Consider the following 55,793-nt stretch of genomic DNA (forward strand, 5'->3'; position numbering starts at 1 on the left):
GCCCGCGGCCACGGCGCCCGCTCGCGCGCGGTCCGCGGGGCCGGGGCGTCGGCCGCGTGCTCGGCTGGGGCGTCGCGGCCGCGGTGCCGCTGCTGTTCCTCGGCGTCTTCTTCGCCTGGCCGACGGCGTCCCTCGTCGCCCGCGGGTTCGTCACCGACGGCGCGCTCGACCTCAGCGGCTTCGGCGAGGTGCTCGGCCGCCCCCGCACCTGGCGGATCGTCGGGCTGACGCTGCTGCAGGCGACGCTCGGCACCGTGCTCTCGGTGCTGCTGGGGCTCCCGGCGGCCTACGTGCTCTACCGCTGCACGTTCCGCGGCCGCACGGTGCTGCGTGCGCTGGTCACGGTCCCGTTCGTGCTGCCGACGGTCGTGGTCGGCGTGGCGTTCCGGGCGCTGCTCGCACCGTCCGGCCCGCTGGGGTTCCTCGGTCTCGACGGCAGCCTCGCGGCGATCGTCGCCGCGCTGGTGTTCTTCAACTACGCGGTCGTCGTGCGCACGGTCGGCGGGCTGTGGGAACGGCTCGACCCGCGCGCCGAGGAGGCCGCGCGCGCCCTCGGCGCGAGCCCCTGGCAGGCGTTCACCCGCGTCACGCTGCCCATGCTCGCGCCGGCGATCACCTCCGCCGCGTCGGTGGTGTTCCTGTTCTGCGCGACGGCGTTCGGCGTCGTCCTCATCCTCGGCGGCACCCGCTACGGCACGATCGAGACCGAGATCTGGACGCAGACGACCCAGTTCCTCGACCTGCGCGCTGCGGCGGTGCTCTCGGTGGCGCAGCTCGCCGTCGTCACCGTCGCGCTGGGCACCGCGGCACGGGCGCGCTCGCGGCGCGAGCGCGCGCTGCGGCTGGCCGGCCACCAGGGGCGGCCGCACCCGCTGCGGCTGCGCCCCACGCCCGCGACCGGCCTCGGCGACCTCGTCCCGGCCGCGGTGACCGCCGTCGTCGGGCTGGTGCTGCTGGCGCTGCCGATCGGGCACCTGCTCCTGGCCAGCCTGCGCACGCCGTCGGGCTGGGGGCTCGGCAACTACGTCGCACTGGGCACCACCGGCGGCCGCAACGCGCTCAGCGTCACCGTCTGGGAGGCGCTGGCCACGTCGCTGCGCACGGCGGTCGACGCCACGGTGATCGCCGTCGTGGTCGGGTCGCTGGTGGCGCTGGTGGTCTCGCGCCGACCGCGCTCGGGTGCCGCGCGCCGCGCCGTCGGGGTGCTCGACGCGCTGTTCATGCTGCCGCTCGGCGTCTCCGCGGTGACGGTCGGGTTCGGGTTCCTCGTCACTCTCAACCGGCCGCCGCTGGACCTGCGGTCCTCGCTCGTGCTGATCCCGATCGCCCAGGCGGTCGTCGCGATACCGCTCGTCGTGCGCACCGTGCTGCCGGTGCTGCGGGCGATCGACCCGCGGCTGCGCGAGGCGGCCTCGGTGCTCGGCGCGTCGGGCGCGCGCGTGCTCGCCCACGTCGACGGCCCCTACCTGCTGCGCTCCCTCGGGCTGGCGGTCGGCTTCGCGTTCGCGGTCTCGCTCGGCGAGTTCGGGGCGACGGCGTTCCTCGCCCGCCCGGACCGGCCGACGCTGCCGGTGGTCGTCGTCCGCCTGCTGGGGCGGCCGGGTGCCGAGAACTACGGGATGGCGCTCGCGGCCGCCGTCGTGCTGGCGCTGCTCACCGCCACGATCATGGGGGTCACCGAGCGGCTGCGCAGCGGCGTCGGGGCGGGAGAGCTGTGAGGACCACGAGCGCGAGGAGTCACCGGTGCTGAGCATCGAGGGAGTGAGCGTCGGCTACGGCGGTCCGCGGCCCGCCGTCGACGACGTCTCGCTCGAGGTCGCCACCGGCGAGGTCGTGGCGCTGCTCGGGCCGTCGGGGTGCGGCAAGTCGTCGCTGCTGCGCGCGGTCGCCGGGCTGGAGCCGCTGCTGGCCGGCGCGGTGCGGTGGGCCGGCGAGGACCTGGCCGACGTGCCGGTGCACCGCCGCGGCTTCGGGCTGATGTTCCAGGAGGGGCAGCTGTTCGAGCACCGCGACGTCGCCGGCAACGTCGCGTTCGGGCTGGAGATGATGGGCCGGCGCGACTGGTCGAGGGTCGCCGAGCTGCTGGACCTCGTGGGTCTCGCGGGCTACGAGCGTCGCCCGGTGCGCACCCTGTCCGGCGGGGAGCAGCAGCGGGTCGCGCTCGCGCGGGCGCTCGCGCCGCAGCCGCGGCTGCTGCTGCTCGACGAGCCGCTCTCGGCCCTGGACCGCCGGCTGCGCGAGCACCTCGCGGTCGAGGTCGCCGACATCCTCCGCGCGACCGGCACCACCGCGCTCTACGTCACCCACGACCACGACGAGGCGTTCACGGTCGCCGACCGGGTGGCGCTCATGCGCGCGGGCTCGCTGGTGCAGGTGGGCACGCCCGCGCAGCTGTGGGCCGCCCCGGTCGACGCCGAGGCGGCGGCGTTCCTCGGCTACCGGCTCGTCGAGGACGACGACGGCGTCCTCGCGCTCGGCCCGCGGGCGCTCCGGGTCGCGACCGCCGACGAGGAGCCGGTGGCCCACGGCGTCGTCACCGGCCTGGCGTTCTCCCGGGGCGAGGCCGTCGCGCTGGTCGACGTGCCGGGCTGGGGCGAGGCCCGCGCGCTCGTGGGCGACAGCGGCAGCACGGGCGGCTCGGCCGCGGGCCACACGGCCGGAACGGGAGGTCCGGGCCCGGGCGACACGGTCGGGCTCGTGCTCGCCCGCTCCGAGACGACCCGCGTCCCGCCCACCCACTGATGGTTCCAACCCACTTCTGCCCCCTCTGACGGCTTCAACCCACTTCTGACCTCTCTCAGGGTTGCGACCCACTGCTGCTCCTCCCGGGGGAGGAGTGGGTTGAAACCTGTCTGGGGCAGGAGTGAGTGGAGACCGTGGGTGGCGGGGCACATCTGCCCGGGCGCCGGCACGGCACGGCTGCCAGACTCGCCGCATGGGCGACTACTTCGACTGGTGGTGGAAGGGCGGCAGCTGGTACGACCTGCAGCAGCGCGAGCAGATCGAGGCGCTGTCGCTGAGCCAGTCGCGCGCGGCGGCCCGGCTGCGGTCGGAGCTGCGCCAGGAGGCGAAGCGGTCCGAGGACCTCGCGACGCGGCTGTCCCGGCTGGAGGACGCGGTCGTCGCGATCGTCGAGCTCGAGGACCTGCGCGGCGTGCTCGACACCTTCTCCGACGCCGTCGCGACGCGGCGCTACGCGCGTGACGTGCTCGCGCAGATCCCCGCTCTCGGCCGGGTCCCCAGCAGCACCTCGCCGACACCGCCGCCGGACGTGCCCGGCTACTGGTTGCACCCGGCCGTCCGGTCGGTCGACGCCGCCCTGCACGGCGACGCGGCGACCCAGGCGGCCGCGAGCGCCGAGGCCCGGCGTCGCGACCCGGTGCGCACCGCGCAGTTCCTCGCCGCGGTCGCGATCCTCACCCGCTCCGACGTGGCCGACGACGACCTCGCCACGCTGTTCCCGACCAGCCGGAGGGTGAGCACCTACCAGCGTGCGCTGTGGCTCGCGGTCGCCGAGGGTGGGCTGGGCGAGGAGGCCCGGCGCGGGCTCGCGCAGGCGATCGCGTGGGTGCTCGCGCAGGAGACCACGCAGCCGGCGCAGCCGGAGGGCGACCTCGTGCAGGTCCGGATGCCCGGCCCGCGCGTCACCCCGGACGACCTCGACGAGGTCGTCACGAGTCACCTGCTCGGACGTCGGACGCCCCCGGCCGACACCGCCTCGGCCACCGAGGCGCTGGCCGACCTGCGCGCCCTGGTCGCAGCGGCCGCCGCGGCCGGCCGCACGCTGCCGGCGGCCGGCGAGGTGCCCGACGGCGTCGCGGACCTGCTGGCGCAGGTCGTCAGTGCGGGCGCGCCGGGGGAGGAGCCGGTGGTCGAGCGGATCATCGAGATCCGGCAGGCGCTCGCGGCCATCGGGGCGTCGACGACGATCGCGGCGCCGGCGCTGCTCGACGAGGACGAGCTCGACGTCGTCGACCTGCTGCGCGCGGACCTGTCGGCGGACGGGTCCCCGGGCGCCCGCGCGGTCGCCGTCGCGGCGCTGCAAGGGCCGATCGAGGCCGTCGCCGACCGGCTGGCCGCGCTCGCGCAGCAGCCGCTGCCCGACGGCGAGCGGGTCCGCGTCGCGGGCGGCATCTCGGTCGACATCACCTCGGCAGGGCCGGTCGACGGCGGCTGGCGCGCCCGGCTCACCGACCGGGTCGCGGCCATGCACCCGACAGAGCCGTACCTCGGCTCCAGGATGATCGGCGGTGGCGTCGTCGCGGTGCTCGCGCTCGTGCTCGGCGTCACGAGCGGGCCGGGCTGGCTGCTGCTTCTCGTCCCCGCGCTCGGGATGGCCGGTCACGCCGCCTGGCAGTGGCAGTCCTCACGGGAGCGCCGCGAGTCCGCGGTGCGTCACGCGCTCACGCAGGCCGAGGCAACCATCGCCGATCGCACGGCGCGGCTGGCCGGCGACCTGGTGTCGCTGCGGCAGCGGGTCGACCGAGTGCCGGCCGACCTGCACGAGGTCCGCACGACGCTGCCTGTCGTGGTCTGACGGTGCAGCGGGTGACCGACCTCACCCGAGCACCGACAGCGGCTCTGCTACGATAGTTGAAATCTTGACTACATGAGGAGCAGCGATGGACCGGCTGGCACAGAACACCGCGATGGGCGACGTCGAGCTCCTCGTGCGCGACCTCGACGCCGTCCTGGCCTTCTACGCCGAGGGCGTCGGCCTGGACGTGCTGCGGCACGACGGCCCCGAGGCCGTCCTGGGTCGCGGCGGCGCGCAGATCATGCGGCTCGTGCAGCGCAGCGACCTGCCGGAGTTCCGCCGCGGCGACGCAGGGCTGTTCCACACCGCGATCCTGTTCGGCGACGAGGCCGGGCTCGCACGCGCCGTCGCGAGCGTCGCGCGGTTCGCGCCTCGCAGCTTCACCGGCAGCGCCGACCACCTGGTCTCGCAGGCGTTCTACTTCGACGACCCGGAGGGCAACGGCCTCGAGCTCTACGTCGACCGGCCGCGCGACCAGTGGCGCCGCCACGCCGACGGCACCGTCGACATGGCGACGATCCACCTCGACCCCAACGCGTTCCTGCAGACCCACCTGCCGCAGGCGCCCGCGCCTGCCGAGGACGGTGCCGGCATCGGCCACGTCCACCTGCAGGTCGGCGACATCGCGCTCGCCGAGCAGTTCTACGCCGGCGTGCTCGGGTTCGACGTGATGAACCGGTACGGCTCGCAGGCGCTCTTCGTCGCGGCGGGCGGGTACCACCACCACATCGGCATGAACACCTGGAACAGCCAGGGCGCCGGCCCGCGGGCCGCGTCGCTCGGGCTCGGCCAGGTGAGCATCGAGCTGCCGACGACCGACGACGTCGACGCGCTGGTCTCCCGGCTGCGCACCGCGGGCGTCGAGATGCGGCACGACGGCGAGACGCTGCGCTTCGACGACCCGTGGAAGACGCTCATCGAGGTCCGCGCGGCCGCGTGACCACGCGCACGCCGGCGCGACCGGTGGCAGGCTCGTGACATGACCAACCTGGACCCGCGACCGGCCGAGCTGGACCTGCCGCCGACCGCGGCGTGCGGGCCGACCGTGCAGCTGCTGGAGTCGCGCGAGGTGCCGCTGGGCGGTCTGCGCGCGATGACCGTGCGTCGCACCCTGCCGCAGCGCGCGCGGTCCACGGTGGGCGCCTGGTGCTTCCTCGACGCCTTCGGGCCGTCGTCGGAGGTCCCGATGACCGTGCTGCCGCACCCGCACACGGGGCTGCAGACGGTCACGTGGCCGATGGTCGGCGAGATCCGGCACCGCGACTCGCTCGGCAACGACCTGCTCGTGCGTCCGGGCGAGCTCAACCTCATGACCGCCGGTGCGGGCGTCTCCCACTCCGAGGTCTCGGCCGAGGGCGTCGAGCTCGCGGGGCTGCAGCTGTGGACCGCGCTGCCCGACGGCGTCCGGGCGCCGTCGTTCCAGCACGTCGCCGACCTGCCCCGGCTGAGCGGGCCGGGCTGGACCGGCATCGTGCTGGTCGGCTCGATCGGCGACGCCGTGTCGCCGGCGGTCGTGCACACGCCACTGGTCGGGGTCGACCTGCAGGCCGAGCCGGGCGCGACCGTGCGGCTGCCCGCGGAGCCCGGCTTCGAGCACGCGCTGATCGTCGTCGAGGGTCAGGTCGCGGTCGACGGCGTGGCGATCCCAGCCGGTCCGCTCGCCTTCCTCGGTATGCAGCGCGAGCGGCTCGAGGTCGCCGCCGGCCCGACGGGCGCACGGCTGGTGCTGCTGGGTGGCGAGCCCTTCGAGGAGCCCCTCGTCATGTTCTGGAACTTCATCGGGCGCGACCACGACCAGGTCGCGGCCGCGCGCGCCGACTGGGAGTCAGACGCCGCACTGCCGCTGGGGGACCCGCGGCGCCGGTTCGGGACCGTGCCGGGGCACGGCGTGGACCGGATCCCGGCGCCGCCGGTGCCGCCGGTGCGGCTGCGGCCGCGCACCCGGCCGGTGCCGCCCGGCGGCTGAGCCCCTCAGTCCTCCAGCCGCAGCTCCCACCCGGCGCCGCCGCCCGCGGGCCGGAACCCGAGCGCGACGTTGATCGAGAGCATGTGGTCGTTCTCCTCGGCGTTCCAGGTGTGCACACGACGCACCTGCGGGCGCTCCGTGGCGAGGCGGCGCAGGTTGGCGACCTTGAGCAGCATGCCCAGCCGGTGGCCGCGGTGCTCGGACCGGACGATCGTGTTCTCCTGGAAGCACGCCTGCGGCTTGTGGTCCACGAACGACAGCTCGGTGTAGCCCGCCAGCTGCCCGGAGGGCCGGTGCAGCGCCGCGACCGTCATCGTGCTCATGCCGTTGTCGGCGATCGCGCTCTCGACGCTGCGGACCCGCTCGGGCGTCCACACCTCCTCCTCGGTGGTGAGCCCTGCCGTGGGGGCGTCGGTGCTCATCGCGGTCTGCAGCACGCAGAACTCCTCGACCCACTCGTCGGGCACACGGTCCGACCACGCGACGAGCTCGTAGTCGGTGCCGGCGCGCTCGGCGGCCTCGTCGCCGAGCCGGGCGAGCAGGTCCGGGTCGACCGGGACCTCGAGCACCGAGTGCCGCTCGGCCTGCTCGAGCCGGCAGCCACGGGCGAGCGCGAACCGCGTGCCGGGGGCGGAGGCGGGCACCCGCCCGTAGCCCGTCGGCGGGGCGAGCGCGTCCGGGTCGTCCGCGGCGGGCTCGGTCGCGTAACCGGTCCAGCCGTGCACGATGGTCCGGCCGTGCGCGCGCGCCACGTCGAGGGCGTGCGCCCACAGCGCGGCGCCGACGCCTCGACCGCGCACGTCCGCGCGGGTGCCGAGGTCGACGTCCGCCGTCGCGACGTTGTCGTGCCGCGGCATCCAGACGACGCCGATCCCGAGCACGTCGGACGCCGTCGGGTCGTCGACGGCGGCGTCGACGGCGACGAACCGCCGCTTGACGGCGTTCTCCTGGTGCGCGAGGCCCGCGACGACCTGCTGCGCCGAGATCGCGAGGTCGTCGTTGCCCCAGGTCTCGATGTCGATCGCCTCCGACACCTCCGCGACGGCGGTCGCCTGCCAGCTGGGGGTGTCCGTGGCCGAGGTGGGCTCGGGCACCTCGATGATCCGGTAGCTCATCGTCACAGCGTGAGGGGCAGACCTGCCCGGCGTCACCCCCATTTCGGCGTGGCGCGCGTTGTTACGCTCGCACGGGACCGATCGCGGGAGGGGGTGGTACCGGATGGGCAACGGCCCGGACGTCTTCATGATCGTCGTGCTGGTGTTCCTCGCGCTCGCCGGCGGGCTGATCTGGCTGAGCTACCAGCAGCGCAAGAAGGCCCGCGAGGCGGCGCGAGCGTTCGCGCAGGCGCGCGGCTGGACCTTCACCCCCGACGCGCCGCAGCTCTCCCAGCGGTGGCGCTCCGAGCCGTTCGGCCGCGGTCACAGCCGCCGGTCGTCCAACGCGGTCGCCGGCACGTTCCACGGCCGGCACGTCGTGTCGTTCGAGTACCAGTACACGGTCGGCAGCGGCAAGAACCGGAGCACGTACTTCTACCACGTGGTCGCGCTGAGCCTGCCGGCCGCGCTGCCGTGGCTGCAGCTGACGCGCGACGGCGCGGGCGCGGCGGTCGCGAAGTTCTTCGGAGGCCAGGACATCCGGTTCGAGTCCAAGAGCTTCAACGACGCCTGGCGGGTGCGGGGTCCGGAGGGCCAGTACCCCTACGACTTCATCCACCCCCGGATGATGGACCGCCTGATGGCGCCGGACGCCCTCGGGAAGAGCATCACGGTCGAGGGCAGCGACATCTTCGTCTGGGTCAGCGGCCGCCAGGTGCTCGAGGCGATCGACGTCTACGCCAACCTGCTCTACGGCATCTACGACCTCGTCCCGCGCCACCTGTGGTTGCGCGTGGGGCACGACCCGGCGACCGAGCGCCGATGAGCCGACGCACGCCCGCGGCGCTGGTCGCTGCCGCCGCGCTCGGCGCCGTCGCCGGGTGCGCACCGGCCGACCCTGCGGCGGTCGCCGCGTTCGGGCTCGACGACACCGGCTACCTCGGCGTCGTCATGCTCTGCGACGAGGGCCGCAGCCTCACGCACGTCGAGGTCCTCGACGTCGAGCGCGACCAGCCGGCGATCGCGTGGATCGGGCGCACGGTCGAGCCGATCACGATCTTCCGGCTCTCCGAGGCACCGCCGGACAACTGGGTGGTCGACGTCGAGGGCGGGCTGCTCAGCGGCACCACCTACCGGTTCCGCGCCAGCGCCGACGACCTCGAGGTCCTCGGTCCCGAGCTCGACCTGGACGACCTGGCCACGGTCGGCGTCGGGGGAGTCGTCGACCCCGACGGCGTCGTGCTCCCGCTCGAGGAGTTCCTCGACACGGGCTGCGACTGACGGCGCCCGGCGGCGGCCCGCCGGGCGCGCGAGATCGCGGCCCTGCGCCGCCGCTCGCCGGCGCGGCGGTGTGCCACGATGACGCCATGGCTCTGCCGCGGAAGTTCCTGGGCGCCGACGAGGACGTCATCCTCCACATGCGCACGCACGGCAAGGACCTCGTGCTGCCGGCGCTCGGGCTGGTGGTGCTCGCGGCCGCCACCTGGGCGGCGATGGTCTTCATGCCCGCCTCCTGGACCCCGGTCGGCACCTGGGTCGTCGGTGTCGTCGTCGCCGTGCTGTTCGTCGTCGTGGTGCTGGTGCCGTTCCTGCGCTGGCGCACCACCACCTACACGCTGACCGACCGCCGGGTGATCACGCGCCGCGGCATCATCAACAAGTCCGGTCACGACATCCCGCTGTCCCGGATCAACAACGTCACCTACGACCGCAGCCTGCTCGACCGCATCCTCGGCTGCGGCACGCTCGAGCTGACCACCGCGGCCGAGGCGCCGGTGACCCTGCACGACGTGCCCGACGTCGAGCGCGTCCACGTCGTCATGACCGAGCTGCTGTTCGGCGACGAGCAGGGCGCGGTGCTCAAGGCGAACGAGGACGACTAGCCCCGCGAGGGCCGCTTCCGCGCCCGGTCCGGGTCCGCCCTACGATCGGGGCATGAGCGACGCGGGACTGGCGCAGGCGCAGGAGAAGATGCAGCGGGCCGGGGTGGACCCGGTGGCGATCGAGGTCTTCAGCCACTACTACCGGCAGCTGGAGGAGGGGGCCACCGGCCTCATCCCGGAGAGCTCGATCGAGCCGCTGCTCGACGTGCCGCAGCTCGCCGACGTCGAGATCTCCGACGCCGACGCCGCGGCGGCGCTCGACAAGACCGTCGTGATCAAGCTCAACGGCGGCCTGGGCACCTCGATGGGCATGGACCGCGCCAAGTCGCTGCTGCCGGTGCGCGACGGCAAGACCTTCCTCGACCTCATCGTGCAGCAGGTGCGCAGCGCCCGCGAGGCCACCGGTGCTCGGCTGCCGCTGCTGTTCATGAACTCCTTCCGCACCCAGGCCGACACGCTGGCCGCGCTCGAGCCCTACCCGGACCTGCCGGTCGAGGGGTTGCCGCTGGACTTCCTGCAGAGCAAGGAGCCCAAGCTGCTCGCCAGCGACCTCACGCCGGCCGAGTGGCCGGCCGACCCGGAGCTCGAGTGGTGCCCGCCCGGGCACGGCGACCTGTACCCGTCGCTGCTGGCCTCCGGCGTGCTGGACGCGCTGCTCGAGCACGGCTTCCGCTACGCCTCGGTGTCGAACTCCGACAACCTCGGCGCGGGCCCGAACGGGACGATCGCGGGCTGGTTCGCCGCAAGCGGCGCGCCCTACGCGGCGGAGGTGTGCACCCGCACGGCCAACGACCGCAAGGGCGGCCACCTCGCGATCCGCCGCTCCGACGGCCAGCTGATCCTGCGCGACACCGCACAGACGCCGGCCGAGGACATGCATCACTTCACCGACGAGCACACCCACCCGTACTTCCACACCAACAACCTGTGGTTCGACCTGCAGGTGCTCGCCGACGTGCTGCGCGAGCGAAACGGCGTGCTCGGGCTGCCGCTCATCAAGAACGTCAAGACCGTCGACCCCTCCGACTCCTCCTCGCCCGAGGTGATCCAGATCGAGACCGCCATGGGCACCGCCGTCGAGGTGTTCCCGGGGGCGACCGCGATCGCCGTGGGGCGGGAGCGGTTCCTGCCGGTCAAGACGACCAACGAGCTGCTGCTGCTGCGCTCCGACGTCTACGACCTCGGCGAGGACGGCCGGCTCGTGCAGGCCGCCGACATCCCCGCCGTCGACCTGGACAGCCGGTTCTTCAAGAGGATCGGCGACTTCGAGGCCCGGTTCGCCGACGGCGTCCCGAGCCTGCGCGAGGCGACCTCCTTCAGCGTCGCGGGCGACTGGACCTTCGGCACCGGCGTGCGCGCGGTCGGCGAGGTCACCCTCGACGAGACCGGCACGCCCGACCGCGTCGCCGACGGCACCGTGCTCGGCGGCTGACCCCGCCCGGCGGCCACCCACCCCACACCCGGCCCCCCGGCCGGGCCGTCCCGCACGCAAGCCCGGGGGAGTGCGAACTCGTACGGTCCTGCCGATCTCGTACGGTGCACCGTACGAGCTGGGTCCGGCGCTACGAGTTCGTCGGGGGGGGGGGATCCGGCACCAGCCATCCGAGGCGCGGCCGCCGTCCCCTGCCGGCAGCCACCTCGCCCGGACTCCCACCTCGCCCGGGCCCCACCGCGCCGCCCCGCCAGCGCGCCGGCCGCCACCCGCCCCCGACCGGACCGTCCCCACGCAAGCCCGGGGGTGTGCGAACTCGTACGGTGCTGCCGATCTCGTACGGTGCACCGTACGAGCTGGGTCCGGCGCTACGAGTTCGCCGAGGGTGTGGGGCGGGGGGCGTCGGGGCCGACGCCGGCCGTGTGGCCGGGGAGATGGGCGCGTCTCAGGGGCGCACGTCGAGGACCCAGGGCTTGCCCGGCCGGGCGGGCTCGTGGAGCGTCACGTCGAAGGCGGCGCCGATCTCCTCGGCGACGCCGGGCACGTCGCGCGCGGTCGAACCGGTCACGCACAGGTGCCGCGCCACGAGGCCGCGGGTGTGCTTGGCGTGGTGGCTGGCGCCGGGCACCCGCACGAGCACCCAGCGGTCGGCGAGCTCGCCGGTCGGGCGCCACACGGGCTGGTAGCTGCTCGACCGGCCGTCGACGACGACGCCGCGCCCGGCGGCCTCGGACAGCACCGGCTGCAGCACACCTCGCCAGTGCGCCTCGAGGCCCTCGACGCCGTCGAGGCGGCCGCAGATCGGGAGCCGGTAGGGCGGCAGCGGGTCGGTGAGCCGGACGGCGCCCATCAGCGCGGAGGTGATGACGACCCAGCGTCGTGCCCGGCGCAGCGCCGGACCCGACATCGACGCGAGGTCGAGCGCGTCGTAGAGCACGCCGGTGTACAGCCGCTCCGCCGGGACGGTCGGCAGGTCCCGCAGCTCGATGTTGCGCCGCACCTCCTCGACCACGCCCGCGGGCACCCCGAGCCTGCTGACGGCGTCCGGCCGGGCGCTCGTGGCGACGAGGCCCTCGACCACGCGCTCGCGGGCCTCGGTGAGCGAGGGGAACGAGAGCCGGTCGAGGTCGAGCGGACGGCCGCGGCCCCGGCCCGCCTTCCCCTCCGACGGCGGCAGCAGGATGAGCACGCAGGCAGCCTAGGGTGTGTCGCAGCCTGCGCTCACCGGCCCAGCGAGGAGGAGCAGAGACGATGGTCACGCCGCTCGGGCTGGAGGACATCCAGATCCGCGACCCCTTCCTGCTCACGGTGCCGGAGGAGGGCGTGCACTACCTGTTCGGCAGCACCGACGCCGACCCCTGGCGCCCGCCGGCGACCGGCTTCGACTGCTACCGCAGCGCCGACCTGCGGGTCTGGGAGGGGCCGCTGCCGGCCTTCCGCCCGCCCGTGGGGTTCTGGAGCGACCGCAACTTCTGGGCGCCCGAGGTGCACCGCCACCGCGACAGGTTCTACATGTTCGCCTCGTTCAAGGCCGACGGCGTCCCGCGCGGCACCCAGGTCCTCGTCGCCGACCGGGCCGAGGGCCCGTACCAGCCGTGGAGCGACGGGCCCGTGACGCCGTCGGGGTGGGAGTGCCTCGACGGCACCCTGCACGTCGACGACGACGGCCACCCCTGGATCGTCTACTGCCACGAGTGGGTGCAGGTGGTCGACGGCGAGGTGGTCGCCCAGCGGCTGGCCGACGACCTCCGCGAGGCGCAGGGCGAGCCGGTCGTGCTCTTCCGGGCGTCCGAGGCGCCCTGGGTGCGGCCGGTGCAGCACCGCCAGCTGCCGCCGGGCGCGCAGGGGTACGTGACCGACGGGCCGTTCCTGCACCGGCTCGCCACGGGCACGTTGGTGATGCTGTGGTCGAGCATGGGCGAGAGCGGCTACGCGATGGGGCTGGCGCGCTCGGACGGCGGCGTGCTGGGGCCGTGGGAGCAGCTGCCGGACCCGGTGTGGGCTCGCGACGGCGGCCACGGCATGATCGCCCGCACGCTGCAGGGCGACCTGGTCATCACGCTGCACCAGCCCAACCGCACGCCCGAGGAGCGCGCGGTGATCCGGCGCCTGGCGGAGACGCCCGACGGGTTGCGGCTGCTGACGGACTGAGCCCGCGCGACGCGTCGTCGGACGGCGCCCGTCGAGGCCGGCACACGACCGTGTTCCGCTCCAGGATGGTGCGGCACGAGACCAGCACACCCTGCGGCCCGATCGGCCGCCGCCCTTGTGCAGGGACGATCCCGAGCGTACGGTAGCAAGTAACTACTTACTGATGTGAACGAGGAGGGCGGTGATGGGCAAGCTAACGACCGCGGGCACCGGCCCGGGAACGGCGACCGACCTGCGCTCCCTGGTGGCGAGCGGGACCGTGCTGCTGCGCACCCGCAAGCGCGACGGGACCTGGGTGGCCACCCCGGTCAGCCTGGTGGGCGACGGCCGCGGCACCGGCGCCTACTTCCGCACCTACGACGCCGCCGGGAAGGTCAAGCGGCTGCGGAACTTCCCGGAGGTGCGCGTCGCACCGAGCACGCTGCGCGGGAGGCCGACCGGTCCGGAGGTCACCGGGCGCACGCGGCGGCTGCACGGCGCGGAGGACCTCGCCGCCCGGCGGGCGCTCGCCGCGAGGTTCCCCGTGCTGCACGGGCTACTCGTGCCGTGGTATCACCGCATTCGTGGATGGACGACCCTGCACTACGAGCTGACCCTTGACCACTGACCAGGGCGAGCGGCGCCCCAGCGCGCAGGAGAACCCGAGCGAGCCGGCGGCGGCTCCCGGGGCCGACCCCGCGGGCGCGGGCACGGGCACCCGGGACCGCATCCTGCAGGTCGCGATGGACCTGTTCGGGCGCCAGGGGTTCCGGGCGACCACCGTCAACCAGATCGAGGCAGGAGCGGGCCTGTCCGTCGGGGCGGGCGGCCTGTACCGGCACTTCCGCTCGAAGAAGGACGTGCTGGTCGAGGGTCTGCGTCGGCAGGCCGAGTCGGGGCAGGGGCTGCGCGACACCCTGGGCGACCCCGCGCGGCTGGCCGACCTCCCGCCCCGGGAACGGCTGATGGCCGTGGCTCGGGCCGGCCTGGCCCGGCTGGAGCAGGAGCGCGACCTCAACCGCCTGCTCGTCCGCGACCTCGCCCAGTTCCCGGACCTGCTGGAGCAGGTCCGCACCCAGGAGCTGCAGGCGATGGTCCGTGGCCTGACGGCGTGGCTCGCCGCCCAGCCCGACGGCATCCCGGGCACGGACTGGGAGGCGGTGGCCGCGGTGCTGGCCGCTGCGGTCAGCCACTACTGGATCATGCGCGACGTGTTCTCCGGGGAGCACCCGCACGCCATCGACGAGGAGCGGTTCCTCGACGCCGCCTGCGACCTCGCGGCGTCCCGGTTCCGCTGACCGCGTCGGGCCTCGCCGTCACGAGCCGACGACGGCGCGGCCGACGGCGCGCTGCCGCCGACGCCCGGTCAGCGGGCGAGCGCGGGCAGGACGTGGTCGGCGAGCAGCGGCGCGACGTCGTCGGGGTAGCGGTCACCGAGCTCCTGCCAGCGGATCTCCTCGATCTCCGCCGCGGGGCTGCCGACCGGGACGCCCGGGTGCTCGAACACCTCGGCGAGCACGTGCGTGCCGGGCTCGTTGGCGGCGTCGGCGCGGAAGGAGCCGACGTGCGCGAGCCGGTCCTCGTCCAGCTCGACGCCGAGCTCCTCACGCGTCTCGCGCACGGCGGTCTGGGCGGGGGTCTCGCCGGGCTCGGGCTTGCCGCCGGGGAACATGAACCGCGCGGTGCCGCGCTTGCGGACCGTGAGCACCCGGCCGGCGCCGTCGCGCAGCACGACGGCGCTCACGCGGATGACGGCGGTGCTCACCGTGCCAGGGTAGAGCGGCGGTGCGTCAGTCGGCGCTCGGGTCGAGCGCGTGCCGCCCGCGACGGCGCGAGGGCTCGCCTGCCGGGCGGACCGGGTCGCGGTGCACGCGGGTGATGCCGCGCGGCGGGGTCGGGGTGGTGGTGAGCAGCCGGCTCGGCGCGGCGGCGCGGCGGCGCGCACGCGTCTCGCGCGCCCGGTCGGACAGCACACCCCGCGCGGCACCGGTCAGGTGCGGTACCACCGCGCGTGCGAACAGAGCGAGCGAGGCGTGCGCGTCCTCGGGGTCGGCCCAGCCCGCGTGCTCGATCAGGAAGGTGCCGACGCCACCGCTGCGGTCGAGCACGCGCGCGACGTGGTCGACCGCCATCGCCGGGGTGCCGACCATGCCGTGGCCGCCCGCGTGCAGGGCGTCGACCAGGGTGTCGGCGTCGGCGTCCGGCGTGAGACCCGCCGGCAGGGCGCTGCCCGCGTGCGCGGCCCACCGCCGGATGCCGTGGCGCACCTGGCGGCGTGCCTCGGCCTCGCTCGCCGCGACGTGCACGAGCCCGACGGCGGCCCACCGGTCGTGCGCCGCGGCGGTGCCGTGACGCGCCGCGGCCGCGACGGCGCGCTGCCAGGTGTCCGCGGCGTGCTCGTCGGCAGCGGTCGCCGCGGCCGACCCGGTGGCCAGCAGGCCGTGCCCGAACCGGCCGGCGAGCTCGGGCCCCGGGCCGGCGCCGAGCGCGACGACCCGCACGTCGAGGTCCTGACCGTAGGGACGCAGCTGCGGTCGTGCGGCGTGCAACCGCCAGGGTGCGTGCCGTGCCGCGATCGAGACCGGTGCGCGCTCGTGCAGCAGGGCGCTGACGGCCTCGATGCCCTCGCGCACCTGCAGCTGCACCTCGGGAACGGTCTGCCCCGCCGCAGCGGCGTCGGCCGGGACGGGGTCGGCGGAGAGGCCGAGCAGCAGCCGGCCGCGTGTCAGGTGGTCGAGCTGCAGCGCGGTGTCGGCGAGCACGGCCGGGTGGCGCCCGGCGATCGTCAGCACGGCGCCGAGCCGCACCCGGTGGGTGACGGCGGCGGCCCGCGCCACCATGAGCGCCGGGTCGGCGACGAGCCGCCAGCTGGTGCGCCGGTGCTCGCCCCACCACACCTCGTGCAGCCCCAGCCGGTCGGCGTGCTCGGCCAGCGCGAGGCCGTCCTCGAGCTGCGCGGTCGGGTCGTGGTCGGGCCGGTGGACGGCGTGCTGGTAGAGGCCGAACCGCGGCCGCGCGGGCGTGCCCGTCATGCCGTGACCGGTGCGGCGGCACGCACGACCTGCATCGTGCGAGGGGCGGGAGAGGGGAGGGTGCGCGCAGGCATTCGCTCAGCTTCTGATCGAGGTGTCAACGGCCCAGCACTCCCCATGATGCCCGAGCCGTCCCGAGCCTCCCAGGGGCGGTCGAGGTCGTCAAGAGCGGCCGCACCGGGTGCGGCCGATCGGCGCCGCGAGGTGCCCCGGCGTGGTCCGGTCTCGGGCGCACCCGACCGTGCCGACGGGGAGCACTGCCCACCCCCGTGCGGCGGCCCTGCCGCTACCGTCGATCCGTGAGCTTCTACCCGGACGGGCAGCCCGACATCCCGAACCAGACCCCGGTCCCGGGCACGACACCGCCCGAGCAGCCGGGCCGCCGTCTCGCGCGCGCGCTGACGCGGACCGCCGTCATCAACGGCGTCGTGCTCCTGGTCGCGATCCTGCTCGCCTACGTCGTGCCGATCACCGACGACCCCGACACGGCGCTGACGATCGTCGTCGTGGCCGCGGTCGCGACCGCGCTGCACACCACCAGCGTCGTCATGAAGGAGAACAAGCGGCGGCAGGCCGGGCTCGGCGCGATCCCGGCGCCCCCGCCGCCCGGCGCGAGCGGCCGCGTGACCGCCGGCCCGACCACGGCGCCCACACCCCCGGGCGCCGTCCCGCCCGGCACGCCCGACGGCGCCACCGCGCCCGGCATCCCCTACGGAGCCGCTGCACCCGGTGCGACGGGCGCGAGCCCGTACCTCACCTCCGCGGGCGCGGGCCCGCAGGGCTTCGCGATGACGATCGAGGACGTCTTCACGATCACCGGCCGCGGCACGGTCGTCACGGGACGGGTCGGCAGCGGCCAGGTGCGCACCGGCCAGGCGGTCGCGGTCGTGCGCAACGGCCAGGTGGTGGCGGAGTCCACGATCGGCGGCGTCGAGATGTTCCGGAAGCTCACCGATGTCGCGAGCGCCGGCGAGAACGTCGGGCTGCTGCTCAGCGGGCTCAGCCGTTCCGACCTCCAGCGCGGCGACGTCGTCTCCGCCTGAGCGCTCGGCGTGACCGCTCAGGTCGCGTCGGGCTCGGCGTCGGCCGCGTGCCGCGCGTGGCGACGGCGCGGCCCGCGCCCGTCGGCACCCCGGTCCTCGGTCGGCCCCGTCGCCCCGGTCGAGCCGGCCGAGGTGGCCTCGGCCGTGCCGTCGGAGTCCTCCGTCGTCGCGCCCCGGCGCGCCTCCCGGCGCTCGCGGCGCCGCTGCGCGCGGCGCTGACCGATCGTGTAGATCACCGGCACCAGCACGAGCGTCAGCAGCGTCGAGGAGAGCAGACCGCCGATGACGACGATCGCGAGCGGCTGCGAGATGAACGCGCCGCCGCCTGTCACGCCGAACGCCATCGGTAGCAGCGCGAAGATCGTCGCGGCCGCGGTCATGACGATCGGGCGGAGCCGCTTGCGAGCACCCTCCTCGACCGCCTCCTCCAGCGGCCGGCCGCGCGACCGGTACTGGTTGATGAGGTCGATGAGCACGATCGCGTTGGTCACGACGACGCCGACCAGCATGAGCATGCCGATGAGCGCGGGCACGCCGAGCGGGGTGTCGGTGACGAGCAGCCCCAGCAGCGCGCCGGTCGCCGCGAACGGGATCGACACCAGCAGGATGAGCGGCTGCGCGAGCGAGTTGAAAGTCGCGACGAGCACGATGTAGACGATCGCGATCGCGAGCACGAGCGCGAGACCCAGGTCGGCGAAGGCGTCGGCCTGGTCGGCGGCGACACCGCCCACCTCGACCTCGGCGCCGCCCGGCAGCTCGAGGTCCTCGACCCGCTCGGTCAGCTCGCCCGTGAGGGTGCCGAGGTCGTCGCCGTCGGGCGTGACCGAGACGGTGACCGTGCGGCGGCCGTCGGTGCGGGTGATCGCCGACGCCGTCTGCACGACCTCCACCTCCGCGACCGAGGCGAGCGGCACCACGCCCTCGGAGCCGGTGAGCGGCAGCGACTCCAGCTCGTCGAGGTCGGCCGGCGGCTCGGCGAACGCGGCCACCACGGTGACCTCCTCGCCGTCCAGCTCGATCGTGCCGACCTCGGCGTCGTTCATCGCGCCCGCGACCGTGCCGGCCACCGCGGTCTCGGTGAGACCGGCCGCCGCGGCCGCCTCACGGTCGACCGTCACCTGCACGACCGGCTGGTCGGCGGCCAGCGTGGTGCTGATCTCGGCGACCCCGGGCGTGCCCTCGACGGCGTCGGCGACCATCTGGCCGGCCTCGGTGAGCGCGTCGAGGTCGTCGGCGGAGACCACGAGGTCCACGGTGCTGCCGGCGAGCCCGGTGTCACCGCCGGAGACGCTGATGCCGGTGACCCGGTCGCCGACGAGCGGCTCGACCGCCGCCCGGACGTCGGCCTGCGCCCGGGTGCCGTCGGCATCCTCGTCGAGCGTGATCGCGAACGTGGCCTGGTTGGCGCCGCCGCCCAGGATCGACTCGATGCCGCCCCCGGAGCCGATCGAGGTCTGCACGATCTCGACCTCGGGCAGCGCCAGCAGCGCCTCCTCGACCTCCTGCGCTGCGTCGTCCTTCGCCTGCAGCGACGTGCCCGGCTCGAACCGCTGGGTGACGGTGAGGGTGTTCTGGCCGCTGTCGCCGAGCAGGTTCGTCTGCAGCTGCGGCACGAGCGCGACCGTGCCGCCGAGCACCGCGACCGCGATCGCGAGCGCGACCACCGGGCGGCGCAGCGAGGCGCGCAGCAGCGGCAGGTAGGCCCGCTGCCACAGGCCGCGGCGCTCCTTCGCCTCCGCCTCCTCGCGCAGCCGGGCGGCCTCCTCGGGGTCGGTGGCCGACACGCGGGAGCGCACGAACCAGTACGCGAGCACCGGGATGATCGTCAGCGACACGAACAGCGACGCCAGCATGCCGATCGCGACCGTGAGCGCGAACGGCCGGAACAGCTCGCCGACGAACCCGCCGACGAAGCCGATCGGGGCGAACACCGCGACCGTCGCGAGCGTCGCGGACGTGATCGCGCCGGCGACCTCCTTGACGGCGGTCGTGATCGCCGTCTTGCGCGGCTCGCCGTAGGAGAGGTGTCTCGAGATGTTCTCGATGACGACGATCGCGTCGTCGACCACGCGGCCGATCGAGATCGTCAGCGCCGCCAGCGTCAGCAGGTTGAGGCTGTACCCCACGGCCTCCATGACGATGAAGGCGGTGAGCAGCGACAGCGGGATCGAGACCGCGGAGACCAGCGTCGAGCGCACCGACGCCAGGAACAGCAGGATGACGACGACCGCGAACGCCAGCCCGAGGAGGCCCTCGGTCGTCAGGCCCTCGATCGACTCGGTGATGAACGGCGCCTGGTCGAAGGTCACCGCGACCTCGACGCCCTGGGCGTCGAGCCGGTCGGCGAGGTCGGCGATCACCTGCTGGACGGCGTCGGACACCTCGACGACGTTGCCGTCCGGGGTCTTGGTGATCGCGATGCCCAGCGAGTCCTCGCCGTTGAGCCGCGACAGCGAGGTGGCGACGGCGGTGCCGTCGACGACGTCCGCGACGTCGGCGAGCGTGACGGTGCTGCCGTCGGGCGCCGTCCCGACCGGCAGCGCCTCGAGGTCCGCCACGCGGGTGATCGGGGTGCCGACCTGCAGCGCGAGGGAGTCCTCGCCCGAGGTGAGGGTGCCCGCCGGCAGCCGGACGCCGTAGTCGTCGAGGACCTCGAGCACCGCGTCGGGCGTCAGCCCGGCCGCCAGCAGCGCGGGCATGTCGACGTCGAGCCGCACCTCGCGCTCGGCCTGGCCGGTCACGGTGACCGACCGGACGCCGTCGAGGTCGCTGATCTCGGGCACCACGATGTCCTCGATCACGCCGGCGAGGTCGTCGAGGCTCTCGCCGCCCGAGGCGGCGAGCTGCACGACCGGAAGGTCGTCGATCGAGCCCGCGAAGATCGAGGTCTCGACGTCGTCGGGCAGCTGCGAGGAGACCGTGTCGACGGCGGAGCGCAGGTCGGCCAGCGCCGTCGGCATGTCGGTGCCGTAACGGAACATGACCGTGCTGGTGGAGACGTTGCTGCCGGCGCTGGAGGAGAGCTCCTCGATGCCGTCGACGCCCTCGATCGCGTCCTCGAGAACGGTGGTGACGCGGTCCTCGACCACCTCGGGCGACGCGCCCGGGTAGGTGCCGATGACGACCGCGGCCGGGAAGCTGATCGAGGGGATCAGCTCCTGCCGCAGCGACGTGAGGCTGACCGCGCCCAGCAGCGCGATCGCCGCGGTGATGAGGGCGGTGAGGGCGCGGCGGTTCAGCGAGAAGCGTGCGATGTGGTGCACGGCGGGCTCCAGGGTGGCGGGTCCAGGGCGATGGTTAGGTTAACCCGAAGCAGTTGGTCGGCATTCCGCGCGTTCGAGGGGCGCGGGTGGTCGGGCCACGTCGAGACGGGAGTCCGGCTGGTCAGTCGTCGCCGGTCGACCCGGTCACCGCGCGGCGCATGACGTCGGAGGCTCGGCTGAGCAGCTCGAGGTCGTCGTCGGTGAGCCGCGCGAGGATCTCGTCGTCGATCGCCGTCGGGCCGATGACGGCGTCGCGCCACGCCTGCACGCCGGCGGGGGTGGCGTGCACGATCCGCGCCCGGCCGTCGTCGGGGTCGGGGCGCCGCTCGGCGAGCCCGGCCGCGACCAGCCCGTCGACGAGTCCGGTGACCGTGGCAGCCGAGACGTCGAGCGCGCGCGCCAGGTCGCCGGCGGCCTGCGGGCCGAGCGCGTCCAGCACCACCAGCGCGTGCAGCCGGGCCGCGGACAGCCGGCTCTCCAGCAGCTGCTCCAGCCGCTGCCGCACCATCGCCAGCGCCATCGCCTGCTGGTTCTCGGCGATGCGCGCGAGCAGCGCCGCGCGGTCGGTGGTCATGGCTGGTGAGACTAGCTCTCGGGTCGTCGCCGCCGGTCAGCGCCCGCGGGCGGCGGCGCGCGCCGCGAGCCCGTCCGGCACCAGCCGCAGCAGTGCGACGATCGCCTTGTACCGCGTCGACGGCACGCTCAGGGCCTTGCCGCGGTCGAGGTCGCGCAGCGACTCCGCGACGACGTCGCGCGCCTCGAGCCACAGCCACCGCGGGACGCCCTCCTGGCCGGGCGGCAGCCCGAGGCGCGCGTGGAAGTCGGTGTGCGTGTAGCCCGGGCAGACGGCGGTGATCGTGACGCCGTCGCGCCGGTAGGCGGTGCTCGCCCAGCGGCTCAGGCTGACCTGCCACATCTTCGCCGCCGCGTAGGTGGAGCGTGGCGTGAACGCCGCGACCGAGGCGACGTTGAGGATCGCGCCGCGCCGACGGGCCCGCATGCCCGGCAGCGCGGCGTGGATGAGGCGCATCGGCACCTCGGTGTGGATGCGGTGGTGCCGGACCTCGTCCTCGATCGGGTTGTCGTGGAAGGCGAGGCTCATCCCGTAGCCGGCGTTGTTGACGAGCACGTCGACGGGCCGGTCGGTCTCCCGCAACCGCTCCTCGACGCGGGCGAGCTGGTCGGGCTCGAGCAGGTCCGCGGCCAGCACCTCGACGTCGACGCCGCGCGGGCGCAGCTCGCCCGCCAGCGTCTCGAGCGCGTCGGTGCTGCGCGCCACCAGCACCAGGTCGTTGCCGCGCGCCGCCAGCTGTCGCGCGTACTCGGCCCCCAGACCGGAGCTCGCCCCGGTGATCAACGCCCTCGTCATGGCGGCACCCTACGGCCGCACGGGCCGGGACCGGTGCGGCCCCGGTCGTGACGGAGCTGTGGAGGTCGCGCGCTGATGCGCGGGAGCCGGGCCGGTCGCAGCGGTCGGCGACCGACGGCGGTGCTTGGCTGCTCGCGTGAGTGCACCGAGCAGGGCGCGTGCCGCCGTCGTCCTCGTCGTCGCGGTCGTCGTCGGGCTCGGTGTGCAGCCGTGGCGCGAGCTCGCCTGGACCGACCCGGCCGGCACCCTCGCCTACGCCGCGGCCGCCGTCGGGGCGGTGGCGCTGCTGGTGCCGCGCCGCGGCGCGTTGCTGCCCGGGGTCGTCGGCACCGGACTGGCGTGCGCGGTCGAGGTCGCGCAGCTGAGCGGTGTGCCCGCGACGCTGGCCGAGCGGGTGCCGCCGCTCGCGCTGCTGCTCGGCAGCCGCTTCAGCGCGCTCGACCTCGCGCTGCTGGTGCTGGGCGGCGCGTTCGCGACCCTCGCGCTGTCGGTGCGTGCACCTAGCCTGCGAGGATGACTGGTCTCGGGCTGCACCTGGAGTGTCTCGTCGTCGACGCCTACGACCCGGACCGGCTGTCGCGGTTCTGGTCGCACGTCCTGGAGCTGCCCGTCGTCGAGTCCTCGCCGGGCGGCACCCGGCTGGGCTACCCGGGGCTGCCGGACTTCTTCGTCGACGTCGTGCGCTCGCCCGACCGTGCGGCACGGCCGCACCGGATCCACCTCGACGTCTACGCCGGGAGTCGCCGGGACGAGGTGGTGGAGCGTGCCCTCGCGGCCGGCGCCACGCACCTCGACATCGGCCAGCGCGACGTGCCGTGGGTGGTGCTCGCGGACCCGGAGGACTACGCGTTCTGCGTGATGCCGGAGCGGGAGGTCTATCGCGACACCGGCCCGATCGGCGGGCTGCCGCTCGACGCCGACGACATCCCGGCCGCCACCGAGTTCTGGCTCGCGGCCTCCGACTGGGTCGCCGACGACCACCAGCCGCACACGCTGCGGCACCCCTCGCGCACCGGACCGATGCTCGCGTTCACCGAGCCGGTCGAGCCGAAGCGTGGCAAGAACCCGCTCCACCTCGACCTGCGGGTGCCCGCCGGCGTCGATCACGAGGACGCGCTCGCGGGCCTGCTCGACCTCGGCGCCCGCCGCCTCGACCACGACTGGGGCGAGCTGCCCTGGACCGTGCTCGTCGACCCCGGCAACAACGAGTTCTGCCTGCTGCCGCCGCTGGACTGACCACCCGGCGTCTCGCACCGGTGGGTGGGTCACGGCACGATGGAGCCATGAGACGCGTGCGGGTCGTCGTCCGCGGCCGGGTCCAGGGAGTCGGGTACCGCTACGGCATGCTTCGTCGCGCGACCGCGCTCGGCGCGGTGGGCTGGGTGCGCAACCGCCGCGACGGCACGGTCGAGGCCGAGATGGAGGGCACGGCCGACCAGGTCGAGGCGCTGATCGCCTGGGCGCACGAGGGCCCGCCGGCAGCACGCGTCGACGCCGTCGACGTCACCGACCTCGACCCCACGGGGGAGCAGGGTTTCGTCACCCGCGAGACGCTCTGAGGCCGACCTCCTCAGCGGAGAGAGACCCGGTCCGCCGGATACGGCACGACCTGCTGGCCCCGGCCGAGGACGGACCGGCAGCGCGTGACCTCCGACGGCGTGGCGCGTGCGGTCGGGACGTGCGCGCCACTGCGCCGTCCTAGCCTGTGCGAGAGAGACGCAGGGGGAGATGACATGGCCGCACGGTTCAACCCACCACCGGGCTGGCCGGTGCCCCCGCCCGGGTGGACGCCTCCCGACGGCTGGCAGCCGGACCCCACCTGGCCTCCGGCGCCTCCGGGATGGCAGTTCTGGGTCGAGGACGCCTACGTGCAGCCCAGCGCGGCGAGCGGTGCGGCCGGCTGGGCACGCCGTCCCTGGCTGATCGCCGGGGCAGCCGTGGCCATCCTCCTGTTCGGCATCGCGATCGGCTCCGGGGGTCGCTCGGGCGGCGGTGACGTCGACGAGCCGCCGACGGCGTTCGCCGCGACGGAGACGACCGCCCAGGAGACGGCCGAGCCCGACGCGACGACGACGCCGGCCGCCGACCCGGACGACCCAGACGACGAGCCGACCGAGGACGAGCCCGACACCTTCGAGATGCCGGACCTCGTGGGCCTGAACCTGCAGTACGCCCAGGACACGCTCCAGGCCCTCGGGTCCTACTCGCTCGACCAGGAGGACGCCTCGGGCCTCGACCGGTTCCAGGTGAACGACTCGAACTGGAAGGTCTGTCGCCAGGACCCGGAGGCAGGCACCGAGATCCCCACCGACACGCTGGTGACCCTCTGGTCGGTCAAGCTCGACGAGACCTGCCCTTAGGCGGATCGGGGCCGTCCCGCTCAGCCGGGCGTCGCGAGACCGGTCTGATAGGCGACGACGACCGCCTGCACGCGGTCGCGGGCGCCGAGCTTGGCGAGCACGTTGCCGACGTGCGTCTTCACGGTGGTGGCCGACAGCACCAGGCGCTCGGCGATCTCGGTGTTCGACAGGCCCTCCGCCATCAGCTGCAGCACCTCGCGCTCGCGGGGCGTCAGCCCGGCCAGACGGTCGTCCGCGCGTGGCTCGGCCGGGTCGCCGGCGGGCAGCTTGTCGGCCATGAGGTCGAGCATGCGGCGCGTCGCCCGCGGTGCGACGACCGCGTCGCCGCGGGCGACCGTGCGGATCGCCGCGACCAGCTCGGCGGGCTCGGCGTTCTTGAGCAGGAAGCCGCTCGCCCCGGCGCGCAGCGCGCCGAACGCGTACTCGTCGAGGTCGAACGTCGTCAGCACCAGCACGCGCGTGCTTGGGTGGGCCGCGACGATCTGCTCGGTCGCGGTGATGCCGTCGCCACCCGGCATCCGCACGTCCATGAGCACGACGTCGGGTCGGAGGGCGCGGACCTGCTCGACGGCGACCCGGCCGTCGGCCGCCTCGCCCACCACCTCGAGGTCCGGCTCGGCCTGCAGCACCATCCGGAAGCCCTTGCGCAGCAGCGCGTGGTCGTCGACCAGCAGCACGGTCGTCATCGTTCGTCCCCCTCGCGTCCCGCCCCCACGGCCACCGGCAGCCGCGTGACCACCTGCCAGCCGCCGTCGGCCGTCGGGCCGGCCGCCAGGTCACCGCCCAGCCACTGCGCCCGCTCGTGCATCCCTCGCACGCCGCGGCCCGCGCCGTCGTAGCCGCCGCCGTCGCCGGTGCCCGGTCCGTTGACGACCTCGACGACGACGTCGCCACCGTCCCGCACGACGGCGACCCGCACGCCCTGCGTCCCGGGCGCGTGCCGCAGCACGTTCGTCAGCGACTCCGCCACGATGCGCCGGCACGCCAGCGCGACCGTGGCCTCGGTCGGCACCGCGTCGAGCCCGGAGGCGACCACCGGCAGCCCGGCCAGCCGGAACCGGGCCACCATGGTGGCGAGATCGTCGCCGTCGTCGGCCGCGGGCGCGTCCGCGAGCGCCGTGAGCACGCGCTTCATGTCGGCGAGCGCGGCGCGCCCGGTCTCCGCGACCTCGCGCATCGCCGACTGCGCCTCGGCGGGCGACGTCGCCGCGATCGCGCCCGCGCCGTCGGCCAGCGCGACCATGACCGACACGCTGTGCGCGACGACGTCGTGCACCTCGCGCGCGATGTGGGTGCGCTCGGTGGCGCGGGCGAGCGCGGCGCTGTGCTGCTCCTCGCGCCGCAGCGTGCGCTCGCGCTCGTCCTGCGACGCCAGGTGCTCGCGGCGCAGCCGGGCGTAGCTGCCGAGCGCGACGGCCAGCAGCAGCAGCGCCGCGATCGTGATGACGGCGGTCAGCCGCACCGAGTCCGACGTGACCGGCGCGAGCTCGGTGCCCGTCCAGGTCTCCGGCGTCATGCCGCCCGGCGGCTGCTCCAGGTGGCCCGGCGGGGTGTCCAGCCACCCCAGCCCCATGAGGTCGACGTAGCTGACGCTGAGCAGGTTCACGTGGGTGACCGCGAGCAGCAGCCACGACGCGACCACGACGACCCAGGTGAGCACGCTGCCGCGGGTGGCGGCGACGGCGTAGGTCGCCAGCGCCAGCCCGATCGTGGTGGCGCCGCTGCCGCCGGTCAGCAGCAGCGAGACCAGCGCCAGCACCACGAAGCCCGCCGCGACCGTCACCGGGAACCGCCGTCGCCACCACAGCGCGGCGGTGCCCAGCACGGCCACGACGATCCCCACGATCGCGACGCGACTCGCCATCGGCGACCCGGGCGGGTAGGAGTACCAGATCACCGACGGCAGCGCGAACAGCGCGACCGTGAGCAGCGCGACCGCCGCGAAGCACGCGCACACCACGGCGTCGGCCCGGCGCGGGCGCGCCAGCCAGGAGCGCAGCGCGCGCACCCGGCCCGGTGCGGCGGCGGGCGCGCCGCTAGACGTCACTGCGACGCACCACCGGCGCGGCGACGAGCAGGGCGGCCACGGTCCACGCCACCAGGATGCCGTAGCCCTGCCACGGGTCGGCCGGCAGACCCGCGCGGACGAGGTCGGCGAGACCCTCGTCGGGGGTCGCGACCCGCCGCCCGGCCCACCCGGGCATCGCCGCACGGATCGCGAGCGCCACCTCCGAGCCCAGCATCGTCAGCAGCTGATCGAGCAGCAGCAGCCACACGAGCGCGACCACCCCCGCCGCAGCCGGCCGGCGCACGATCGCGCCGAGCGCGAGCCCCAGCAGCGACACCGCGAGCAGGTGCAGCACGGTGCCGGCGACCACCCGCACCAGGTCGCCGTCGGGCGCCTCGAGCGTGACGCCCACCCGGTCCGCGAACGGCAGCAGAGACGCCCAGGCGGCGGCCACCGCCAGGCCGCCCGCCAGCGCCGCCACCGCCGTGACCGTCGCCGCCCGGCCCACGAGCACCGGCAGCCGCCGCGGCACCGCCAGGTAGGTCGAGCGCGCGCTGCCGTCGTGGTGCTCGCCCGCGCTGACGACGACGCCGAGCAGCGCGAGCGGCAGCTGCGACACGACCAGGCCGAGTGACAGCAGCCCGCTCAGCCCGCCCGCGGCCGGTGCCGCGGCGTTGTAGCCGGACACCAGCGCCACCGCCGCGTGCAGCAGCACGGTCGCGGCGACGCACCACGCCGTCGCCGACGCCGTCCATGTCTTCACCCACTCGGCCCGCAGCACCCGGGTGGCGGTGACGCCGGGCCGCGCGGGCAGCGCGACGGCGCCGGGCCCCGCCACGCCGTCAGACATCGGTCCGCCGCAGCCGGGCACCCGCGAGCACGAGCGCCACCAGCGCCCACGCGCCGAGGACGGCGAGGCCGCCCCACGTGCCGACCGGGGACCCCGCCGTCGCGAGCGCGACGAAGTCGTTTAGGGACGTGAGCACGACCAGGGCGTGCCCGGGCAGCCACTGCGCGAGCCCGTCCGCACCCAGGAGCGCGAGCTCGGAGAGGCCGAGCGCGACCATGACGGCGATGCCCACCAGCGGACGGCGCAGCAGTGCACCGACGGCCAGCGCGAGCACCGTGATCAGCACCAGCGACGCCACGGCGCCGAGCAGGATCCGCACCGACTGCTCGTCGCCCCCGAGCCGCAGCGCGGCACCGAACGGGCTGGCGAGCAGCACCAGCGAGGACGTCACGAGCGTGACGACACCGGTGACCGCGGCGACACCAGCGGTGGTGACCGCCTTCGCCGTCAGCACCCCCAGGCGGCGCGGCGCGACGGCGAACGTGGACGGCGCGCCACCGGCGCTGAACTCACCGGCACCGGCGAGGACGCCGTGCACCAGCAGCGGCACCTGCGTGAAGAGCAGGTAGCCCGCGGCCAGGTAGGCGAGGCTGTACCCGTAGCCCTCCGGGCCGACCAGGCTGTCGAACGCCGTGAGCACGCACATCGCGGCGTTGAGCACGACCGTGGCCGCCACCGCCCAGCGTGTCGACCGCAGGCCCCAGGTCTTGCCCCACTCCGACGCGAGCGTGCGGGGCCACGTGACGCCGGGCGTGCTCGGCAGGGTCGCGACCGCCGCGCTCACGACCGGTCTCCCGCCGCCGCGCGAGCGCCGGTGCCGCCGTACTCGACGGCGTCCGCCGTCAGGTCGAGGTACGCCTCCTCCAGCGTCCCGGCCACCGTGCCCAGCTCGAGCACCGGGACGCCCAGCTCGGCGGCGAGCGCACCCACCGTGCCCGCGTCGGTGCCGGTGACCTCGAGCAGGTCGCCGTCGACGGGCCGGACCGTCGCGCCCGCCGCCGCGAGCGCGCGCCCCAGCCGCTCCGGCTCGGCCGACCGCACGCGGACGACGCCGTCGCGCGCGCTGCGCGTCACCAGCGCGTCGATGTCGTCGTCGGCCAGCAGCACGCCGCGGCCGATGACCACGACCCGGTTCGCGACCGCCGCGAGCTCGCTCATGAGGTGCGAGGAGAGGAACACGGTGCGGCCGTCGTCGGCGAGGCTGCGGAGCAGGCCCCGGATCCACAGCACGCCGTCGGGGTCCAGCCCGTTGACCGGCTCGTCGAGGACGACGGTCGGCGGGTCGCCGAGCAGCGCTGCGGCGATCCCGAGCCGCTGCGTCATGCCGAGCGAGAAGCCGCCCACGCGGCGCCGCGCCACCGAGGTCAGCCCGGCGAGCTCGATGACCTGCTGCACCCGAGCGCGTCCGATGCCGTGCGTGCGGGCGAGGCCCATGAGGTGCCCCCAGGCGGTGCGCCCGGGGTGCACGGTGCGGCCGTCGAGCATGACGCCGACCTCCTGCAGCGGCGCGCGCAGGTCGGCGTAGGCGTGGCCGTTGACCCGTGCACTCCCCGACGTCGGGCGCGCCAGCCCGACGATCATCCTCATCGTCGTCGACTTCCCGGCGCCGTTCGGCCCCAGGAACCCCGTGACGGCGCCCGGCCGCACCGTGAACGTCAACCCGTCCACCGCCGTCGTCGACCCGTACCGCTTGGTCAGGTCTGCCACCTCGATCATGCCGCTCTCCCTCTGCGTGGCCGCCGGGTCTCCGGCGGTACCAGCGACGCTAGGGAGCGCCTCGCGCGCCGCCCACGTGCTGCGCGACGAGATCGGCCCGGCGGCACTCCTCCTCCAGGAGGAGGCCGGCACTCACCGCTCTCGTCCTCCACGACGGCCCCGGACGCGACAGACCCGCACGGACGTCGGTCCGTGCGGGTCTGCTCGGTGCCCAGCCGTGGCGAGCGTCAGATGATGCGGCGCCCCTCGGCGCGGGCGCGTCGCAGCTCGCGCACGAACGCGCGCACGATGACGAGCAGGACGCCCGCGACGATCGCGGGCCACACCAGCACGTAGGCGGTCAGCAGGGCGGTGGTCATCGGGTGCTCCCTTCGGCGGTGCCGGCGAGGACCGCGTCCTGCGGCCCGGCGGCGGTCGGCGGGTCGGTCTCCTCGTGCGCGTCGAAGTCGCCCGTGCGCTCCTTGATGAGGGCGAAGTCGAAGCGACGGTCCTGGTTGAGGAATGTCAGGGCGACGCAGACGATCGTGCTGACGGCGTACGCCACCAGCGAGCCGGAGAGGACCGGGTGCTGGTGGAGGAAGCCGATCGCGAACGGTGCCGCCGCGAGCGTCGCGACGATGCCGGTGCCCAGGGCGGCACGGAACCCGAAGAACCCGAACGCCATCAGCCCGAGCACGACCCCGATGCCGATGGTCGCGAGCACGTCGCTGACCACGCCGACGCCGCCGCCGAGGTCGACCCAGGAGAACCGCACCGGCAGGAAGGCCCCGAGCGCGGCGAGCACGGCGACGCTGAACGCCACGTTGGTGACGCGGTCCCAGTAGAAGCTCGCGATGACGGGGAACACCAGGGCGCCCCACATCGCACCGACGAACACCAGCAGGTCGAGGATGTTGAACCGCATCGTCGCGAAGCACAGCGCCGCGGTCGTGGCGCCGAGCATCGTCAGGCGACCCACCAGCAGCATGGTGCGCGGGTTGGCCCGCTTGCGGCCGGCGATGTTCTGCCCGTAGATGTCGGCCATCGTGATCGAGGCCAGCGCGGTCATGTCGGCGTCGGCGGTCGAGGAGAGCGAGCCGATGATCATGACGAAGAAGACGCAGATGAGCGCGGGAGCCAGGTAGGTCGCGGCCATCTGGGGCACGAGGTTGTTGACGTCGCCGCCCATGGGCTGCAGGCCCGCGTAGAGGGCGATGACGCCGAGCATCCCGACGCCGATGACGGTCGCCCCGTAGCCGACGGTCGCCGTCACGAAGGTCTTCTTGATGAGGTCCTCCCGCACGGCGAACAGCCGCTGCGCGATCGTCTGGTTGCCGATCGCGTAGGCGAGCACCGCGGCGATGTACGGCGCGCCCTGGTTGAAGAAGGCGTCGGAGGAGAAGAACGAGCCCTGCTCCGGGGTGAGGTTGGCCGCACCCGTCGTGAAGAGCTCGGGCCCGCCCGCCGCGAAGAAGACGGTCGGGACGATGACGACGACCGCGCCGAGCATCGCCAGCACCTGCGCGAAGTCGGTCAGCACCGAGGCGCGGAAGCCGGACCACAGCGTGTAGAGCAGCACGCCGGCGGCGATCGTCACGATGCCCTGCGTGAAGCTGAACGGCGACAGCATCGCGACCAGCGCGCCGCCCGCGATGAGGTTGGAGGTCAGGCTGATGAGGCTGCCCAGCACGTTGGACCCCGCCAGCAGCAGCTGGCTGGAGCGGCCGTGGCGGGCGAACATCACCTCGGCGATCGTGTGCGCGCGGGGCGCCACCTGCCGGATCCTGCGCCCGAACGGGTAGATCAGCAGGATCATGAGCGCGCCCCACAGCCCGTAGTGGATCGGGCCGGACAGGCCGTAGGTGTAGCCGGACGTCGCGGAGGCGTACATCGACGACGCCCAGATCCACGTCGCCGTCATGGAGGCTGCGGAGATGCCGAAGCCGATCTTGCCGCCGCCGGTCATGTAGCCGTCGGCGTTCTCCCGCTTCCGGGAGATGCGGATCGACATGTAGAGGCTGCCGCCGAAGAACAGGAGAAGGAGCAGGACCGCGACCGGTCCTGCGAGCTGCTGGATGTCACCCACCGAGGGTTCTCACTCTCTCGTCGTGTCGGTCTGTGCGTGGCGAGGACGGACGACGAGCTAGGTGGGTGCGAGGGGGCCGGGTCGCCAGCAGGGGGCGACGGCTGTCGGGGCGGGCAGGGGAGCGACGGTGTGCGCACTGGGCGTGCACGTGGCTTCTCTGGTGGGCGGCATGGCGACGAACCTGGGCCACTGCGGTGCGGACGCACGCGAGAGGCCCGGAGGTGCGGCTCCTCTCGGGTGGTGCGGGCAGGGCGCAGCGAGGTCGCGGCGCCCGACGGGCATGACGGCGCCCGGTCGCCTCGGGCGACTGGGCGCGGTGAGCCGCGCGGCTCGGCCCCGGCTGCCGCGTCAGCCGGCCGGGGCGCGGCCGACACCATAGCAACGCTCGTCGCCGGCTCGCCGAGGTGTCCGCGCCGGGCCGGCCGGGACGCTCGCGCACCCGCCGGCGGTGCTCAGACCGCGGCGTCCTGGCGCTCGCGGTGGCGCCGCACCGCGGCCCGGTTGGCGCAGCGCACCGAGCAGTAGCGCTGCCGTCCGTTGCGCGTGACGTCGACGACGACGGCGGTGCACGGCGCGGACTCGCAGCGGTGCAGCCGGTGCATCCCGCGGGTCGTCAGGTGCAGCGCGGTGCCGACGCTGATGACCGCGCGCAGCACCGCGGGCAGGGAGCGGTCGGTCATGTCGCGGTAGTGGAGGTGCCAGCCCTCGCCGTCGTGGTCGGTCAGCTGCGGGTAGGCGGTGGCGGCCGCCATCTCGGCGTTGAGGAGCGTGGCCCGCTCCGTGGGGTCGGTCGCGTCGACGACACGCAGCCAGTCGTCGACGACGGCGCGCACCCGGGCGTGATCGTCCGGGGCGCTCGCGAAGGCCATCGTCATGCCGTGCTCGCGCGTGCGCCGCTCGATCCCGTCGCGGTCGGCGGGCCAGGCGTCGGCGAGCGACGCCGCCAGCAGGACCGCGTACTCACCGTAAGGGTTGAGATGCACAAGACCATTACATCAGCCTGGTGACCATGAGCACCAGCCCCCATCTCCTCGCCCCGGGCGTGCCGGCCCCCGGGGCTCCGCACGAGCACGCCTGGGTCGCGGAGTCGCGCCACGTCACCACCGACGGCGTGGTGCTGTACGTGCGCTGCACGGCCTGCGCGCTCCGCCGCATCGACCTCCAGGCCGTCACCGAGATGCCGCCGGAGGTGCTGACGAGATCGATCGGAGGTCGCGGGAACAAATCGTGACGCTCGGGAGTTGAGCGAGTCAGACTCAAGTTTCTTGACAGGATCGCTGCGGCGACCAGACTTGAGCCGTCAAGACTCAATCTACCGAGGAGACAACACTCATGGCACGAGCGGTCGGTATCGACCTGGGGACCACGAACTCCGTGGTCTCCGTTCTCGAGGGCGGCGAGCCCACCGTCATCGCGAACGCCGAGGGGGCGCGCACCACGCCGTCCGTCGTGGCGTTCAGCAAGACCGGAGAGGTGCTGGTCGGTGAGATCGCCAAGCGCCAGGCGGTCACCAACGTGGACCGCACGATCACCTCGGTCAAGCGCCACATGGGCACCGACTGGACCGTCCAGATCGACGACAAGTCCTACACCGCGCCCGAGATCTCGGCGCGCGTGCTCAGCAAGCTGAAGAAGGACGCCGAGTCCTACCTGGGCGAGCCCGTCACCGACGCCGTCATCACGGTGCCCGCGTACTTCAACGACGCCGAGCGTCAGGCGACGAAGGACGCCGGTCAGATCGCGGGCCTCAACGTGCTCCGCATCATCAACGAGCCCACCGCGGCCGCGCTCGCCTACGGCCTGGAGAAGGGCAAGGAGGACGAGCTCATCCTGGTCTTCGACCTCGGTGGCGGCACGTTCGACGTCTCCCTGCTCGAGGTCGGCAAGGACGAGGACGACTTCTCCACGATCCAGGTCAAGGCCACCAGCGGCGACAACCGCCTCGGTGGAGACGACTGGGACCAGCGCATCGTCGACTGGCTGGTCACGCAGGTGAAGAACAAGTCCGGCGTCGACCTGTCCAAGGACAAGATCGCGCTGCAGCGGCTTCGTGAGGCCGCCGAGACCGCCAAGAAGGAGCTGTCCTCGGCGACGACCACCAACATCTCGCTGCAGTACCTCTCGATGAGCGAGAACGGCCCGATCCACCTGGACGAGCGGCTCTCCCGCGCCCAGTTCCAGGACATGACCAAGGACCTGCTGGAGCGGACCAAGACCCCGTTCCACAACGTCATCCGCGACGCCGGCATCTCGGTGAGCGACATCGACCACGTCGTGCTCGTCGGTGGCTCGACCCGCATGCCCGCGGTCAGCGAGGTCGTCAAGGAGCTCACGGGCGGCAAGGAGCCCAACAAGGGCGTCAACCCGGACGAGGTCGTCGCCGTCGGTGCCGCGCTGCAGGCCGGTGTCATCAAGGGCGACCGCAAGGACGTCCTGCTCATCGACGTCACCCCGCTGTCGCTCGGCATCGAGACCAAGGGCGGCGTCATGACCAAGCTGATCGAGCGCAACACCGCGATCCCCACCAAGCGGTCGGAGATCTTCTCGACGGCGGAGGACAACCAGCCCTCGGTGCTCATCCAGGTCTTCCAGGGCGAGCGTGAGTTCGCGCGCGACAACAAGCCGCTGGGCACCTTCGAGCTGACCGGCATCGCCCCGGCCCGCCGCGGCGTGCCGCAGATCGAGGTCACCTTCGACATCGACACCAACGGCATCGTGCACGTGTCGGCGCGCGACAAGGGCACCGGCAAGGAGCAGTCGATGACGATCACCGGCGGCTCCGGCATCTCCAAGGAGGAGATCGACCGGATGATCAAGGAGGCCGAGGCCCACGCGGCCGAGGACGCCAAGCGCCGTCAGGAGCAGGAGACGCGCAACAGCGCCGAGCAGTTCGTCTACTCGACCGAGCAGCTGCTGACCGACAACGCCGACAAGCTGCCCGAGGACGTCGCCTCCGACGTCCGCGAGAAGGTCGACGCGCTCAAGAAGGCTCTCGAGGGCGACGACATCGAGGCGGTCACGGCCGCGCAGACGGCGCTCGTGGAGGCCTCGCAGAAGATCGGTGACGCGCTGTACCAGCAGTCGGCCACCGAGTCGGCCGCCGGGGCCGAGGCCCCTGCGGGTGACGCCGCCGAGGGCGGTGCTGCCGACGACGACGTGGTCGACGCCGAGATCGTCGACGAGGAGGACGACACCAAGTGACTGCCGGCTCCGAGGGAAGCCCGACGTTCGAGGGCGAGCCGATCATCCGTGACAAGCGGCGGCTCGACCCGGAGACGGGCGAGCTCCGCGAGCAGGCGGCTGACCCCGCCGTCGGTGACACCACCGACGGCGGGGCCACGCCCCAGCAGCCCGAGGCCGCCGGGCCGGAGGGTGAGGACGAGGTCGCCAGGGCGAAGGCCGAGGCGGCCGATCTCGCCGACCAGCTCGCACGTGCGAAGGCCGACGTCTACAACCTCGACCAGCGCTTCAACGCCTACGTCCGCCGCTCGCGGACCGAGGTCGCGGAGGCCCGCAGCCAGGGCCACGCCGACGTCGTCGAGGCGCTGATCGGTGTGCTCGACGACATCGAGCTCGCCCGCCAGCACGACGAGCTGACCGGGCCCTTCGCGTCGATCGCGGAGAAGCTCGAGGGCGTGCTGGTGAGCAGCTTCGCGATGCAGCGCTACGGCGCGGCCGGGGAGGAGTTCGACCCCGAGGTCCACGAGGCGCTCATGCACTCGCAGAGCGACGAGGTCACCACCGAGACCGTGCAGCAGGTCCTGCAGCCCGGGTACAAGGTGGGTGACAAGGTGGTCCGACCGGCACGGGTGTCGGTGGTCGGACCTCAGTGACACGGCACCACGACGACAGGAGGGGGTGACGCATGACCGGGCAGGACTGGCTGGAGAAGGACTTCTACGCCGCGCTCGGTGTCTCCAAGGACGCCGACGCCGCCGAGATCAAGAAGGCCTACCGCAAGCTCGCGCGCACGCATCACCCCGACCAGAACCAGGGCGACCCGAAGGCCGAGGCCAGGTTCAAGGAGATCGGCGAGGCCTACGCGGTGCTCTCCGACCCCGAGCAGCGTCAGCAGTACGACGCGCTGCGCGCCATGGCCGGCGGCGGACCGCGGTTCGCCTCCGGTCCCGGCGGTGCCGGAGCCAACGGTTTCGAGGACCTGTTCGGCGGGATGTTCGGCGGCGGGTCCGGCTCCGGTGGGCGCACCCGCGTGCGCTACAGCACCGCCGGCGGTGCCCCGGACATCGAGGACCTCCTGGGCGGGCTGTTCGGTGGCGGTGCGGGCTACGGACGCACCGCCCCGGACCCCGTCAAGGGCCGCGACCTCACCAGCTCCGCCCGGTTGCCGTTCCGGCAGGCGGTCGCGGGCGACACGGTCAACCTCGTCGTGGGCGGACGCAGCACGAAGGTGCGGATCCCGCCGGGCGTCAAGGACGGTCAGCGGATCCGCATCCCCGGCAAGGGCGAGCCCGGGATGGCCGGTGGCCCCCCGGGCGACCTGGTGGTGACCGTGCACGTGGACCCGCACCCGGTGTTCGGCATCAGCGGCGACAACCTCACGATCACCGTGCCGATCACGTTCCAGGAGGCCGTCGACGGCGCCGTGATCGCGGTGCCGACGCTCGACGGCGGGCACGTGCGGCTCAGGGTGCCGCCGGGCACCCAGTCGGGCGCCCGGCTGCGAGCCAAGGGCAAGGGTGTGAAGACCCGCAAGGGCACGGGTGACCTCATCGTCACCGTGCAGGTCGCGGTGCCGCGCAACCTCTCGCCCGAGGCGAGGGCAGCACTGGACGAGTTCGCCAAGGCGACCGCGGGCGAGGACCCGCGGGCCGGGCTGGCAGAGGCGGCGCGGAGCTGAGCCATGACGTCCCGGTACTCGACCCCCGTCTACCTCATCTCGGAGGCCGCGCGCCGGGCCGGCATGCACGCCCAGACCCTGCGCACGTACGACCGGCTGGGCCTGGTCGTGCCTCAGCGCGCGCCGGGCCGCGGGCGCCGCTACTCCGAGCGCGACATCGACAAGCTCCGCGAGATCCAGCGGCTCTCCCAGGAGGAGGGTGTCAACCTCGCCGGGATCGCCCGGATCTTCGAGCTCGTCGAGGAGAACGAGAGGCTCCGCGACCGGCTGGAGCAGCTGCTCGGCCTCACCGGGCAGCGGCCGCGGGTCTTCACCGCGACACCCAGCGGTGACATCGTCGCCACCAAGCCCGGCGCCCGGCTGCGCCGGACGACGACGGCCGGTGCGCTGGTCGTCTGGCGGCCCGACCACCGCTGAGCAGCGCTACGACGCCGCCCCGACCCGACCGTGCCACGGCGCGGCTGGACCGGGGGGGGCGGCGTCGTCGTACCGGCGGGCGCGCGTCGGATGGGCAGATGTGCTCGTGGGCGGACCGCGCCCGCGCGGCCCGGCTCGCGTAGCCTGCCGGCGACCGACCTCGGAGGAGGAGCGATGCGTCAGCAGGACCGCACGACCCGGTGCTCCCGGGCGACGAGCCGCGCGACGGCCGCCGGTGGCGCCGTCACGGCGGGCCGGCGATGAGCGAGGGCAGCGGCTGGGTCGTCGCCCTCGTCGTGGTGCTGGCGCTGGCCGCCGTGGTCGGCATCGTCATCGGCGTGCGCCGGCACCGCTACGTCTCGGCGCTGCGGGCGCGCGGCTGGGTGTTCGACTCCCGCCCTTCGCCGCAGATCGCCCGTGGTCTCGTGGTGCCGCCGTTCGGGCTGGGGTTCCGGCGTGGCACCGACGAGCACGTCAGCGGTCGCACGCGCGCCGGCACGGCCTTCCAGGTCTTCGAGTACGAGGCAGCCGGTGACGCGCGCGTCGTGTGCATGCCGCTCGGCATCGCGTTGCCGGAGCTGGTCGCGACGTCGCCCGGCCAGGTGCGGATGGGCGTCGTGCTCCCCGTCCGCCGGATGCTGCCCGGCGGCGGCATGCTGCTGAGCACCGACGAGACCTACGCCGAGGACGTGCTCGCGGTCGCGGGCGGTGCGATCGCCGCCTTCGCGGCCCGCCACCCGCTGAGCCTCGCGATCGACGGCCACCAGCTGACCCAGGTGGGCGCGCCCAAGGACCCCGACGAGCTCGAGGCCTACCTGGAGGCGCTGGAGCCGGTCGCCGCCGCGATCCGGGGCGCGCACCAGCGGCTGGAGCGGTACCGGCAGCCGGAGCCGCCGCAGCGGCTGGGCTTCTACCACCGGCCCTCCTGGTACTACCTGCCGGAGGACGACGGCGTGCTCGCCGCCGTCGCGCACACCACGGGTGGGAGGAACCACCGCACGCGCCACGTCGTGCACGGCGAGTTCTTCCCCGGGGCGTGGTTCGTGGCGCTCGAGCACCACTGGCAGACGCAGCGCACCGAGACCTACACCGACGCCAACGGCAACACGCAGACCCGCACGGTCACCGACAACCACATGGAGGTGATCCACGAGATCACGCTCCCGTTCTCGGTGCCCGACCTGGAGATCGTCGACGACAGCCGGCTGCGGCGGCTCGTCAAGGGACGCTCGCTCGACTTCGAGCTGTCGGCGTTCAACCAGGCGTACGACGTGTACTGCTCGGTGCCGAAGTTTGCCTACGACGTGCTCCACCCGCGCCAGATCGAGTACCTCATGGCGGCGCGCGTGATGCCGTTCTCGATGTCGGGCCGCACGGTGCGACCGCGCCCGCTCGCCCACGACGCCGAGTCGATCGCGTTCGAGCTCGACCTGCTCGCCGGGTTCTTCGCCCGGTTCCCGGAGTTCGTGTGGCAGGACCTGGGGGTGTCGTCGCCGCCGCTGCGGCTCACCCCGGAGGGGCGCATCGCGGTCCTGGACCGCTGACCGGTGTCACCGCACTGTGGAACAAGGCCCGGTTTCACCGCTCTTGGCAACACACGCTGGTTTCACCGCTCTTTGCAACAGCCTCCGGGTTCATCGCACTGTGCAACAGCCTCCGCGGCTGCGCCCGGGGCGGGGCTGTGGCGGGGATCACACCCGACGCCGCGTCATGGCCGGCCCGCCCGTGCGTCTCCTCGTGCGTGACGGACTCGCTGCTGATGACACGCCACCAGCCCATCGACTCCTGGGGGGAGCGGCTCCGGTGCGACCGGTGCGGTCGCCCGGTGACCGACGCCGACTCGCACCTACGGGAGTGCGCGGAGCACGAGGTGACGCTGTTCGTCATCGGCCGCGCGAGCTGAACCAGCCGGGGGGCTGTCCGCGGCGGCGGGGGTGCGCAGGCACCCCCGCCGCTGTCGTCCCCGGGCGGTGCCGTCAGGCGAAGCGCGCCAGCCAGCGGGCGCAGAGGTCGGGCCACGGCTCCGCCTGCTCGCCGTGCGCCAGGCCGAGCCCGTGCACGCCGTCGGCGAAGACGTGCAGCTCGTGCGGGACGCCCGAGGAGGCGAGCGCCGCGGCCAGCGGGTAGGCGTGCTCGCCCAGCAGCACGGCCTCGTCGGCGACCGTGTGCCACACGAACATCGGCGGTGCGTGCGGCGTCACGAGCCGCTCCAGCGACACCGCCTCCCGGGCCGCCTGGTCGGCGTCCGGCCCGAGCAGGTTCTCGCGCGACCCGACGTGGGTGCTGCGCAGCATCGACACCACGGGGTAGCAGAGGATCGCCAGGTCGGGACGCTGCTCGGGCGAGCTGTCGGGCGCGAGCGCCACGTGACCTGCGAGGTGGCCGCCCGCCGAGAAGCCGAGCACACCGACCAGCCGGGCGCCCGCCGCGCGCTCCGCCGCCACCTCGGCCCGGACGGCGTCGAGCGGACCGGGGTGCCGGGTGAGCACCGGGTAGCGCACCACGCGCGCGGACCAGCCGAGCGAGCGCAGCCACTCCGCGACGGGCTCCCCCTCGTGGTCGGCCAGCATCCCGTAGCCGCCTCCGGGCAGCACCAGGATCGAGCGGTCGGTGGTCATGCGCGTTGCTCCCGTCGTCGGTGCCGGTGCCGGTGCCGGTGCCGGTGTCGTGGCAGGACGGTACCGCTGCCGCGAGCGGCCCGCGCGGCTCAGCCCACGCGGGTCAGCGGCATGCCCAGCAGCGTCTTGGCCTCCTGGCGCGCTCCGTCGTCGGCCGCCTCCGCGAGGTGCTGCAGCCCCTCCGGGAGCGGCCTGCCCAGCCGGGCCATCGCCTGCGCGTACAGGCGGCCGGCGCGGTAGGAGGAGCGCACCAGCGGGCCCGACATGACGCCGAGGAACCCGATCTCCTCGGCGCGCTCCGACCACGCGACGAACTCCGCAGGCTTCACCCACCGGGCGACCGGATGGTGCAGCTTCGAGGGCCGCAGGTACTGCGTGATCGTGATGATGTCGCAGCCCGCCTCGTGCAGGTCGACCAGCGCCTGGTCGATCTCGGCGTCCTCCTCGCCCATGCCGAGGATGAGGTTCGACTTGGTGACGAGCCCCGCCTCCTTGGCCATCGTCAGCACGCGCAGGGACTTGTCGTAGCTGAACGCCGGCCGGATCTGCTTGAAGATCCGGGGCACGGTCTCGAGGTTGTGCGCGAACACCTCGGGGCGGGCCTCGAAGACCTTCTCGACGAACTCGGGGACGGCGTTGAAGTCCGGCGGCAGGATCTCGACCCCGGTGCCGGGGTTGCGGGCGTGGATCTGGCGGACGACCTCGCCGAAGAGCCAGGCGGCGCCGTCGGGCTGGTCGTCACGGGCGACGCCGGTGACGGTGGCGTACCGCAGCCCCATCTCCGCGACCGACTCGGCCACGCGGCGCGGCTCGTCACGGTCGAGCGGCCGCGGCCGGCCGGTGGCGATGTCGCAGAAGTCGCACCGTCGGGTGCAGATGTCGCCCCCGATGAGGAAGGTCGCCTCGCGGTCCTCCCAGCACTCGTAGATGTTGGGGCAGCCGGCCTCCTGGCAGACCGTGTGCAGGCCGGCGCCCTTCACCCGGCTCTGCATCTCGGTGTACTCCGGGCCCATGGTCGCCCGCGTCCGGATCCACTCGGGTTTGCGCTCGATCGGGGTCTGGGCGTTGCGCGCCTCGATGCGCAGCACACGCCGTCCGTCGATCGTGGTCACCGGCCCGCTCGCGTCAGCCACGGGCCCACCCTATGCCGCGGGCGGGCGGGAACCCGCGTCGACGGCGGCGGCGTCCGCGAGCCGGGCGCCCTCGGCTATCGTGGCGGGCCTGTCGGTCGGAGGGGGTGCGGTGCCCGGTTCGCGCGTGCCGCTGCGGCGTGTCCTCGTCCACGGCGTCACCGGGTCGGGCAAGACGACGCTCGCCCGCCGGATCGCCGACGTCACCGGGCTGCCCTGGCACAGCGTCGACGACGAGATCGGCTGGCTCCCTGGCTGGGTGTCGCGCCCGGAGGTGGAGCAGCGGGCGATCGCCGCGCGGATCGCCGCGGGTGACGCCTGGGTGCTCGACACCACCTACTCCGCCTGGCGCGACGTCGTGCTGCCGCGCGTCGAGCTCGTGGTCGCCCTCGACTACCCGCGCTGGCTGTCGTTCGGGCGGCTGCTGCGACGCACGGTGCGGCGGATGGTGCGTCGCGAGGAGATCTGCAACGGCAACGTCGAGAGCCTGCGGGTGGCGCTGTCGTCCGACTCGATCCTGTGGTGGCACTGGCGCAGCTTCGGCCGCAAGCGGGAGCAGCTCCGCGCGTGGCTGGCCGACCCGGACGGGCCGCGCGTCGTGCGGCTGCGCCACTCCCGGCAGGTCGAGCCGTTCCTCGCCGGCCTGGCGCGGCGCGTCGGGGCCTGACGGCGTCCCGCCGGGTGGCTCTCAGCGGCTCTCAGCTCGCCACGAGCGCGTCGAGCCGCGCCTCGACGAGCGGGAGCACCTCCTGCACGGTCACCCGCCGCCCGAGCTCGGCGGTGAGCGAGGTCGCGGTGGCGTCCTCGAGTCCGCACGGCACGATCACCTGCGCCCAGGACAGGTCGCAGTCGGCGTTGAGGGCGAACCCGTGCATCGTCACGCCGTTGGCGACCCGCACCCCGATCGCGCCGACCTTGCGGTCGGGACGCACGCCGTCGCCTGGCCGCCAGACGCCCGAACGGCCCTCGACGCGGACGACGTCGAGCCCGACCTCGGCGCACACGTCGATCATCAGCTGCTCGATCCGGCGCACGTGCGCGACGACGTCGACCGGGTCGGGCAGCCGCAGGATCGGGTACCCGACCAGCTGGCCCGGCCCGTGCCAGGTGATCTTGCCGCCGCGGTCGACCTTGATCACCTCGGACCCGTCGACCGGCCGCTCGCTCGGGCGGGTGCGGGCACCCGCGGTGAACACCGAGGCGTGCTCGCACAGCAGCACCGTGCCGGACCGCTCGCCGGCAGCGACCGCCGCGTGCACCTGTCGCTGCCGCTCCCACGCCCAGCGGTAGTCGACCAGGTCCGGGGCGAAGCCCAGCCGCTCGACCTCCAGCACCGCGACGTCGGTCACCCGGCCATTCTCACCCGGTGCGGCGGTCACGGTCGCTGCGCGGTCTCGTCGTCTCAGCCGGCCAGCCGCGACCGCAGGAACTCGTACGCCAGCGCGCTCATGTGCGCGGCCTGGTCGTTCGTGGCCGCGCCGCCGTGGCCGCCCTCGATGTTCTCGTAGTACGTCACGTCCTTGCCGGCCGCGAGCATCGCCGCCGCCATCTTGCGCGCGTGCCCGGGGTGCACCCGGTCGTCGCGCGTGGAGGTCGTGAACAGCACCGGCGGGTAGTCGCGGTCGGCGTCGAGCAGGTGGTAGGGCGAGAAGGTCCGGATGAACTCCCACTGCTCCGGGTCGTCCGGGTCGCCGTACTCGTCCATCCAGGAGGCGCCCGCCAGCAGGTGGCTGTAACGCTTCATGTCGAGCAGCGGCACCTGGATGACGACCGCGCCGAACAGCTCCGGGTAGCGGGTGAGCATGTTGCCGGTGAGCAGGCCGCCGTTGGAGCCGCCCTGCACGCCGAGGTGCTGCGGGCTGGTGACGCCGCGCGCCACCAGGTCCCGCGCGACCGCGGCCATGTCCTCGTAGGCGCGGTGCCGGTGCTGCTTGAGCGCGGCCTGGTGCCAGCGCGGCCCGTACTCGCCGCCGCCGCGGATGTTCGCCAGCGCGTACACGCCGCCCTGCTCGAGCCACGCCGAGCCGAGCGCGCCCGAGTAGCTCGGGGTCAGCGAGATCTCGAAGCCGCCGTAGCCGTAGAGCAGCGTCGGAGCCGTGCCGTCGTAGGCGAGGTCCTCACGCCGCACGAGGAAGTACGGCACCCGGGTGCCGTCGTCGGAGGTGACGAAGTGCTGCTCGGCGACCAGCCCGCTGGCGTCGAAGAACGCCGGCATCGACTTGAGCGGCTCGGGCTCGCCCATGACGCCGTCGTCACCGATCGTCGCGAGCGACAGCGTGGTCGGGGTGAGGAAGTCGGTGACGTAGAGCCAGACGTCGTTGCTCGTCACCGGGTCGACGGAGGCCACCGCCACCGTCCCGACGGTCGGGACGCCGTCGACCGCCGAGCGGACGAAGGTGCCGTCCTCGCGCGGGGTGAGCACCTCGAGCCTGTTCGTGACGTCCTCGAGCACGTTGAGCACGAGGTGATCGCGGGTCCAGGTGGCGCCGGCGAGCGAGGTCGTCTCCGTGGGCGCGAACAGCACCTGGTAGTCGGTCGAGCCGGCGAGCACGTCGTCGAGCCGGGCGGCGAGCAGCGAGCCCGCGGGGTAGGTGACGTCACCCGGGGTCCAGTCGTCGCGCAGCTCGACGGTCAGCCACTCGCGGTGGATGTCCTCCTCGGCGGACAGCGGCGTCGGCACCTGCACGAGCTCCTCGCCCTGCACGAGGTAGAGCTCGGCGGTGCGGAAGGTGATGCGGCGCGAGACGAAGGTGCGCTCGAAGCCGGGCGTCTGGTCGTGCCCGCCGCCGATGTACATGTCGTCGGGCTCGCCCTCGAAGAGGGTCTCGGCCTCGCTGAGCGGGGTGCCGCGGCGCCACCGCTTGACGATGCGCGGGTACCCGGACGGCGTCATCGACCCCTCGCCGAAGTCGGTGAACACGATCGTGGTGTCCAGCGACTCCCAGACCAGCCCGCCCTTCGCCTCCGGGCGGTAGAAGCCGCCGTCGACGAACGTCTTGGTGTGCAGGTCGAACTCGCGCGTGACGTCGGCGTCGGAGCCGCCGCGCGAGAGGTCGATGAGGACGTAGCGGTAGGCGTCGGGCGAGCCGGGGGTGCCCCGCCACGCGCTCGCGCCGTGCCACACCCAGTTCTCGCCCTCGGCCTCGTTGAGGGCGTCGAGGTCGAGGACCGTCTCCCAGTCGGGGTCGTCGGTGCGGTAGCTGTCGAGCGTGGTGCGGCGCCAGATGCCGCGCTCGTGCTCGGCGTCCTTCCAGAAGTTGTAGAGGTGGTCGCCGCGGCGGGTGACGTCCGGGATCTTCTCGTCGGAGTCGAGGATCGCGCGGATCCGCTGCTTCGTCGCAGCGAACGACGGCGTCGCGGCGAGCTCCGCCGCCTTCTCGCCGTTGCGCTCGCGCACCCAGGCCAGCGCCTCGGTGCCCTCGACGTCTTCCAACCAGGCGTAGGGGTCGTCGGTCACGCCGCCACCCTACGTGCCCGCCCCACCCCACTTTCACCGCACTGTGCAACACCCCCTTTCGCCGCTGTTCTTGCCGACGCCGTGTCGCGGGCTGAGCGTCGCCCGCGGTTGCCGTGGTGCCGGCCCGGGAAGAACGGCGGTGAGAACGGGCTGTGTTGCACAGTGCGGTGAAAGTGGGGAGGGGCGGTCGGGTCAGGCGGGGTGCGGGCCGACCTGGATGGCCGGGCGGGAGGCGCCGGGCTGGAGGCGCCACACCTGGTCGACCACCCACGCGGGGGCGGCGATGCCGCAGGCCACGGTCAGCGGGGCGAGCACGTAGGTGGGGGCGGCCAGCAGCACCGCGGGCACGGTGAGCAGGGCGCGCAGCGGGTGGGTCAGGCCGAGGTCGATCGCGGCGTCGAGCACCTCGCCACGGGGCGCGTCGAGCGGCAGCGTCGCGGCCGCCCGCACGTAGCAGGCGGTCATCGCCGCGGCCGCCCAGTGCACCGGCACCAGCAGCCCGACGAGGAACACCCGCGCCGCCCCCTCGGTCCCCTGTACCAGCAGCGCGACCGTCGCGGCCACCGCCGCCAGGTGTGCGAGCGCGCCGAGCGAGACCGGCAGGTCGCGCCACCACGTGCGGCGCAGCTGGCGCAGCACCACGGACCCTGCCTCGTCGGCGTGGTCGTCCAGCCGCGCCATCACGCGCTGGGCGCCCGCCGTCGCCGGCACGAGGCCGAGCACGACGACGGCGAGCAGCCCCGCCCAGGTGGTCGCCACGAACGCCGCGGGCACCCGCAGCCACCGCATCAGCCGCATCTCGCGCATCACCGCACCGCTACTTGATGCCCGTCGCGACCATGCCGTTGACGAACTGCCGCTGGAAGATCGCGAACAGCACGATCATCGGCACCGCCGCCATCGCGGTCCCCGCCATCAGCAGGTTGAAGTCCGTCCCCGCCTCCTGCCGGAACACCGACAGCCCCAGCTGGATCACCCGCATCTCCGAGCGGGACGTCACCAGCAGCGGCCACAGGAAGTTGTTCCACCCGGACTCGAAGGCGAGCAGCGCCACCGTCAGCATGCCCGGCTTGATCAGCGGGCTGATGATGCGCGAGTAGATGCGGATCTCGCCCGCGCCGTCGAGCCGCGACGCCTCCATCAGCTCGGTCGGGGTGCCGAGGTAGAACTGCCGGAACAGGAAGATGTAGAACGGCGACACCAGCCCCGGCACCAGCAGCGCCGGCCAGGAGTCGATCCACCCGATGCCGTCCTGCCCGAACAGGTTGTTGCCGCCCGCGAGCGGCACGTGCCGGACCATGAGGAACTCCGGGATGACGATCGCGTAGAACGGGATCATCATCGAGGCCAGCACGAACGCGAACACCACGGTCGAGCCGCGGAACCGGATCTTCGCCAGCGCGTAGCCGGCCATCGACGCCAGCACGAGGTTCGACAGCGTGTGCGTGAGCGCGATCACGAAGCTGTTCCGCGCGTAGGTGAGGAACGGCGCCGTCGCCAGCGCGGTCGAGAAGTTCTCCCAGTGCCACTCGCGCGGCAGCAGCGGCATGTCGACCGCGAACAGCTCCTGCGGCGTGCGCACCGCCGTGAGCAGCATCCACAGGAACGGTGCGGCCATCACGACCGCCACCACGGTCAGCAGCACGAACAGCAGCAGCCGGCGGGTGCGGCGCCGCTGCGACGCGGTGCGTCGCGGCGTCCGCGCGACCTCGTCGACCGCGACGGCTGCCCGCTCCTCGGCCTGCTCGAGCACGTCAGTCATCGCGGCCTCCCGTCAGCCTGCGGGCGAGCACGGTCAGCACCACCAGCACCACGAGCAGGACCACGGACTGTGCCGAGGCCAGGCCCATGCGGAACTGCTGGAACGCCGTCTCATAGATCTCGTAGGTGACGACCGTCGTCGAGTTGGCGGGCCCGCCCGAGGTCAGCACGTAGATGAGGTCGAACGTCTGGAAGTTGCCGATGATCGAGGTGACGAGGATGAAGAACGTCGTCGGCGCGAGGATCGGGACGGTGATGTGCCGGAACCGCTGCACGGCCGACGCGCCGTCGATCTCGGCCGCCTCGTAGAGCTGCTGGTCGATCGTCTGCAGCGAGGCGAGGTAGATCATCGTCTTGAGCCCCAGGCCCTGCCAGATCGTCACGAGGATGACGGCGGGCAGCGCCTGCGAGGGCGAGTTGAGGAACGGCTGGTTCGGGATCCCGAGGAAGCCGCCCACGTAGTTGAGCAACCCGTTCTGGCCGGGGGAGTAGATCCAGAGCCAGATCATCGCGATCGCCACGGTCGCGGTGACGTGCGGCAGGAACACCGCGGTGCGGAACGCCCCGGTGCCGCGCACGCCCTGGTTGAGCAGCACCGCCAGCACCAGCGCCAGCAGCATCGACACCGGGATGCCGACCGCCGCGATGATGAGGTTGTGCCACATCGCCCGCCAGAACAGCGGGTCGTTCGCGATCGCGGTGTAGTTGCTGATCCCCGCCCAGGACGGCGGGTTGAGCATGTCGTAGTGGGTCAGGCTCAGCAGCATCGCCACGAGGATCGGGAACCCGGTCCAGAGCGCGATGTGGAGCGTGGCAGGCAGTGCGAAGACCCAGCCCCACACCGCCTGCCGGCGCGCCAGCGTCTGGCGCCGCGGTGCCCGCCGACCCGTGGCGGCCGGAGCCGCGGTGGTCGTCGTCATCGTCGGCGGCCTCTCAGACCCTCGTGAGGGCGTCGTTGGCGAGCGACGCCAGCGCGTCGATCGCCTCCGCCGCCGTCTTCTGCCCGACCACGGCGGCCTCGATCTCGCCCTCGACGGCGCCGCGCACCTCCATCCAGGCGGGGCTGCCGCCCTCGTACGCGGTCGCGTACTCGAAGTTGTCGATGATGTAGGTCGCCATGAGGTTGTCGGTGACGATCGGGTCGTCCAGGTCGTCGCGCGAGGGCACCTTGCCGACCATCTCGACGGCGGGGAGCATGTTCTCCGGCTCCAGCAGGAACGACACCAGCTCCTGCACGAGCTCGGGGTCCTTGCTGCGCGAGGACACCGCCAGCAGGGTGCCGCCCTGGAACATCACCGGGTCGCCGCCGTCGGCCGACGGCAGCAGCATCATCCCCATGCTCTCGGGGGTGACGAGCTCCGGCGTCTGCTCGGTCAGGCTCGGCCACGCGGAGGAGTTCTGCAGGTCGATCGCCGCGACCTTCTGCTGCCACGGCCGCGGCTGCCCCTCGGCGCCCTGGACGCTGAAGTCGATCGTGCCGTCGTCGACGAGGTCGAGCAGGTACTGCAGGGCGTCGACGCCGGAGCCGTCGGTGAAGGCGACCGACATGCCGTCCTCGCTGAACATCGAGCCGCCGAAGGCGCCGAGGAGGTGCGCCCACACCTGGCGCAGGTTCTGCGTGAACAGGTCGATGGCGACGCCGCCGTCGGGCTTGACCTCCTTGAGCATCTCGCGGAAGTCCTCGAGGTTCGTCGGGAGCGCGTCCTCGCTGATGCCGGCCTTGTCGAACATCTCGCGGTGGTACATGAGGATGCGGCCGTCGACGAAGTACGGCATCGCGTAGGTGGTGCCCTCGTAACCGGCGACCGTGAACAGGTTCTCGTTGATCGCCTTGCCGTCGGCGAGGGAGTCGGGCAGCTCGGCGAGGACGCCCTTGTGCGCGAACGGCTCCACCCAGCCCGCGCCGAGCATGATGAGGTCGGCGACGACGCCGCCGGCCACGGCGGCCGAGAGCTTCTCGTTGAGGCGGTTCCAGTCGGTGTAGTCGACGGCGAAGCTCGTGTCGGGGAAGCCGGAGAGGATGGTCCCCTCGAACGTCTCCTTGCCCTCGGTGCCGGCGAACTCCGGCGTCAGGATGCTCACGCGTCCGGTGCCGCCGCCTCCGCCGCCGGTGCCGCCGCCAGACCCGCAGGCTCCGAGCAGCAGGCCGCCGACGCCGAGACCGGCCGCGGTCAGGAAGTTCCGACGGTTCAGCTCCATTGCTTGTCCTCCTTGTCGCCGCCGTGGCGGCCCTGGGTGCCGTGACGCTCGTCAGCGGCGGGTGGTGGGTGCTTCGTGCGGTGGTGGGGCGGCCGCGACCGCGGTGACGGCCGCGGAGACGGCGTCGGCCAGCGGGGCGGCGTCGCGACGCCAGTGCCGCTCCCACTCGAGCGAGAGCGGGCCGCGGTAGCCGCGCCCGGCGAGCAGCGCGAGCGCGGGGTCGAGCGGCAGCGCGCCGGCGCCCTGCAGGACGGGGGTGGTGTCCTGCCTGCTGGGGACGTCCTTGATCTGCACGTACCCGCGGTCGTCGAGCAGGTAGGGCAGCAGGTGGTCGGCGCTCTCCTCGAGCGCCTCACCGACCCGCCAGGGGTGCAGCAGGTCCCAGATCGCGCCGACGCTCGGGTGGTCGGCGACGCGGTCGAGCACGCGGGCGACGTCGCGCCCGCGGGGGTGGGAGTCGTGGGTCTCGACGAGGACGCCGACGCCGAGGTCGGCGGCCTGCGCGGCGGTGGCGGCGAGCACCTCGGCGGCGCGGGTGTCGGCCGCCTCGACGTCGGCGACCGGGGGCAGCTCGTCGGGGGCCACCGGCGCCGCGGGGGCGCCGGGGAAGACCCGCACGTAACGGCCGCCGAGGTCGGCGGTGAGCTCCAGGTGGCGGCGCAGCGACGCCGTCGTGCCGGGGTCGGGGGAGGCGACCTTGACCCGGCTGGCGACCGTGAGCACGCCGACGCCGGCGTCGGCGAAGGTCGCGCGCACCTCGGCCCGCTCGCGCGCGGTCAGGCCGACGTGGACGGGCGCGTCGTCGGCGGTACGGAGCTCGACGGCGTCGATCCCGTGCCGTGCGAGCAGCGCCGCGACGTCGGCGAGCGACTCCTCGACGGCGCCGAGCGTGGAGACGGCGAGCCGCCAGCGGGCGCTCATGCGATCACCGCCAGCTGCTCGCGACGCACCTGGCTGACCAGCGGCTCGCCGCGCACCAGCCGCTCCAGCTCGTCGAGCGTGTGCGCGCTCATGCGCCGGGTCTCGGGCCCCTGCGACCCTGCGATGTGCGGCGTCAGCATGACGTTGGGGAGCCGGTAGAGCGGGGAGGTGCGCGGCAGCGGCTCGGGGTCGGTGACGTCGAGCATCGCGTTGAGGCGACCGCTCACGCACTCGCGGGTGAGCGCCTCGGTGTCGATGATCGCGCCGCGTGCGGTGTTGATCAGCGTCGTGTGGTCGCGCATCAGGCCGAGCTCGCGTGCGCCGATCATGCCGCGCGTGCTCGGCAGGTCGGGCGCGTGGACCGTGACGACGTCGCTGCGGCGGAGCAGGTCGTCGAGGGAGGTCGGCTCGGCGCCGGCCGCGCGGATCGCGTCGGCGTCGACGACCGGGTCGTGCACGAGCACACGCCAGCCGAGCGGCTGCAGCAGCCCCACGGTGAGGCGGCCGATGCGCGAGAACCCGACGACGCCGACCGTGACGTCGTGGTTGCTGGCGACCCCGAAGCGGTCGCGGTGGCGGAACCAGTCCGGCGCGCCCTCGCCCGCCGCGGCGGCGAGGTAGGGGGCGCGCTTGCCCGCCAGGATGATCGCCCCGAGCGTGAACTCGGCGACCGGGACGGCGTTGGCTCCCGCGCTGGTCGTGACGACGACGCCGCGCTCCCACAGCGCGTCGGTGCACAGCTGGCGCACGGTGCCGGCCGCGTGCAGCACGGCGCGCAGCCGGGGTGCTGCCGCGAGCACGTCGGCGTCGATCGGCGGGCACCCCCACGAGGTGATCAGCACCTCGACGTCGGCCAGCAGCGCGTGGGCCTGCGGGGTGTCGAGACGCTCGACGTGAAGGGTCGCCGGCAGGTCGGCCAGCGCGTGCAGCCGGGCGAGCTCGGCGGGGCCGAACTGCGTGGTGAAGGCGTAGTCGCTCATGGCGAGCAGCGCGCGGGGCCGCCTCATGCGAGCACCTCCCGCGGCGGGGCGGGGACGGTGCGGCTCGCCGGGGCCACCGCCGTCACGGGCTCCTGCCACGCGGCGGGGTCGGGTCGGCGGCTGCCGAGCACGGCGCAGGCGAGCACGTGGGTGCCGGGCTCGAGCGTGCCGCGCAGCATCGGGACGACGGTGCGCGGCACCAGCAGGTTGGTGTTCGGCGCGGCGCGCACCACCTCGCCGGCCCGGCCGCCGGCGAGGTCGCGCAGGCCGCTGAACCCCGCCGGGTAGGAGGCGCTCGCCTCGCCCGCGGTCGCCGTCCGGGCCCCGACCGTGGTGGCGACGGTGTCGCCCGTGCGGTCGAGCGCCCAGCCGCCCTCGGCGGTGTGCAGCGCGCGGTCGGTGCGGATCCGGTGCACGCGCACGTGCCACGGCAGCTGCGGCCACAGCCACGTCTCGATCTCGACGTCGGGCCACGGCTGCCAGCGGGTCCACACCATGCCGTCGCCGACGCGGGACTCCAGCGGTGCGCGGCGGCCGCGCCAGTGCAGCCCGTCCTCGCTCAGCACCAGCGTGGAGTCGGCCGCCTGCTCCGCCAGCCCGTTCCCGCTGGAGGGGACGCTGACGCCGAACACCGTCGAGTACGCGAGCTTGTCGTACTTCTCGGGACCGTGGCGGAACTGGTCGCCGTCCTGCCCACCGGCGAGCGCGAACACGTGCTCGCCGTCGCGGTCGTCGCAGAGCACGAGCAGCGGCCGCTGCTGCGTCCGGACCGGCTCGCGGGGGGCTGGGGCCGGCGTCGACGCCCAGAAGGGGTGCTCGTCGCCGACGGCGAGCGGCAGGAAGGCCTTCGCCGCCCAGTACGGGGAGCCAGGGGAGTTGTAGGTCTCGGCCATGAGCTGGTTGGGGTAGCCGTAGCCGATCGGGAGCACGCCGCGGTCGTCGACGTCGCGGCCGCGCCACCACTCGAGCTGGCGCGTGTAGAGCCCGCGGACCTGCGGCCACGGCAGCGCCTCGACGTCGGCGAAGGCCAGGGCGCCCCAGAACGCGGCGGCGGCGAACCGGTAGGTGAGGCTGCGCCCGTAGGGCAGCGTCGCGCCGTCGTCGTCGTACCAGTGCGCGAGGTCGGTCGCCGCGACGGCGGCGCGCTCGCGGAACCGCTGGGCGCGGCCCGGGTCCGTCTCGCCCGCGAGCCGGGCGTAGATCAGGCCGTAGAAGTGGAAGGCCCACGGCACGTAGTGGTCGCAGCGGCCGCTCGGGCCGTCGGCGTACCAGCCGTCGCCGAGGTAGAACGACTCGAGCCGGTCGAGCGCCGCCGCTGTCGCGCCGGCGTCCTGCAGCGGGGAGCCCACGCGGCCCAGCCCGAGGTTGACGAGCACCCGGAAGAACAGCCAGTTGTTGTCGTTGCAGTCGACGGCGTTGATGCGCGCCAGCCAGTCGGCGAGGTGGTCGCGCGCCTGCGGCGGGAGCGGGTCCCACAGCCGTTCCGGCACCATCGCCAGCCCGAGCCCGAGGGCGGCCATCTCGACGAGGCGCTGGTCGCGGTCGCCCGCGAGGCCCCAGTAGCCGGGCGAGGCCGGGTCGCTGCCGCTCGCCAGCCCGGCGAGCACCGGGTCGAGATCGATGTCCGCGCCGCCGGCGACGAGCGGCATCAGGCCCCACAGGGGGCGGGCGAAGCCCTCGAGACCGGCCGCGACGTCGTCGAAGTGCGCGCCGGTCCCACCCAGGTGCGCCTGGCCGCCGTCGAGCCGCTGCCGCACGGGCTCCCAGAGCGCCGTCGCGAACGAGGCGACCTCGTCGCGCGTCGTGCGCGGGCCGGTGAGCTCGGGTGCGACCAACGGGACCATCGGTTCCTCTCCGGTGAGGACGCGGGCGGGTGCTGCGCGCGAAGCACGGCGATGAAAGCTGTTACATCTGCGGTGCAACACGCTACGTCAGGGTTCGAGGAGGGTCAAGGTCGTTGCCGTGCGTTCCACGGAGCGCAGGTGCGCCCGCCGCCCGCGTGACGACGTGGCCGTCGTACGAGGTCGCGTCAGGTCGGCAGGGTCGCGCGGGAGGTCGCGCGCCGGTCACGCGCGGCGACCGGCGTCAGGACGCGGTCGGCTCGCTCGCGCCGCCGGGCCGCACGGCCAGGCGCTTGGTCGACTCCCGCACGACGACGTGGGTGCCGATCCGTACGTGCTTCTCGCCGCCGCCGTACAGCGCCATGCGCGCGGCGGTGCGGCCCATCTCCAGCCGTGGCACGTGCAGCGTCGTGAGCGGCGGCCACAGGTCGCGCGCCATCGGGACGTCGTCGAAGCCCACGACCGACAGGTCGTCGGGCACGCGCCGCCCCATCTCCCGGGCGGCGGCGAGGATGCCGGCCGCGAGCTCGTCGTTGGCGGCGACGATCGCGGTGACGTCGCGCTCGAGGAGGGCCCGGCCGTGCCGGTAGCCGGCGTCGCGCTGCATCGTCACGGGCACGATCAGCGACTCGTCGACCGGGATGCCGAAGTCGGTGAGCGCGTCGCGGAAGCCGTCGGCACGCATGCGCCCCGTCGCGTAGGACGACGGCCCGGCGAGGTGGGCGATGGCGGTGTGCCCGAGCGAGAGCAGGTAGGTCGTGATCGCGTGGGCCGACGCCCGCGCGTCGTAGGAGACGACGTGCACCGGTGCGTCGGGCGAGCCGGTCCAGGGCCGGCCGCACAGCACGAGCCGGGCGCCCGCGCGCTGCATCGCCGCGGCGCGCTCGGCGATGCGGTCCTGGTGGTCGGTGTCGCCGACGCTCGCGCCGATGATGATCGTGGCGTCGACGTCGCGCGTGCGCATCGTGTCGATGAACTCCAGCTCGCGCTCCGCCGAGCTGGCGGTGGTGCCGATGAGGGTCGCGATGCCGGCCGCGCGCGCCTGCTCCTCGATGCCCGCGGCGATACCGGTGTAGTAGGCGCTGCTGAGGTGGGGCAGCGCGATCGCCAGCGTGCCCGACAGGCTGGAGAGCGTCCGGGTGGTCGAGGCCCGGTAGTCGAGCTCGTCGACGGCGGCCATCACCCGGTCCCGCGTCTCGCGGGGTGCGGTGTAGGTGTTGTTGAGGATGCGCGAGACCGTCGCGACGGACACGCCCGCGCGGGCGGCGACGTCGCGCACCGTCGTGCGGCGACCGGTTCCTGCTCGCATCCTCACCTCATCGGGTCGCGGGTGTAACACGTTACACCCGCGCGGCAGCGTGGACGCCTTCCGACCCCGTCGCGCGTCGTTGCGGGCGTGCTCGACGACCGACACGATGGAGGCCAGGCCGTCAGCGACGGCGGCCCCAACCGAGGGAGTCATCATGGCCAGCTCGATCGCCCGTGTCACCACGATCACGGCACGCTCCGACGTCAGCTTCGAGGACGCGATCCAGGCCGGTGTCGGGCGTGCGGCGCAGACGCTGCGCAACGTCTCGGGCGCCTGGGTGAAGGAGCAGAAGGTCGAGGTGTCCGACGGCGCGATCACCGCCTACCAGGTGGTGCTCGAGGTGACCTTCGTCCTCGACGACTGAGCTGAGCACCTCGGCTGCGCCCGGTCCGGGGACCGCGGCGCCGGACGGGCTGCGCCGCCGCCGGCTGGTCTGCCTGGCGACGGTGCTGGTCGGCGCCGTCGTGCTCGCGGTCTCGCTGCGCATCCCGCCCGGCGACCCGGCGTTCTACGGCGCCACGCTCGCGCTGGCGGCGGTGTGGGTGGTCGGTGCGCTCGCATCCGGGCCGCTGCGACTGGGCCGGGTCGGCCGCGACGACGGCCCGCGTCCGGTCCTCGCCCCGCTGCTCGTCGGGCTGGCGCTCGCGGGCGTCTTCGTCGTCGGTGCGCTGCTGGTGCGCGAGCTGCCGGTCCTCGGTGACCAGGTCCGCCACGTGCTGGGCTTCGCCGCCGAGGGGCCGCTCGCGCTCGTGCTCGCCGTCACCGTCGTCAACGGCGTGGCCGAGGAGCTGTTCTTCCGCGGTGCGGTCTACGCCGCCGCGCCGCGTGCGCCGATCGTCGTCGCGACGGTCGCGAACGTCGCGGCCGTCGTCGCCTCGGGCAACCTCATGCTCGGGTTCGCCGCCGCCGTGCTCGCCGTCGTCGTCGGGCTGCAGCGGCGCGCCACGGGCGGCGTGCTCGCGCCCGCGATCACGCACGTGACCTGGTCGAGCGTGATGCTGCTCGCCCTGCCGCAGGTGTTCGGCTAGTCAGCCGCCGTCGGCCTCGCGCTCGGCGAGCGCGAGCCGGACCGCCTCGGCGTAGGGCGTCGGCTCGAACGGGACCAGGTCGCGGATGCTGGTGTCGCGCTGCAGCACCGCCACCCCCATCGAGTCGATGAGGTTGCGCCCCGTGGTGACGTCGACGTCGGTCACCAAAGCGAGCCAGTACGAGGACAGCCGCGGCGTGAGCACCGGCACCGGCACGATCGGCAGCGAGCGGCCGAGCACCTGCTCCGCCGCGACCTGCAGCATCTGCAGGTAGGTCAGCCGGTCGGGACCGCCGATCTCGAACGTGCGGCCGTAGGCCTCCGGGCGCCCGACGACGCCAGACAGGTAGCGCACGACGTCGCCGACGGCGATCGGTTGCGTGGGCGTCGTCGCCCAGCGGGGCACGATCATCGCAGGCAGGTTGCGGACCAGCTGCCGGGTCAGCTCCCACGACACCCCGCCGTGGCCCACGACGACCGCCGCACGCAGGGTCGTGACCGGCACGCCCGCGGCACCGAGGTGGCGCTCGTTGCGACGGCGGCTGCGCAGGTGCACCGACAGCTCGCCGTCGTCGTCGGGCCCGAGGCCGCCCAGGTAGACGATCTGCTGCACGCCGGCACGCGCGGCCGCGGTGCCGAACGCGAGCGCGGCGGCCTGGTCGAGCGCCTCGAAGTCGGGGTGGTCGAGCGAGTGCACGAGGTAGACGGCGACGTCGACCCGGTCGAGCGCGGCAGCCAGGCTGTCCGGGTCGCCGACGTCGCCGCGCACCGCGCGCCCGGGGCCGTCGTAGCCCTCGGGCCGGCGCGTCATCGCGCGCACGTCGTGCCCGGCGTCGAGCAGCGCCGGCACCAGCCGGCGCCCGACGAAACCGGTCGCGCCCGTGACGAGGACCCTCAGGGGTGACATCGCCTCAGTCTGGCAGGCGCACCGTCGTCAGGCGCAGGACCGGGCGAGCTCGAAGACGATGATCCCCTCCGCGGCGTACCGTGCACCGCCGGACCGGTACTCCACGCGGAGGACGCCGGTCGTGCCGACGCCGCGGAGCAGCACGACGACGTCGTAGCGGGTGCCCGCCTGCAGCCGCGCCCCCTGGGCCGGGACCCGCTCGTCCCAGGGGATCCCTTCGCCGTCGGGCCCGTCGCCCTCGATGCCGGCGAGCCGCATCGCACCGATGGCGACGGCGTCCCCGCGCAACGGCATCACGACGACGTCCACCAGCTCGACACCCTGGGTGTCGAGGAGCTCGGCGCGCTCGACCTCGAGGTCCGCCGTCGGCTGCACCTGCTGCCCGAACGCGACGACCTCGTCGCCGACGACCGAGATGCACGCCTCCGCCCGGCCCTCCCCGCCCAGCCCGAGCGGACCGCCGGGCCACCGGACGCCGCTCACGACCACCTCGACCACGATCGCGACCACGGCGAGCGCCGCCACGAGCCAGACCGCCTGCCACCGCGACGTCGCGCGCCGTCGGCCGAGCACGTCCATGCGGTTCCTCTCCGCCGGCTCCACCCCGAACCGTCTGCCGCGAGGCTACCGCCGAGCGCACGCCTGCACAGTCGTCCTCGACGCCCGGCCCGCTCGGCTCTTGCGCGGCGCGATAGCGTCGGCGATCGTGACCCACTTCGACACCGCCACCGCCGCGGTCGAGGCGGCGCTGGCTGCGGGGGCGTCCTACGCGGACGCGCGTCTGATGTCCCGCAGCGCCGAGCGCATGCTCGCCCGCAACGGCGAGATCGCCGACACCACCCGCACGAGCGACGTCGGGATCGGCGTGCGCGCCCTGGTCGGCTCCAGCTGGGGCTTCTTCGCCACCTCCGACCTCGACGGCGGCGCCCGCCGCGCCGGCGAGCAGGCCGCCGAGATCGCGGCCGCGAGCGCGCGGGTGCCGATGCGGGCGGCCCGCATGGTGCCCGCCGAGCCGGTCGTGGCGAGCTGGAGCAACCCGGTCGTCACCGACCCCGCCGACGTCAGCGAGTCCGACAAGGCCGACCTGCTCGTCGCCGCCACGAGCGCGATGCGCGAGCACGGCGCCGACGTCGCGACCGGCACCCTCACGTTCTGGGACACCAGCAAGTGGTTCGTCTCCAGCGAGGGCCACCGCATCGACCAGCGGATCCGCGAGGCCGGCGGCGGCATCGAGGCGACCGCGGTCGGCAACGGCGAGACGCAGCGACGCTCCTACCCCAACAGCATGGGCGGCCAGCTCGGCACCCGCGGCTGGGAGCTCGTCGAGGAGCTGGACCTCGTCGGGAACGCGCCGCGCGTCGCCGAGGAGGCTCGTGCGCTGCTGACGGCGCCCGAGTGCCCGGCCGGCGTCACCGACGTCATCCTCGACGGCAGCCAGGTGGCGCTGCAGATCCACGAGTCGGTCGGGCACGCGATCGAGCTCGACCGCATCCTCGGCTGGGAGGCCGCCTACGCCGGCCGCTCCTGGCTCGACCTCGACAGGCTCGGCAGCCTGCGCTACGGGTCGGACCTCATGTCGATCGCGATCGACCCGACCTTCCCGGGTGCGCTCGGCTCGTT

Annotated in this window: 55 protein-coding genes and 1 pseudogene (1 of these 56 running past the window's edge); 27 read left to right on the forward strand and 29 right to left on the reverse strand. The window is 74.0% G+C overall.

Annotation, left to right across the window (positions count from 1 at the left end; genetic code table 11):
* The 5 genes from GPA02_RS06850 to GPA02_RS06870 all read left to right on the forward strand — a co-directional run.
* A partial coding sequence (locus GPA02_RS06850) for an ABC transporter permease (protein ID WP_420809355.1) occupies positions 1-1,718 on the forward strand: 1,718 nt, incomplete at its 5' end.
* A 25-nt stretch (positions 1,719-1,743) separates the two neighbouring features.
* Entirely contained in the window at positions 1,744-2,742 is a 999-nt protein-coding gene (locus GPA02_RS06855) for an ABC transporter ATP-binding protein (RefSeq protein WP_156199176.1), read from the forward strand.
* Between the two features lie 193 nt (positions 2,743-2,935).
* Positions 2,936-4,537 carry a hypothetical protein gene (locus tag GPA02_RS06860; protein ID WP_156199177.1) on the forward strand — a complete coding sequence of 534 codons (1,602 nt, stop codon included), beginning with the start codon at positions 2,936-2,938 and terminating at the stop codon, positions 4,535-4,537.
* 85 nt (positions 4,538-4,622) lie between these two features.
* Positions 4,623-5,477: a VOC family protein gene (locus GPA02_RS06865; RefSeq protein WP_156199178.1), complete on the forward strand. Its 855-nt coding sequence runs from the start codon at positions 4,623-4,625 to the stop codon at positions 5,475-5,477.
* A gap of 39 nt (positions 5,478-5,516) precedes the next feature.
* Positions 5,517-6,503, forward strand: a complete 987-nt coding sequence (locus tag GPA02_RS06870; protein WP_156199179.1) for a pirin family protein — start codon at positions 5,517-5,519, stop codon at positions 6,501-6,503.
* 5 nt (positions 6,504-6,508) lie between these two features.
* On the opposite strand, the gene GPA02_RS06875 is transcribed toward GPA02_RS06870, so the two are convergent.
* Positions 6,509-7,618, reverse strand: a complete 1,110-nt coding sequence (locus GPA02_RS06875) for a GNAT family N-acetyltransferase (protein WP_156199180.1) — start codon at positions 7,616-7,618, stop codon at positions 6,509-6,511.
* Positions 7,619-7,721: 103 nt separating this feature from the next.
* On the opposite strand from GPA02_RS06875, the gene GPA02_RS06880 reads away from it, so the two are divergent.
* From GPA02_RS06880 to GPA02_RS06895, 4 genes are all read left to right on the forward strand, one after another.
* Positions 7,722-8,423 carry a hypothetical protein gene (locus GPA02_RS06880; protein WP_156199181.1) on the forward strand — a complete coding sequence of 234 codons (702 nt, stop codon included), beginning with the start codon at positions 7,722-7,724 and terminating at the stop codon, positions 8,421-8,423.
* A complete protein-coding gene (locus GPA02_RS06885; RefSeq protein WP_156199182.1) occupies positions 8,420-8,878 on the forward strand; it encodes a hypothetical protein in 459 nt (152 codons plus the stop codon). The genes GPA02_RS06880 and GPA02_RS06885 overlap by 4 nt, the downstream gene beginning before the upstream one ends.
* A gap of 86 nt (positions 8,879-8,964) precedes the next feature.
* On the forward strand, positions 8,965-9,480 hold the full coding sequence (locus GPA02_RS06890; RefSeq protein WP_156199183.1) for a PH domain-containing protein: 516 nt from the start codon (positions 8,965-8,967) through the stop codon (positions 9,478-9,480).
* 52 nt (positions 9,481-9,532) lie between these two features.
* A complete protein-coding gene (locus GPA02_RS06895) occupies positions 9,533-10,912 on the forward strand; it encodes a UTP--glucose-1-phosphate uridylyltransferase (RefSeq protein WP_156199184.1) in 1,380 nt (459 codons plus the stop codon).
* A gap of 445 nt (positions 10,913-11,357) precedes the next feature.
* On the opposite strand, the gene GPA02_RS06900 is transcribed toward GPA02_RS06895, so the two are convergent.
* Positions 11,358-12,101: a YaaA family protein gene (locus GPA02_RS06900; RefSeq protein WP_156199185.1), complete on the reverse strand. Its 744-nt coding sequence runs from the start codon at positions 12,099-12,101 to the stop codon at positions 11,358-11,360.
* A gap of 62 nt (positions 12,102-12,163) precedes the next feature.
* Between GPA02_RS06900 and GPA02_RS06905 the strand changes: the two genes are divergently transcribed.
* The 3 genes from GPA02_RS06905 to GPA02_RS06915 all read left to right on the forward strand — a co-directional run bounded on the left by GPA02_RS06905 (position 12,164) and on the right by GPA02_RS06915 (position 14,340).
* Positions 12,164-13,063, forward strand: coding sequence for a glycoside hydrolase family 43 protein (locus GPA02_RS06905; protein ID WP_156199186.1), 900 nt, complete (start codon positions 12,164-12,166; stop codon positions 13,061-13,063).
* 184 nt (positions 13,064-13,247) lie between these two features.
* A complete protein-coding gene (locus GPA02_RS06910) occupies positions 13,248-13,670 on the forward strand; it encodes a PPOX class F420-dependent oxidoreductase (protein ID WP_156199187.1) in 423 nt (140 codons plus the stop codon).
* Entirely contained in the window at positions 13,660-14,340 is a 681-nt protein-coding gene (locus GPA02_RS06915; RefSeq protein WP_156199188.1) for a TetR/AcrR family transcriptional regulator, read from the forward strand. Before GPA02_RS06910 ends, GPA02_RS06915 begins: the two co-directional genes overlap by 11 nt.
* 68 nt (positions 14,341-14,408) lie before the next feature.
* Here GPA02_RS06915 and GPA02_RS06920 read toward each other — a convergent pair whose 3' ends face one another.
* Positions 14,409-14,807 (reverse strand): NUDIX hydrolase, encoded by a 399-nt coding sequence (locus tag GPA02_RS06920; RefSeq protein ID WP_204986525.1) that lies wholly within the window; start codon positions 14,805-14,807, stop codon positions 14,409-14,411.
* Positions 14,808-14,832: 25 nt separating this feature from the next.
* The gene (locus tag GPA02_RS06925; protein ID WP_156199189.1) at positions 14,833-16,074 is read right to left on the reverse strand and encodes an LLM class flavin-dependent oxidoreductase; all 1,242 of its coding nucleotides are present in this window, start codon (positions 16,072-16,074) and stop codon (positions 14,833-14,835) included.
* Between the two features lie 788 nt (positions 16,075-16,862).
* Between GPA02_RS06925 and GPA02_RS19625 the strand changes: the two are divergent.
* Positions 16,863-17,108, forward strand: a pseudogene (locus GPA02_RS19625) (EF-Tu/IF-2/RF-3 family GTPase); the annotation flags it as partial.
* Positions 17,109-17,134: 26 nt separating this feature from the next.
* Here the strand turns inward: GPA02_RS19625 and GPA02_RS06935 are convergent.
* From GPA02_RS06935 to GPA02_RS06945, 3 genes are all read right to left on the reverse strand, one after another.
* Positions 17,135-20,380 carry an efflux RND transporter permease subunit gene (locus GPA02_RS06935; RefSeq protein WP_156199191.1) on the reverse strand — a complete coding sequence of 1,082 codons (3,246 nt, stop codon included), beginning with the start codon at positions 20,378-20,380 and terminating at the stop codon, positions 17,135-17,137.
* A 121-nt stretch (positions 20,381-20,501) separates the two neighbouring features.
* Positions 20,502-20,954, reverse strand: a complete 453-nt coding sequence (locus tag GPA02_RS06940) for a MarR family winged helix-turn-helix transcriptional regulator (protein ID WP_156199192.1) — start codon at positions 20,952-20,954, stop codon at positions 20,502-20,504.
* 36 nt (positions 20,955-20,990) lie between these two features.
* A complete protein-coding gene (locus tag GPA02_RS06945) occupies positions 20,991-21,749 on the reverse strand; it encodes an SDR family NAD(P)-dependent oxidoreductase (protein WP_156199193.1) in 759 nt (252 codons plus the stop codon).
* Between the two features lie 136 nt (positions 21,750-21,885).
* Between GPA02_RS06945 and GPA02_RS06950 the strand changes: the two genes are divergently transcribed.
* The 4 genes from GPA02_RS06950 (at position 21,886) to GPA02_RS06965 (ending at position 24,109) form a co-directional block, all read left to right on the forward strand.
* Positions 21,886-22,266: a DUF2809 domain-containing protein gene (locus GPA02_RS06950; RefSeq protein WP_162457719.1), complete on the forward strand. Its 381-nt coding sequence runs from the start codon at positions 21,886-21,888 to the stop codon at positions 22,264-22,266.
* Positions 22,263-22,985 carry a VOC family protein gene (locus GPA02_RS06955; protein WP_204986526.1) on the forward strand — a complete coding sequence of 241 codons (723 nt, stop codon included), beginning with the start codon at positions 22,263-22,265 and terminating at the stop codon, positions 22,983-22,985. Before GPA02_RS06950 ends, GPA02_RS06955 begins: the two co-directional genes overlap by 4 nt.
* 47 nt (positions 22,986-23,032) lie before the next feature.
* Entirely contained in the window at positions 23,033-23,308 is a 276-nt protein-coding gene (locus tag GPA02_RS06960) for an acylphosphatase (protein WP_156199195.1), read from the forward strand.
* A 174-nt stretch (positions 23,309-23,482) separates the two neighbouring features.
* Positions 23,483-24,109: a PASTA domain-containing protein gene (locus tag GPA02_RS06965; protein ID WP_156199196.1), complete on the forward strand. Its 627-nt coding sequence runs from the start codon at positions 23,483-23,485 to the stop codon at positions 24,107-24,109.
* A gap of 20 nt (positions 24,110-24,129) precedes the next feature.
* On the opposite strand, the gene GPA02_RS06970 is transcribed toward GPA02_RS06965, so the two are convergent.
* From GPA02_RS06970 to GPA02_RS07000, 8 genes are all read right to left on the reverse strand, one after another.
* Complete coding sequence (locus GPA02_RS06970) at positions 24,130-24,795, reverse strand: response regulator (RefSeq protein WP_156199197.1); 666 nt, start codon at positions 24,793-24,795, stop codon at positions 24,130-24,132.
* Positions 24,792-26,156: a sensor histidine kinase gene (locus GPA02_RS06975; RefSeq protein WP_156199198.1), complete on the reverse strand. Its 1,365-nt coding sequence runs from the start codon at positions 26,154-26,156 to the stop codon at positions 24,792-24,794. The genes GPA02_RS06970 and GPA02_RS06975 overlap by 4 nt, the downstream gene beginning before the upstream one ends.
* Positions 26,146-26,967: a hypothetical protein gene (locus GPA02_RS06980; RefSeq protein WP_156199199.1), complete on the reverse strand. Its 822-nt coding sequence runs from the start codon at positions 26,965-26,967 to the stop codon at positions 26,146-26,148. Before GPA02_RS06980 ends, GPA02_RS06975 begins: the two co-directional genes overlap by 11 nt.
* Positions 26,960-27,751: a hypothetical protein gene (locus tag GPA02_RS06985; protein WP_156199200.1), complete on the reverse strand. Its 792-nt coding sequence runs from the start codon at positions 27,749-27,751 to the stop codon at positions 26,960-26,962. The genes GPA02_RS06980 and GPA02_RS06985 overlap by 8 nt, the downstream gene beginning before the upstream one ends.
* Entirely contained in the window at positions 27,748-28,683 is a 936-nt protein-coding gene (locus GPA02_RS06990; protein ID WP_156199201.1) for an ABC transporter ATP-binding protein, read from the reverse strand. The genes GPA02_RS06985 and GPA02_RS06990 overlap by 4 nt, the downstream gene beginning before the upstream one ends.
* A gap of 227 nt (positions 28,684-28,910) precedes the next feature.
* Complete coding sequence (locus tag GPA02_RS19250) at positions 28,911-29,042, reverse strand: putative transporter small subunit (RefSeq protein WP_240133931.1); 132 nt, start codon at positions 29,040-29,042, stop codon at positions 28,911-28,913.
* Complete coding sequence (locus tag GPA02_RS06995) at positions 29,039-30,673, reverse strand: sodium:solute symporter family protein (protein ID WP_204986531.1); 1,635 nt, start codon at positions 30,671-30,673, stop codon at positions 29,039-29,041. The genes GPA02_RS19250 and GPA02_RS06995 overlap by 4 nt, the downstream gene beginning before the upstream one ends.
* A gap of 527 nt (positions 30,674-31,200) precedes the next feature.
* A complete protein-coding gene (locus GPA02_RS07000) occupies positions 31,201-31,731 on the reverse strand; it encodes a CGNR zinc finger domain-containing protein (protein ID WP_156199203.1) in 531 nt (176 codons plus the stop codon).
* A 26-nt stretch (positions 31,732-31,757) separates the two neighbouring features.
* On the opposite strand from GPA02_RS07000, the gene GPA02_RS07005 reads away from it, so the two are divergent.
* The 6 genes from GPA02_RS07005 to GPA02_RS07030 all read left to right on the forward strand — a co-directional run bounded on the left by GPA02_RS07005 (position 31,758) and on the right by GPA02_RS07030 (position 37,567).
* Complete coding sequence (locus GPA02_RS07005; RefSeq protein ID WP_156199204.1) at positions 31,758-31,979, forward strand: hypothetical protein; 222 nt, start codon at positions 31,758-31,760, stop codon at positions 31,977-31,979.
* Positions 31,980-32,080: 101 nt separating this feature from the next.
* Entirely contained in the window at positions 32,081-33,949 is a 1,869-nt protein-coding gene (dnaK, locus tag GPA02_RS07010; protein ID WP_156199205.1) for a molecular chaperone DnaK, read from the forward strand.
* Positions 33,946-34,581: a nucleotide exchange factor GrpE gene (locus GPA02_RS07015; protein ID WP_156199206.1), complete on the forward strand. Its 636-nt coding sequence runs from the start codon at positions 33,946-33,948 to the stop codon at positions 34,579-34,581. Before dnaK ends, GPA02_RS07015 begins: the two co-directional genes overlap by 4 nt.
* A 32-nt stretch (positions 34,582-34,613) precedes the next feature.
* Complete coding sequence (locus tag GPA02_RS07020; RefSeq protein WP_156199207.1) at positions 34,614-35,606, forward strand: DnaJ C-terminal domain-containing protein; 993 nt, start codon at positions 34,614-34,616, stop codon at positions 35,604-35,606.
* A gap of 3 nt (positions 35,607-35,609) precedes the next feature.
* Entirely contained in the window at positions 35,610-36,023 is a 414-nt protein-coding gene (locus GPA02_RS07025; RefSeq protein ID WP_156199208.1) for a heat shock protein transcriptional repressor HspR, read from the forward strand.
* Positions 36,024-36,283: 260 nt separating this feature from the next.
* Positions 36,284-37,567, forward strand: a complete 1,284-nt coding sequence (locus GPA02_RS07030) for a hypothetical protein (RefSeq protein WP_156199209.1) — start codon at positions 36,284-36,286, stop codon at positions 37,565-37,567.
* A gap of 432 nt (positions 37,568-37,999) precedes the next feature.
* Here the strand turns inward: GPA02_RS07030 and GPA02_RS07035 are convergent, their stop codons facing one another.
* Together GPA02_RS07035 and lipA are read right to left on the reverse strand one after the other, a co-directional pair.
* On the reverse strand, positions 38,000-38,641 hold the full coding sequence (locus GPA02_RS07035; RefSeq protein ID WP_156199210.1) for an alpha/beta hydrolase: 642 nt from the start codon (positions 38,639-38,641) through the stop codon (positions 38,000-38,002).
* An 89-nt stretch (positions 38,642-38,730) separates the two neighbouring features.
* Positions 38,731-39,774 carry a lipoyl synthase gene (gene lipA / locus GPA02_RS07040; RefSeq protein ID WP_240133932.1) on the reverse strand — a complete coding sequence of 348 codons (1,044 nt, stop codon included), beginning with the start codon at positions 39,772-39,774 and terminating at the stop codon, positions 38,731-38,733.
* Positions 39,775-39,883: 109 nt separating this feature from the next.
* Between lipA and GPA02_RS07045 the strand changes: the two genes are divergently transcribed.
* Complete coding sequence (locus tag GPA02_RS07045; protein WP_156199211.1) at positions 39,884-40,438, forward strand: P-loop NTPase family protein; 555 nt, start codon at positions 39,884-39,886, stop codon at positions 40,436-40,438.
* Between the two features lie 31 nt (positions 40,439-40,469).
* Here the strand turns inward: GPA02_RS07045 and lipB are convergent, their stop codons facing one another.
* From lipB to GPA02_RS07095, 10 genes are all read right to left on the reverse strand, one after another.
* Positions 40,470-41,102 (reverse strand): lipoyl(octanoyl) transferase LipB, encoded by a 633-nt coding sequence (gene lipB / locus GPA02_RS07050; RefSeq protein WP_156199362.1) that lies wholly within the window; start codon positions 41,100-41,102, stop codon positions 40,470-40,472.
* Between the two features lie 71 nt (positions 41,103-41,173).
* Positions 41,174-43,228, reverse strand: a complete 2,055-nt coding sequence (locus GPA02_RS07055; RefSeq protein WP_156199212.1) for a prolyl oligopeptidase family serine peptidase — start codon at positions 43,226-43,228, stop codon at positions 41,174-41,176.
* A gap of 192 nt (positions 43,229-43,420) precedes the next feature.
* Positions 43,421-44,035 carry a hypothetical protein gene (locus GPA02_RS07060; protein WP_156199213.1) on the reverse strand — a complete coding sequence of 205 codons (615 nt, stop codon included), beginning with the start codon at positions 44,033-44,035 and terminating at the stop codon, positions 43,421-43,423.
* A 10-nt stretch (positions 44,036-44,045) separates the two neighbouring features.
* Positions 44,046-44,990 carry a carbohydrate ABC transporter permease gene (locus tag GPA02_RS07065; RefSeq protein WP_156199214.1) on the reverse strand — a complete coding sequence of 315 codons (945 nt, stop codon included), beginning with the start codon at positions 44,988-44,990 and terminating at the stop codon, positions 44,046-44,048.
* Positions 44,983-45,909 (reverse strand): carbohydrate ABC transporter permease, encoded by a 927-nt coding sequence (locus tag GPA02_RS07070; RefSeq protein ID WP_156199215.1) that lies wholly within the window; start codon positions 45,907-45,909, stop codon positions 44,983-44,985. The genes GPA02_RS07065 and GPA02_RS07070 overlap by 8 nt, the downstream gene beginning before the upstream one ends.
* Positions 45,910-45,922: 13 nt before the next feature.
* The gene (locus tag GPA02_RS07075) at positions 45,923-47,188 is read right to left on the reverse strand and encodes an extracellular solute-binding protein (protein WP_156199216.1); all 1,266 of its coding nucleotides are present in this window, start codon (positions 47,186-47,188) and stop codon (positions 45,923-45,925) included.
* Positions 47,189-47,239: 51 nt separating this feature from the next.
* On the reverse strand, positions 47,240-48,109 hold the full coding sequence (locus tag GPA02_RS07080; protein ID WP_156199217.1) for a sugar phosphate isomerase/epimerase family protein: 870 nt from the start codon (positions 48,107-48,109) through the stop codon (positions 47,240-47,242).
* Positions 48,106-49,116, reverse strand: coding sequence for a hydroxyacid dehydrogenase (locus GPA02_RS07085; RefSeq protein ID WP_156199218.1), 1,011 nt, complete (start codon positions 49,114-49,116; stop codon positions 48,106-48,108). Before GPA02_RS07085 ends, GPA02_RS07080 begins: the two co-directional genes overlap by 4 nt.
* On the reverse strand, positions 49,113-50,933 hold the full coding sequence (locus tag GPA02_RS07090) for a DUF2264 domain-containing protein (protein ID WP_156199219.1): 1,821 nt from the start codon (positions 50,931-50,933) through the stop codon (positions 49,113-49,115). The genes GPA02_RS07085 and GPA02_RS07090 overlap by 4 nt, the downstream gene beginning before the upstream one ends.
* 241 nt (positions 50,934-51,174) lie before the next feature.
* Positions 51,175-52,239 carry a LacI family DNA-binding transcriptional regulator gene (locus GPA02_RS07095; protein WP_162457720.1) on the reverse strand — a complete coding sequence of 355 codons (1,065 nt, stop codon included), beginning with the start codon at positions 52,237-52,239 and terminating at the stop codon, positions 51,175-51,177.
* Positions 52,240-52,393: 154 nt separating this feature from the next.
* Between GPA02_RS07095 and GPA02_RS07100 the strand changes: the two genes are divergently transcribed.
* Together GPA02_RS07100 and GPA02_RS07105 are read left to right on the forward strand one after the other, a co-directional pair.
* Positions 52,394-52,603, forward strand: coding sequence for a dodecin family protein (locus GPA02_RS07100; protein WP_156199221.1), 210 nt, complete (start codon positions 52,394-52,396; stop codon positions 52,601-52,603).
* 82 nt (positions 52,604-52,685) lie between these two features.
* On the forward strand, positions 52,686-53,267 hold the full coding sequence (locus GPA02_RS07105; protein WP_204986527.1) for a CPBP family glutamic-type intramembrane protease: 582 nt from the start codon (positions 52,686-52,688) through the stop codon (positions 53,265-53,267).
* Here GPA02_RS07105 and GPA02_RS07110 read toward each other — a convergent pair whose 3' ends face one another.
* Entirely contained in the window at positions 53,268-54,173 is a 906-nt protein-coding gene (locus tag GPA02_RS07110) for an NAD(P)H-binding protein (RefSeq protein ID WP_240133933.1), read from the reverse strand.
* Positions 54,174-54,200: 27 nt separating this feature from the next.
* On the reverse strand, positions 54,201-54,752 hold the full coding sequence (locus GPA02_RS07115) for a hypothetical protein (protein ID WP_156199223.1): 552 nt from the start codon (positions 54,750-54,752) through the stop codon (positions 54,201-54,203).
* Between the two features lie 127 nt (positions 54,753-54,879).
* Here GPA02_RS07115 and GPA02_RS07120 point away from each other — a divergent pair, with 127 nt between their 5' ends.
* Positions 54,880-55,793, forward strand: partial view of a TldD/PmbA family protein gene (locus GPA02_RS07120; protein ID WP_156199224.1) — the 5' portion only. The gene runs 523 nt beyond the window's last position; only the first 914 of its 1,437 coding nucleotides appear in the window; the start codon lies at positions 54,880-54,882; the stop codon falls past the right edge of the window.

Source organism: Actinotalea caeni, assembly GCF_009733795.1.
Taxonomy (GTDB): domain Bacteria; phylum Actinomycetota; class Actinomycetes; order Actinomycetales; family Beutenbergiaceae; genus Pseudactinotalea; species Pseudactinotalea caeni.

Bases quoted from the DNA above. Each gene is read 5' to 3' on its own strand.
- GPA02_RS07115 (WP_156199223.1), bottom strand. From the start codon at position 54,752: ATGGACGTGCTCGGCCGACGGCGCGCGACGTCGCGGTGGCAGGCGGTC.
- GPA02_RS06890 (WP_156199183.1), top strand. From the start codon at position 8,965: ATGGCTCTGCCGCGGAAGTTCCTGGGCGCCGACGAGGACGTCATCCTC.
- GPA02_RS07100 (WP_156199221.1), top strand. From the start codon at position 52,394: ATGGCCAGCTCGATCGCCCGTGTCACCACGATCACGGCACGCTCCGAC.
- GPA02_RS06870 (WP_156199179.1), top strand. From the start codon at position 5,517: ATGACCAACCTGGACCCGCGACCGGCCGAGCTGGACCTGCCGCCGACC.
- GPA02_RS06990 (WP_156199201.1), bottom strand. From the start codon at position 28,683: ATGATCGAGGTGGCAGACCTGACCAAGCGGTACGGGTCGACGACGGCG.
- GPA02_RS06865 (WP_156199178.1), top strand. From the start codon at position 4,623: ATGGACCGGCTGGCACAGAACACCGCGATGGGCGACGTCGAGCTCCTC.
- GPA02_RS07005 (WP_156199204.1), top strand. From the start codon at position 31,758: ATGAGCACCAGCCCCCATCTCCTCGCCCCGGGCGTGCCGGCCCCCGGG.
- GPA02_RS07075 (WP_156199216.1), bottom strand. From the start codon at position 47,188: ATGGAGCTGAACCGTCGGAACTTCCTGACCGCGGCCGGTCTCGGCGTC.
- GPA02_RS06885 (WP_156199182.1), top strand. From the start codon at position 8,420: ATGAGCCGACGCACGCCCGCGGCGCTGGTCGCTGCCGCCGCGCTCGGC.
- GPA02_RS07110 (WP_240133933.1), bottom strand. From the start codon at position 54,173: ATGTCACCCCTGAGGGTCCTCGTCACGGGCGCGACCGGTTTCGTCGGG.
- GPA02_RS07020 (WP_156199207.1), top strand. From the start codon at position 34,614: ATGACCGGGCAGGACTGGCTGGAGAAGGACTTCTACGCCGCGCTCGGT.
- GPA02_RS07035 (WP_156199210.1), bottom strand. From the start codon at position 38,641: ATGACCACCGACCGCTCGATCCTGGTGCTGCCCGGAGGCGGCTACGGG.
- GPA02_RS07090 (WP_156199219.1), bottom strand. From the start codon at position 50,933: ATGGTCCCGTTGGTCGCACCCGAGCTCACCGGCCCGCGCACGACGCGC.
- GPA02_RS06970 (WP_156199197.1), bottom strand. From the start codon at position 24,795: ATGACGACCGTGCTGCTGGTCGACGACCACGCGCTGCTGCGCAAGGGC.
- GPA02_RS06995 (WP_204986531.1), bottom strand. From the start codon at position 30,673: ATGTCGATCCGCATCTCCCGGAAGCGGGAGAACGCCGACGGCTACATG.
- GPA02_RS07030 (WP_156199209.1), top strand. From the start codon at position 36,284: ATGAGCGAGGGCAGCGGCTGGGTCGTCGCCCTCGTCGTGGTGCTGGCG.
- GPA02_RS06955 (WP_204986526.1), top strand. From the start codon at position 22,263: ATGACTGGTCTCGGGCTGCACCTGGAGTGTCTCGTCGTCGACGCCTAC.
- GPA02_RS06880 (WP_156199181.1), top strand. From the start codon at position 7,722: ATGGGCAACGGCCCGGACGTCTTCATGATCGTCGTGCTGGTGTTCCTC.
- GPA02_RS06940 (WP_156199192.1), bottom strand. From the start codon at position 20,954: ATGACCACCGACCGCGCGGCGCTGCTCGCGCGCATCGCCGAGAACCAG.
- GPA02_RS06965 (WP_156199196.1), top strand. From the start codon at position 23,483: ATGGCCGCACGGTTCAACCCACCACCGGGCTGGCCGGTGCCCCCGCCC.
- GPA02_RS06875 (WP_156199180.1), bottom strand. From the start codon at position 7,618: ATGAGCTACCGGATCATCGAGGTGCCCGAGCCCACCTCGGCCACGGAC.
- dnaK (WP_156199205.1), top strand. From the start codon at position 32,081: ATGGCACGAGCGGTCGGTATCGACCTGGGGACCACGAACTCCGTGGTC.
- GPA02_RS06960 (WP_156199195.1), top strand. From the start codon at position 23,033: ATGAGACGCGTGCGGGTCGTCGTCCGCGGCCGGGTCCAGGGAGTCGGG.
- GPA02_RS07065 (WP_156199214.1), bottom strand. From the start codon at position 44,990: ATGACTGACGTGCTCGAGCAGGCCGAGGAGCGGGCAGCCGTCGCGGTC.
- GPA02_RS06925 (WP_156199189.1), bottom strand. From the start codon at position 16,074: ATGACGGGCACGCCCGCGCGGCCGCGGTTCGGCCTCTACCAGCACGCC.
- GPA02_RS06980 (WP_156199199.1), bottom strand. From the start codon at position 26,967: ATGTCTGACGGCGTGGCGGGGCCCGGCGCCGTCGCGCTGCCCGCGCGG.
- GPA02_RS07070 (WP_156199215.1), bottom strand. From the start codon at position 45,909: ATGACGACGACCACCGCGGCTCCGGCCGCCACGGGTCGGCGGGCACCG.
- GPA02_RS06905 (WP_156199186.1), top strand. From the start codon at position 12,164: ATGGTCACGCCGCTCGGGCTGGAGGACATCCAGATCCGCGACCCCTTC.
- GPA02_RS07080 (WP_156199217.1), bottom strand. From the start codon at position 48,109: ATGAGCGCCCGCTGGCGGCTCGCCGTCTCCACGCTCGGCGCCGTCGAG.
- GPA02_RS07085 (WP_156199218.1), bottom strand. From the start codon at position 49,116: ATGAGGCGGCCCCGCGCGCTGCTCGCCATGAGCGACTACGCCTTCACC.
- GPA02_RS06895 (WP_156199184.1), top strand. From the start codon at position 9,533: ATGAGCGACGCGGGACTGGCGCAGGCGCAGGAGAAGATGCAGCGGGCC.
- GPA02_RS19250 (WP_240133931.1), bottom strand. From the start codon at position 29,042: ATGACCACCGCCCTGCTGACCGCCTACGTGCTGGTGTGGCCCGCGATC.
- GPA02_RS07095 (WP_162457720.1), bottom strand. From the start codon at position 52,239: ATGCGAGCAGGAACCGGTCGCCGCACGACGGTGCGCGACGTCGCCGCC.
- GPA02_RS06945 (WP_156199193.1), bottom strand. From the start codon at position 21,749: ATGACGAGGGCGTTGATCACCGGGGCGAGCTCCGGTCTGGGGGCCGAG.
- GPA02_RS07025 (WP_156199208.1), top strand. From the start codon at position 35,610: ATGACGTCCCGGTACTCGACCCCCGTCTACCTCATCTCGGAGGCCGCG.
- GPA02_RS06860 (WP_156199177.1), top strand. From the start codon at position 2,936: ATGGGCGACTACTTCGACTGGTGGTGGAAGGGCGGCAGCTGGTACGAC.
- GPA02_RS06910 (WP_156199187.1), top strand. From the start codon at position 13,248: ATGGGCAAGCTAACGACCGCGGGCACCGGCCCGGGAACGGCGACCGAC.
- GPA02_RS07060 (WP_156199213.1), bottom strand. From the start codon at position 44,035: ATGCGCGAGATGCGGCTGATGCGGTGGCTGCGGGTGCCCGCGGCGTTC.